The sequence below is a fragment of the Microbacterium sp. STN6 genome (assembly GCF_026410545.1).
In the GTDB taxonomy this organism is placed as follows: Bacteria; Actinomycetota; Actinomycetes; order Actinomycetales; family Microbacteriaceae; genus Root112D2.
Window position 1 is genome coordinate 972,794 of record NZ_JAPMIT010000001.1, and the last position, 56,391, is coordinate 1,029,184.

The 56,391-nt window shown below is 66.8% G+C and carries 54 protein-coding genes, 1 tRNA gene and 2 pseudogenes (2 of these 57 only partly in view); 29 read left to right on the forward strand and 28 right to left on the reverse strand.

Going from position 1 to position 56,391, the window contains the following annotated elements; genetic code table 11:
• The 3 genes from hisD to OSC27_RS04435 form a co-directional block, all read left to right on the forward strand.
• On the forward strand, window positions 1-487 hold the final stretch of the coding sequence (gene hisD, locus OSC27_RS04425; protein ID WP_267180185.1) for a histidinol dehydrogenase. Its footprint begins 839 nt before the window's first position; the window shows 487 of its 1,326 coding nt (coding positions 840-1,326); the start codon falls outside the window, past its left edge; its stop codon occupies window positions 485-487.
• A gap of 13 nt (window positions 488-500) precedes the next feature.
• Window positions 501-962 (forward strand): transcriptional regulator NrdR, encoded by a 462-nt coding sequence (gene nrdR / locus OSC27_RS04430; protein WP_267180186.1) that lies wholly within the window; start codon window positions 501-503, stop codon window positions 960-962.
• A gap of 92 nt (window positions 963-1,054) precedes the next feature.
• The gene (locus tag OSC27_RS04435; RefSeq protein WP_267180187.1) at window positions 1,055-2,113 is read left to right on the forward strand and encodes a quinone-dependent dihydroorotate dehydrogenase; all 1,059 of its coding nucleotides are present in this window, start codon (window positions 1,055-1,057) and stop codon (window positions 2,111-2,113) included.
• A gap of 3 nt (window positions 2,114-2,116) precedes the next feature.
• Here the strand turns inward: OSC27_RS04435 and OSC27_RS04440 are convergent, their stop codons facing one another.
• Both OSC27_RS04440 and OSC27_RS04445 read right to left on the reverse strand, forming a co-directional pair.
• A complete protein-coding gene (locus OSC27_RS04440) occupies window positions 2,117-3,115 on the reverse strand; it encodes an RNase H family protein (protein ID WP_267180188.1) in 999 nt (332 codons plus the stop codon).
• A 1-nt stretch (window position 3,116) separates the two neighbouring features.
• Entirely contained in the window at window positions 3,117-3,722 is a 606-nt protein-coding gene (locus tag OSC27_RS04445; protein WP_267180189.1) for a DUF3043 domain-containing protein, read from the reverse strand.
• A gap of 38 nt (window positions 3,723-3,760) precedes the next feature.
• On the opposite strand from OSC27_RS04445, the gene OSC27_RS04450 reads away from it, so the two are divergent.
• The 5 genes from OSC27_RS04450 (at window position 3,761) to OSC27_RS04470 (ending at window position 8,924) form a co-directional block, all read left to right on the forward strand.
• A complete protein-coding gene (locus OSC27_RS04450; protein WP_267180190.1) occupies window positions 3,761-5,215 on the forward strand; it encodes a dipeptidase in 1,455 nt (484 codons plus the stop codon).
• A 100-nt stretch (window positions 5,216-5,315) separates the two neighbouring features.
• Complete coding sequence (erpA, locus tag OSC27_RS04455; protein WP_267180191.1) at window positions 5,316-5,669, forward strand: iron-sulfur cluster insertion protein ErpA; 354 nt, start codon at window positions 5,316-5,318, stop codon at window positions 5,667-5,669.
• Between the two features lie 168 nt (window positions 5,670-5,837).
• Entirely contained in the window at window positions 5,838-6,734 is an 897-nt protein-coding gene (gene coxB, locus OSC27_RS04460) for a cytochrome c oxidase subunit II (protein ID WP_267180192.1), read from the forward strand.
• Between the two features lie 23 nt (window positions 6,735-6,757).
• On the forward strand, window positions 6,758-8,503 hold the full coding sequence (gene ctaD, locus OSC27_RS04465; RefSeq protein WP_267180193.1) for a cytochrome c oxidase subunit I: 1,746 nt from the start codon (window positions 6,758-6,760) through the stop codon (window positions 8,501-8,503).
• Between the two features lie 4 nt (window positions 8,504-8,507).
• Entirely contained in the window at window positions 8,508-8,924 is a 417-nt protein-coding gene (locus OSC27_RS04470; protein WP_267180194.1) for a cytochrome c oxidase subunit 4, read from the forward strand.
• A gap of 123 nt (window positions 8,925-9,047) precedes the next feature.
• Here OSC27_RS04470 and OSC27_RS04475 read toward each other — a convergent pair whose 3' ends face one another.
• From OSC27_RS04475 to OSC27_RS04495, 6 genes and pseudogenes are all read right to left on the reverse strand, one after another.
• Complete coding sequence (locus tag OSC27_RS04475) at window positions 9,048-10,007, reverse strand: SAM-dependent methyltransferase (protein WP_267180195.1); 960 nt, start codon at window positions 10,005-10,007, stop codon at window positions 9,048-9,050.
• A 33-nt stretch (window positions 10,008-10,040) separates the two neighbouring features.
• Window positions 10,041-10,133 (reverse strand): annotated as a pseudogene (locus OSC27_RS14495) (SAM-dependent methyltransferase); the annotation flags it as partial.
• Window positions 10,134-10,217: 84 nt separating this feature from the next.
• The gene (locus OSC27_RS04480) at window positions 10,218-11,825 is read right to left on the reverse strand and encodes a cytochrome b (protein WP_267180196.1); all 1,608 of its coding nucleotides are present in this window, start codon (window positions 11,823-11,825) and stop codon (window positions 10,218-10,220) included.
• On the reverse strand, window positions 11,822-12,892 hold the full coding sequence (locus OSC27_RS04485) for a ubiquinol-cytochrome c reductase iron-sulfur subunit (protein WP_267180197.1): 1,071 nt from the start codon (window positions 12,890-12,892) through the stop codon (window positions 11,822-11,824). The genes OSC27_RS04480 and OSC27_RS04485 overlap by 4 nt, the downstream gene beginning before the upstream one ends.
• 48 nt (window positions 12,893-12,940) lie before the next feature.
• Window positions 12,941-13,753 (reverse strand): cytochrome c, encoded by an 813-nt coding sequence (locus tag OSC27_RS04490; RefSeq protein WP_267180198.1) that lies wholly within the window; start codon window positions 13,751-13,753, stop codon window positions 12,941-12,943.
• Between the two features lie 24 nt (window positions 13,754-13,777).
• A complete protein-coding gene (locus tag OSC27_RS04495; RefSeq protein ID WP_416348811.1) occupies window positions 13,778-14,407 on the reverse strand; it encodes a cytochrome c oxidase subunit 3 in 630 nt (209 codons plus the stop codon).
• A gap of 108 nt (window positions 14,408-14,515) precedes the next feature.
• On the opposite strand from OSC27_RS04495, the gene trpD reads away from it, so the two are divergent.
• The 5 genes from trpD to OSC27_RS04520 all read left to right on the forward strand — a co-directional run bounded on the left by trpD (window position 14,516) and on the right by OSC27_RS04520 (window position 19,102).
• Window positions 14,516-15,565 carry an anthranilate phosphoribosyltransferase gene (gene trpD / locus OSC27_RS04500; protein ID WP_267180200.1) on the forward strand — a complete coding sequence of 350 codons (1,050 nt, stop codon included), beginning with the start codon at window positions 14,516-14,518 and terminating at the stop codon, window positions 15,563-15,565.
• A 31-nt stretch (window positions 15,566-15,596) separates the two neighbouring features.
• Complete coding sequence (gene dhaK, locus OSC27_RS04505; RefSeq protein WP_267180201.1) at window positions 15,597-16,598, forward strand: dihydroxyacetone kinase subunit DhaK; 1,002 nt, start codon at window positions 15,597-15,599, stop codon at window positions 16,596-16,598.
• A gap of 109 nt (window positions 16,599-16,707) precedes the next feature.
• Entirely contained in the window at window positions 16,708-17,397 is a 690-nt protein-coding gene (gene dhaL / locus OSC27_RS04510; RefSeq protein ID WP_267180202.1) for a dihydroxyacetone kinase subunit DhaL, read from the forward strand.
• A gap of 1 nt (window position 17,398) precedes the next feature.
• Window positions 17,399-18,163, forward strand: a complete 765-nt coding sequence (gene dhaM / locus OSC27_RS04515; RefSeq protein WP_267180203.1) for a dihydroxyacetone kinase phosphoryl donor subunit DhaM — start codon at window positions 17,399-17,401, stop codon at window positions 18,161-18,163.
• A gap of 279 nt (window positions 18,164-18,442) precedes the next feature.
• Window positions 18,443-19,102 carry a ZIP family metal transporter gene (locus OSC27_RS04520; RefSeq protein ID WP_267180204.1) on the forward strand — a complete coding sequence of 220 codons (660 nt, stop codon included), beginning with the start codon at window positions 18,443-18,445 and terminating at the stop codon, window positions 19,100-19,102.
• A gap of 4 nt (window positions 19,103-19,106) precedes the next feature.
• On the opposite strand, the gene OSC27_RS04525 is transcribed toward OSC27_RS04520, so the two are convergent.
• Window positions 19,107-19,598 (reverse strand): FBP domain-containing protein, encoded by a 492-nt coding sequence (locus OSC27_RS04525; RefSeq protein ID WP_267180205.1) that lies wholly within the window; start codon window positions 19,596-19,598, stop codon window positions 19,107-19,109.
• A 276-nt stretch (window positions 19,599-19,874) separates the two neighbouring features.
• Here OSC27_RS04525 and OSC27_RS04530 point away from each other — a divergent pair, with 276 nt between their 5' ends.
• Together OSC27_RS04530 and OSC27_RS04535 are read left to right on the forward strand one after the other, a co-directional pair.
• The gene (locus OSC27_RS04530) at window positions 19,875-20,291 is read left to right on the forward strand and encodes a VOC family protein (protein WP_267180206.1); all 417 of its coding nucleotides are present in this window, start codon (window positions 19,875-19,877) and stop codon (window positions 20,289-20,291) included.
• A gap of 111 nt (window positions 20,292-20,402) precedes the next feature.
• On the forward strand, window positions 20,403-21,116 hold the full coding sequence (locus tag OSC27_RS04535) for an alpha/beta hydrolase (RefSeq protein WP_267180207.1): 714 nt from the start codon (window positions 20,403-20,405) through the stop codon (window positions 21,114-21,116).
• Window position 21,117: 1 nt separating this feature from the next.
• On the opposite strand, the gene OSC27_RS04540 is transcribed toward OSC27_RS04535, so the two are convergent.
• Window positions 21,118-21,918: an ABC transporter permease gene (locus OSC27_RS04540; RefSeq protein ID WP_267180208.1), complete on the reverse strand. Its 801-nt coding sequence runs from the start codon at window positions 21,916-21,918 to the stop codon at window positions 21,118-21,120.
• On the reverse strand, window positions 21,911-22,765 hold the full coding sequence (locus tag OSC27_RS04545) for an ABC transporter ATP-binding protein (protein WP_267180209.1): 855 nt from the start codon (window positions 22,763-22,765) through the stop codon (window positions 21,911-21,913). Before OSC27_RS04545 ends, OSC27_RS04540 begins: the two co-directional genes overlap by 8 nt.
• Window positions 22,766-22,908: 143 nt before the next feature.
• On the opposite strand from OSC27_RS04545, the gene OSC27_RS04550 reads away from it, so the two are divergent.
• Window positions 22,909-23,328, forward strand: coding sequence for a hypothetical protein (locus OSC27_RS04550; protein ID WP_267180210.1), 420 nt, complete (start codon window positions 22,909-22,911; stop codon window positions 23,326-23,328).
• Window positions 23,328-23,519 (forward strand): helix-turn-helix transcriptional regulator, encoded by a 192-nt coding sequence (locus OSC27_RS04555; protein ID WP_267180211.1) that lies wholly within the window; start codon window positions 23,328-23,330, stop codon window positions 23,517-23,519. The genes OSC27_RS04550 and OSC27_RS04555 overlap by 1 nt, the downstream gene beginning before the upstream one ends.
• 126 nt (window positions 23,520-23,645) lie before the next feature.
• Here OSC27_RS04555 and OSC27_RS04560 read toward each other — a convergent pair whose 3' ends face one another.
• Window positions 23,646-23,972: a type II toxin-antitoxin system PemK/MazF family toxin gene (locus OSC27_RS04560; RefSeq protein ID WP_267180212.1), complete on the reverse strand. Its 327-nt coding sequence runs from the start codon at window positions 23,970-23,972 to the stop codon at window positions 23,646-23,648.
• A 109-nt stretch (window positions 23,973-24,081) separates the two neighbouring features.
• A complete protein-coding gene (locus OSC27_RS04565) occupies window positions 24,082-26,445 on the reverse strand; it encodes an excinuclease ABC subunit UvrA (protein ID WP_267180213.1) in 2,364 nt (787 codons plus the stop codon).
• Between the two features lie 88 nt (window positions 26,446-26,533).
• Here OSC27_RS04565 and OSC27_RS04570 point away from each other — a divergent pair, with 88 nt between their 5' ends.
• A complete protein-coding gene (locus tag OSC27_RS04570) occupies window positions 26,534-27,361 on the forward strand; it encodes an SGNH/GDSL hydrolase family protein (protein WP_267180214.1) in 828 nt (275 codons plus the stop codon).
• Window positions 27,358-30,573, forward strand: a complete 3,216-nt coding sequence (locus tag OSC27_RS04575; RefSeq protein ID WP_267180215.1) for an FAD-binding and (Fe-S)-binding domain-containing protein — start codon at window positions 27,358-27,360, stop codon at window positions 30,571-30,573. Before OSC27_RS04570 ends, OSC27_RS04575 begins: the two co-directional genes overlap by 4 nt.
• A 53-nt stretch (window positions 30,574-30,626) precedes the next feature.
• Here the strand turns inward: OSC27_RS04575 and OSC27_RS04580 are convergent, their stop codons facing one another.
• The gene (locus OSC27_RS04580; protein ID WP_267180216.1) at window positions 30,627-31,391 is read right to left on the reverse strand and encodes an SDR family oxidoreductase; all 765 of its coding nucleotides are present in this window, start codon (window positions 31,389-31,391) and stop codon (window positions 30,627-30,629) included.
• A 177-nt stretch (window positions 31,392-31,568) separates the two neighbouring features.
• Here OSC27_RS04580 and OSC27_RS04585 point away from each other — a divergent pair, with 177 nt between their 5' ends.
• The 4 genes from OSC27_RS04585 to OSC27_RS04600 all read left to right on the forward strand — a co-directional run bounded on the left by OSC27_RS04585 (window position 31,569) and on the right by OSC27_RS04600 (window position 34,234).
• Window positions 31,569-32,039, forward strand: a complete 471-nt coding sequence (locus OSC27_RS04585; RefSeq protein WP_267180217.1) for an NfeD family protein — start codon at window positions 31,569-31,571, stop codon at window positions 32,037-32,039.
• A complete protein-coding gene (locus OSC27_RS04590) occupies window positions 32,036-33,007 on the forward strand; it encodes an SPFH domain-containing protein (protein WP_267180218.1) in 972 nt (323 codons plus the stop codon). The genes OSC27_RS04585 and OSC27_RS04590 overlap by 4 nt, the downstream gene beginning before the upstream one ends.
• A gap of 7 nt (window positions 33,008-33,014) precedes the next feature.
• Window positions 33,015-33,770, forward strand: coding sequence for a glycerophosphodiester phosphodiesterase family protein (locus tag OSC27_RS04595; protein ID WP_267180430.1), 756 nt, complete (start codon window positions 33,015-33,017; stop codon window positions 33,768-33,770).
• A gap of 89 nt (window positions 33,771-33,859) precedes the next feature.
• Window positions 33,860-34,234: an RNA polymerase-binding protein RbpA gene (locus OSC27_RS04600; RefSeq protein WP_267180219.1), complete on the forward strand. Its 375-nt coding sequence runs from the start codon at window positions 33,860-33,862 to the stop codon at window positions 34,232-34,234.
• 54 nt (window positions 34,235-34,288) lie between these two features.
• On the opposite strand, the gene lnt is transcribed toward OSC27_RS04600, so the two are convergent.
• From lnt to OSC27_RS04650, 10 genes and pseudogenes are all read right to left on the reverse strand, one after another.
• Window positions 34,289-35,869, reverse strand: a complete 1,581-nt coding sequence (gene lnt / locus OSC27_RS04605; protein ID WP_267180220.1) for an apolipoprotein N-acyltransferase — start codon at window positions 35,867-35,869, stop codon at window positions 34,289-34,291.
• A gap of 11 nt (window positions 35,870-35,880) precedes the next feature.
• A complete protein-coding gene (locus OSC27_RS04610) occupies window positions 35,881-38,331 on the reverse strand; it encodes a DEAD/DEAH box helicase (RefSeq protein WP_267180221.1) in 2,451 nt (816 codons plus the stop codon).
• 100 nt (window positions 38,332-38,431) lie between these two features.
• Window positions 38,432-39,184, reverse strand: coding sequence for a twin-arginine translocase subunit TatC (gene tatC, locus OSC27_RS04615; protein WP_267180431.1), 753 nt, complete (start codon window positions 39,182-39,184; stop codon window positions 38,432-38,434).
• A gap of 47 nt (window positions 39,185-39,231) precedes the next feature.
• Window positions 39,232-39,447 carry a twin-arginine translocase TatA/TatE family subunit gene (tatA, locus tag OSC27_RS04620; RefSeq protein ID WP_267180222.1) on the reverse strand — a complete coding sequence of 72 codons (216 nt, stop codon included), beginning with the start codon at window positions 39,445-39,447 and terminating at the stop codon, window positions 39,232-39,234.
• A 3-nt stretch (window positions 39,448-39,450) separates the two neighbouring features.
• Complete coding sequence (locus OSC27_RS04625; RefSeq protein WP_267180223.1) at window positions 39,451-39,801, reverse strand: hypothetical protein; 351 nt, start codon at window positions 39,799-39,801, stop codon at window positions 39,451-39,453.
• Window positions 39,802-39,810: 9 nt separating this feature from the next.
• Window positions 39,811-40,833, reverse strand: a complete 1,023-nt coding sequence (locus OSC27_RS04630; RefSeq protein ID WP_267180224.1) for a helix-turn-helix transcriptional regulator — start codon at window positions 40,831-40,833, stop codon at window positions 39,811-39,813.
• Window positions 40,826-41,845, reverse strand: a complete 1,020-nt coding sequence (locus tag OSC27_RS04635; protein ID WP_267180225.1) for a helix-turn-helix transcriptional regulator — start codon at window positions 41,843-41,845, stop codon at window positions 40,826-40,828. The genes OSC27_RS04630 and OSC27_RS04635 overlap by 8 nt, the downstream gene beginning before the upstream one ends.
• 83 nt (window positions 41,846-41,928) lie before the next feature.
• Window positions 41,929-42,870, reverse strand: coding sequence for an FKBP-type peptidyl-prolyl cis-trans isomerase (locus OSC27_RS04640; protein ID WP_267180226.1), 942 nt, complete (start codon window positions 42,868-42,870; stop codon window positions 41,929-41,931).
• A 96-nt stretch (window positions 42,871-42,966) separates the two neighbouring features.
• Window positions 42,967-43,995, reverse strand: a complete 1,029-nt coding sequence (locus OSC27_RS04645; protein ID WP_267180432.1) for a tRNA (adenine-N1)-methyltransferase — start codon at window positions 43,993-43,995, stop codon at window positions 42,967-42,969.
• Between the two features lie 117 nt (window positions 43,996-44,112).
• Window positions 44,113-44,745: pseudogene (locus tag OSC27_RS04650) on the reverse strand (HAD family hydrolase); the annotation flags it as partial.
• Between the two features lie 26 nt (window positions 44,746-44,771).
• On the opposite strand from OSC27_RS04650, the gene OSC27_RS04655 reads away from it, so the two are divergent.
• On the forward strand, window positions 44,772-45,719 hold the full coding sequence (locus OSC27_RS04655) for a PAC2 family protein (protein ID WP_267180227.1): 948 nt from the start codon (window positions 44,772-44,774) through the stop codon (window positions 45,717-45,719).
• A gap of 183 nt (window positions 45,720-45,902) precedes the next feature.
• On the opposite strand, the gene mshC is transcribed toward OSC27_RS04655, so the two are convergent.
• Genes mshC through OSC27_RS04670 form a run of 3 tightly spaced genes read right to left on the reverse strand, consistent with a single transcriptional unit; the run spans window position 45,903 to window position 49,445 of the window.
• A complete protein-coding gene (gene mshC, locus OSC27_RS04660; RefSeq protein ID WP_267180228.1) occupies window positions 45,903-47,192 on the reverse strand; it encodes a cysteine--1-D-myo-inosityl 2-amino-2-deoxy-alpha-D-glucopyranoside ligase in 1,290 nt (429 codons plus the stop codon).
• Between the two features lie 9 nt (window positions 47,193-47,201).
• Entirely contained in the window at window positions 47,202-48,071 is an 870-nt protein-coding gene (locus tag OSC27_RS04665; protein ID WP_267180229.1) for an undecaprenyl-diphosphate phosphatase, read from the reverse strand.
• Window positions 48,072-48,131: 60 nt separating this feature from the next.
• Window positions 48,132-49,445 (reverse strand): M20/M25/M40 family metallo-hydrolase, encoded by a 1,314-nt coding sequence (locus OSC27_RS04670; protein WP_267180230.1) that lies wholly within the window; start codon window positions 49,443-49,445, stop codon window positions 48,132-48,134.
• Between the two features lie 216 nt (window positions 49,446-49,661).
• Between OSC27_RS04670 and OSC27_RS04675 the strand changes: the two genes are divergently transcribed.
• From OSC27_RS04675 to OSC27_RS04695, 4 genes are all read left to right on the forward strand, one after another.
• Window positions 49,662-49,749, forward strand: a tRNA-Leu gene (locus OSC27_RS04675).
• A gap of 822 nt (window positions 49,750-50,571) precedes the next feature.
• Entirely contained in the window at window positions 50,572-51,876 is a 1,305-nt protein-coding gene (locus tag OSC27_RS04680; protein WP_267180231.1) for an AAA family ATPase, read from the forward strand.
• 894 nt (window positions 51,877-52,770) lie between these two features.
• On the forward strand, window positions 52,771-53,853 hold the full coding sequence (locus OSC27_RS04685) for an EcsC family protein (RefSeq protein WP_267180232.1): 1,083 nt from the start codon (window positions 52,771-52,773) through the stop codon (window positions 53,851-53,853).
• 823 nt (window positions 53,854-54,676) lie between these two features.
• Window positions 54,677-55,198: an AAA family ATPase gene (locus tag OSC27_RS04695; protein ID WP_267180233.1), complete on the forward strand. Its 522-nt coding sequence runs from the start codon at window positions 54,677-54,679 to the stop codon at window positions 55,196-55,198.
• A 164-nt stretch (window positions 55,199-55,362) separates the two neighbouring features.
• Here OSC27_RS04695 and OSC27_RS04700 read toward each other — a convergent pair whose 3' ends face one another.
• Complete coding sequence (locus tag OSC27_RS04700) at window positions 55,363-56,025, reverse strand: TetR/AcrR family transcriptional regulator (protein ID WP_267180234.1); 663 nt, start codon at window positions 56,023-56,025, stop codon at window positions 55,363-55,365.
• Between the two features lie 151 nt (window positions 56,026-56,176).
• Here OSC27_RS04700 and OSC27_RS04705 point away from each other — a divergent pair, with 151 nt between their 5' ends.
• A protein-coding gene (locus OSC27_RS04705) for an NADPH-dependent F420 reductase (protein ID WP_267180235.1) crosses the window boundary here: on the forward strand, window positions 56,177-56,391 show its 5' end (the start). 397 nt of this gene lie beyond the right edge of the window; only the first 215 of its 612 coding nucleotides appear in the window; it begins with the start codon at window positions 56,177-56,179; its stop codon lies beyond the right edge, outside the window.

The window sequence follows — 56,391 nt, forward strand, 5'->3', positions numbered from 1 at the left end:
TCTCGCTGAGCGCGTGCAGGCGGCGGCCGCCGAACGGGCCGCCTCCACCCGGCACGCCGACCGGGTGCGCGCTGCTCTCAGCGGGCAGCAGTCCGCCATCGTGCTCGTCGACGACATGAGCGCGGCGGCCGCGTTCAGCAACGCATACGGACCCGAGCACCTCGAGATCCAGACGCGGGAACCCGCGGCACAGCTGGAGCAGATCGTGAATGCCGGGGCCATCTTCCTCGGGCCGCACTCGCCCGTGAGCCTCGGCGACTACATCGCGGGTTCCAACCACGTGCTGCCCACCGGCGGGCAGGCGCGGTTCACACCGGGTCTCGGCGCGTACTCGTTCCTCCGGCCGCAGCAGATTATCCGCTACGACGCCGCCGCGCTCGCCGAGGTCGCAGCTCGCATCGTGACACTGTCGCACGCCGAGGGGCTTCCCGCGCACGGCGAGGCCGTGACGGCCCGTTTCGAGCGCGGCCACGCGCCCCTCGGCTAGTCTTTACTGCACCATGTTCTGCCCGTTCTGCCGCCACCCGGACTCCCGCGTCATCGACTCCCGCACGAGCGACGACGGGCTCGCCATTCGCCGCCGTCGGCAGTGCCCCGAGTGCGGCAGGCGATTCTCGACCACCGAGACCGCGAGCCTCAGCGTTATCAAGCGCAGCGGCGTCGCCGAACCGTTCAGCCGCGAGAAGATCGTGAGCGGGGTGCGCAAGGCGTGCCAGGGCCGCCCCGTGACCGATACCGACCTCGCGTTGCTTGCCCAGCGGGTCGAAGAGACCATCCGGGCTACGGGTGCCTCGCAGATCGACGCAAATGACATCGGCCTCGCCATCCTGCCGCCGCTGCGTGAGCTGGACGAGGTGGCGTATCTGCGCTTCGCGAGTGTCTATCAGGCGTTCGACTCGCTCGACGACTTCGAGTCGGCGATCGGGCAGCTGCGTGTGGAACACCACAGCACAGAGGGCTGACCGCGCACAGCAGCAACCGCCTCGCCTGAAACCGGCTTCGGGCGTGAGGTGGGCGCGGCCCTGGCGTGCCGCTCCGCTACGCTGGCACAGGCATGTATCGCACGTTATTCTCCCTCGTCCTCTCCCGGCTCGACCCGGAGTTCGCGCATCACCTGGCGTTCGTCGTCATCCGTGTGCTCCCGGCGCTCGGCCTCGGTGGCGTCCTCCGGCGCTTCACGCGGCCACGCGTCGACCTGCGCGTACGGGCGCTCGGCCTCGACTTCGAAACGCCCTTCGGCGTCGCGGCGGGCTTCGACAAAGACGGTGAGGCCGTTCTGGGCCTGGGCATGCTCGGCTTCGGTCATGTGGAGGTCGGCACCGTCACGGCGCGGCCCCAGCCGGGCAACGAGAAGCCGAGGCTGTTTCGGCTGATCCGCGATCGCGCGATCATCAACCGCATGGGCTTCAACAACCACGGTGCGGCGGCCGCGGCTGACCGCCTGCGACGGGTCGTGCCGGTTCCGAGTCGCCCGGTCCTCGGAATCAACATCGGCAAGAGCCGGGTCGTGCGCGTCGAGGACGCGGTCGACGACTATCGCGCCAGCGCGCGTGCCGTCGCGCCTGTCGCCGACTATCTCGTCGTCAACGTGAGCTCGCCCAACACGCCGGGCCTTCGCGGCCTGCAGGAGATCGACATGCTCGAGCCTCTGCTCGCCGCCGTGCACGAGTCGGCAGGCGGCACGCCGATGCTCGTGAAGATCGCCCCCGACCTCAGCGACGACGAGATCGGCCGCATCGCCGACCTGGTCGTGCGGCTCGGGCTCGACGGCATCATCGCCACGAACACCACCATCTCGCGAGAGGGACTGACCACGGATGCCGCGGCCGTCACGGCCGCGGGCGCCGGCGGGCTCTCGGGCGCGCCCCTCGCCGCGCGCTCCATCGCCGTGCTCCGGCTGCTGCGCTCGGTCGTGCCGAGCGACCTCTGCATCATCTCGGTCGGGGGAGTGGAGAGCGCGCACGACGTGCAGGAGCGGCTGGACGCGGGCGCCACCCTCGTGCAGGCGTACACCGCGTTCCTGTACCGGGGGCCGCTCTGGGCGCGGCAGATCAATCGCGGGCTCGAGCGCATCCGTGCCGAGCGCATCCGTGCCGAGCGCGTGAAGCGCTAGGGCTCAGACGATCGGTGTCGACTGGTGGAAGCGCAGCCGCCACACGCCGTTCTCGCTGACCCACAGCGAACTCCGCGTCGTCGCGGCACCCGCCTCGCTCACCCGATACGTGAGCAGAACGACGCCCTCGGCCACGAGCGTACCCTGCACATTTTCGAGGCGCGAGGCAATCGAATGAGCGGATGCCGCGCCCGCGCCCACCTGCCCGGCACTGCCGCTCAGCCGACCCCCCTCGTCCACACAGACGAACCCGGAGTGCAGCAGCTCTGAGGCGAGCCCGCTGCCGGCGCGCCGCAGCCGCCTCTCGAGAGCGATCACGGTCGGGATCGCGTCTGCGGCAGACCCGGCGACGGCTCCGCGCGAGCTCGGCGCGTCTGCGGCAGACGCGACGACGGCTCCGCGCGAGCTCGGTGCATCCGCGGCGGTGCCGAAGAGGTCGAGTTCGAGCGCCATGGCCGGTGGCGCGTCGAGCGACGTCGATGTGGCAGCCGCAGGGGCCGTTCCGGCCATGTCGATGCGAGCCGCGGCGCCCGCAGTCGCACCCGCCCAGCCGGGCCCGGCCGGGATCTCGCTGCGCCGTTGGTATGCGGTTGCGACGGCGCGGGCGCGCTCATCCGCTGCCTCATTGAGGGGGTGCCCGGCGTGGCCCTTGACCCATTCGAAGCTGAAGCGCCGTCCCGTGAGTGCCTCGTCGAGCTGGGTGAGCAGGTCGAGGTTCATCACGGGGGAGCCGTCGGCCTTGCGCCAGCCTTTGCGCTTCCAGCCCGGCATCCACTTGGTCACCGCGTTGATCACGTATTGGCTGTCGCACAGGATGCGCAGCTCGTCGTCGAGGTGCGACGTGGCCCGGAGCAGGTCGAGAACGGCCATGAGCTCGCCCTGGTTGTTGGTGCCGTGCGGCCAGCCGCCCGCGCGCCAATGCTCATCATCGACGTACCAGGCCCAGCCGGCCGGGCCGGGATTGCCGAGGGCGGAGCCGTCCGCCGCCGCGACGATCGCCACGTCAGCTCGGGAACTGGCGGCGCTTGACCTGCGGCTTCGGCAGACGGATCATGCGCAACTGCATGGCGCGCATTCCCGCGTACCAGCGCACACCGCGCTCGACCTTGCCCTCGCCGAACTTCTGGGCGAGGCGCTTGCGCACGATGTAGGCGAGGATGAAGTCGTCGATGAGCGCGACGATGAAGAACGCCCACAGCACCAGGATGCCGTACACCTGGAATGCGGTGATCGGCGTGAAGCTCAGCACGATCACGAGCAGCATGACGGGGATCATGAGCTCACCGATGTTGAAGCGCGCGTCGACGTAGTCACGCACGAATCGCCGCTGCGGCCCCTTGTCGCGCGCGGTCAGGTACCGATCGTCGCCGGCCGCCATGCCCAGCCGCGCCTTTTCGCGCTGCTCGGCCGACTTCGAGCGGGACTGCCTGGCCGCCTCCTTGCGGTCGTTCGGCACCAGCGGGCGCCTGCGGGCGGCCTCCTGCTCCTTGCGAGTGGGCGTCGCGTGGCCCTTGCCGGCCAGTCGGGCGGCCGTCTCTTCGCTTGTCTCGATCGTCGGCGTGGTGTCGCCGTCGGTCTGCGCGCTGTCTGAAGTCTGTCGTTTTGCCACGGGAATCCTCTTAGGGTCGTCCGCTTAAGATTACCTGCATGACGAATCCGCCCGAGACCCCGAACGCTGCCGACCGCGACCGAGAGCGCCTGAGCGATGTCGACAAGGCCATTCGCACCTATGTCGAGAACGCGCTGCCAGCCTCGATTGCCGATCTGACGCGACTCGTGCGCATCCCCTCGGTGTCGTGGGCCGCCTTCGATGCGGCGCATGTGGCAGAGAGTGCGGATGCTGTGGCCGGCCTCCTGCGCGACACCGGCGTCTTCGACTCGGTCACCGTTACCCGAGCGCCGATCGGCGCCGGTCCGGAACAGGGCCAGCCCGCCGTACTCGCGAGGCGGGCGGCGCGCGCCGGCCGCCCCACCGTGCTTCTGTATGCCCACCACGACGTGCAGCCGCCCGGCCGCGATGAGGATTGGGATACCCCTCCGTATGAGCCGACGGTTCGCGGCGACCGCCTCTATGCGCGCGGCGCGGCCGACGACAAGGCGGGTGTGATGGCGCATGTCGCGTCGATCCGCGCCCTGGCCGAGGTGGTCGGCGACGACCTCAACCTGGGCCTCTCGGTGTTCATCGAGGGTGAGGAGGAGTTCGGCTCGCGCTCCTTCGCCTCGTTCCTCGACGCGAATCGCGAGGCGCTTGCGGCCGACGTCATCGTGGTCGCCGACTCCGACAACTGGGATGTCGACACGCCGGCCCTCACGGTCGGCCTTCGCGGTAACGTCACGTTCCGGCTCACCGTCTCGACACTGGAGCACGCGTCCCACTCGGGCATGTTCGGCGGCGCGGTGCCGGATGCGATGCTCGCCATGGTGCGGCTGCTGTCGAGCCTGCACGCCGACGACGGCTCCGTCGCGGTCGCCGGGCTCACCAGCCACGGCGCCGAGGTGCCCGAGCAGAGCGAGGAGACGCTGCGGCAGGACGCCGCGTTGCTCGACGGCGTCACGCCGATCGGCACGGGGCCCATCCTCAGCCGCATCTGGTCGAAGCCGTCGATCACGGTGACCGGCATCGACGCCCCGAGCGTCGCCAACGCCTCCAACACGCTCTCGCCGCGCGTGGCGGTGAAGATCAGCTGCCGCGTCGCCCCCGGGCAGGACGCCCAAGAGGCGTTCACCGCCATCGAGCGCCACCTTCGTGAGAATGCGCCGTTCGGCGCGCACGTGGAAGTCGACGACGTCGACACGGGCGATCCGTTCCTCGTCGACACGAGCGGGTGGGCCGTCGCCGAGGTCAAGCGTGCCATGGCCGATGCCTGGGGCCGCGAGCCGCTCGAGACCGGCATCGGCGGCTCGATCCCCTTCATCGCCGACCTCGTGCGCGTCTTCCCCGAAGCGCAGATCCTCGTGACCGGCGTCGAAGATCCCGACACCCGGGCGCACAGCCCCAACGAGTCGCTGCACCTCGGCGTCTTCAAGCGCGCGATCCTCACCGAGGCGCTCATGCTGGCCCGGCTGAACGGTCGTCACGTCGACGGCGCAGGCGACGAATAGGCGGATGCTCGGCAACTCCCCATCGTCGGCGCGGTACTATCGGGAAAGACCTGAAGATCGCGCCGCCAGGCGCGGCGAAAGAAATGGCTGAAGGAGCGTCATGACCGACACGCTGACCCAGACCAAGGCCCACGGCGTTGGCCTCACCGACACGGCCGCCGCGAAGGTGAAGAGCCTGCTCGAGCAGGAGGGTCGCGATGACCTGCGCCTGCGTCTGGCCGTGCAACCCGGCGGATGCTCGGGGCTCATCTACCAGCTGTACTTCGACGAGCGCGAGCTCGACGGCGACGCCATCGTGGAATTCGACGGTGTCGGCGTCATCGTCGACAAGATGAGCGTTCCGTACCTCGACGGCGCGACCGTGGACTTCGAGGACTCGATCCAGAAGCAGGGCTTCACGATCGACAATCCGAACGCCGCGGGCAGCTGCGCGTGCGGGGACAGCTTCCACTGACACGCCGGTTCGAACACGGATCACGGGCCGCCCATTCGGGCGGCCCGTTCTGCGTCTGGAGGCGGCGCGCGAGCGAGACGGGCATCGAGACGCTCAGAACGCAGTAAGCTGGGTTCCGTCTCGGGTGGTCCGCAGTGGCCGCTGAAACCGTCTCTCGAAAGGTCACCGGTGCGCCACAATCGTCGACTCCGATGGGCTGCAATTCCGATCGCAGCGACACTCGCATTCGTTCTTGCGGGGTGCACGCAGGCCCAGTTGCATGGGTTCCTGCCCGGCTTCGTCGAAGGCGAGAAGCCGGTCACATCGAACACATCGATGGTCGCCGGCCTCTGGGTCACGTCGTGGACGGTGCTGCTCATCATCGGCTGCCTCGTCTGGGGTCTCATCATCTGGACCGTCGTCGTCTATCGGCGTCGCAAGGGCCAGACCGGCCTGCCCGTGCAGCTGCGGTACAACATGCCGATCGAGATCTTCTACACGGTCGTTCCGCTCATTCTGATCCTCGGCTTCTTCGCGTTCACGGCGCGCGACCAGGCGCAGATCGAGCAGCGCTACAAGCACCCCGACCTCACGATCGAGGTCATCGGCAAGCAGTGGGCGTGGGACTTCAACTACGTCAGTGACAATGCGTACTCGCCCGGCATCCAGGCGCAGCCGAACGATCACCCCAACGCGCAGCCTGGCGCCATCGTCGAGTCCGAGATCCCCACGCTCTACCTCCCCGTCGACAAGAAGATCGAGATCGAGCTCACCTCACGCGACGTGATCCACTCGTTCTGGGTTCCTGCCTTCCTCTACAAGAAAGACATGTTCCCGGCCAAGATCAACTACATGTCGGTGACGCCGACACGTGAAGGCACCTATGCGGGCAAGTGCGCCGAACTCTGTGGCGAGTACCACTCGCAGATGCTCTTCAACGTCAAGGTCGTCTCTGAACAGGAGTACAAAGACCACATCGCCTCGCTGAAGGCCCAGGGTTATGAGGGCCAGCTGAGCACGAACTACGACCGCAACACGAACCTCCCCGGCACTGGCGCGCCGGAGGAGAGCACGAAGAGCAAGTAACGAGTAGGGGCAATCAACCGATCATGAGTACGACAACAGCGCCGGCCCCCGCCGCGCCCGCTCCCACGTCCCGCCAGGGGTTCAACGCGAATCAGGCCCACCGCAAGGGCAACATTCTCGTCAACTGGCTCACGTCGACCGACCACAAGACGATCGGGTACCTCTACCTGACCACGTCGTTCGTCTACTTCTGCCTGGGCGGCGTGATGGCGCTGATCATCCGCGCGCAGCTGTTCGAACCCGGCATGCACGTGGTCGAGACCAAGGAACAGTACAACCAGCTGTTCACCATGCACGGCACGATCATGCTGCTGATGTTCGCGACGCCGCTCTTCGCCGGGTTCGTGAACTTCATCATGCCGCTGCAGATCGGCGCGCCGGATGTGGCGTTCCCGCGCCTGAACGCGTTCGCATACTGGCTCTACAACTTCGGCAGCCTCATCGCCGTTGCGGGCTTCCTCACCCCGCAGGGTGCGGCCGCATTCGGCTGGTTCGCTTATGCCCCGCTCTCGTCGACGACATTCTCACCGGGAGTCGGGGGAAACCTCTGGGTCCTCGGCCTCGGCATGAGCGGCTTCGGCACAATTCTGGGCGCCGTGAACTTCATCACGACCATCATCACCATGCGCGCACCGGGCATGACCATGTTCCGCATGTCGATCTTCACGTGGAACGCGCTGATCACCTCGATCCTGGTGCTCATGGCGTTCCCCGTGCTCGCCGCGGCGCTCTTCGGCCTCGCCGCGGACCGCGTCTTCGGCGCGCATATCTATGACGCCGCCAATGGCGGGCCCCTTTTGTGGCAACACCTCTTCTGGTTCTTCGGGCATCCGGAGGTGTACATCATTGCGCTGCCGTTCTTCGGCATCGTCTCTGAGGTATTCCCTGTCTTCAGCCGAAAACCGATCTTCGGGTACAAGACGCTGGTGTACGCCACCATCTCCATCGCCTCGTTGTCCGTGACGGTGTGGGCGCACCACATGTACGTCACCGGTGGCGTGCTGCTGCCATTCTTCTCGCTCATGACGATGCTCATCGCCGTCCCGACGGGCGTGAAGATCTTCAACTGGCTCGGCACGATGTGGCGGGGGTCGATCACATTCGAGGCCGCCATGCTGTGGGCGATCGGATTCTTGATCACGTTCACGTTCGGCGGGCTCACGGGCGTGATCCTGGCCTCGCCGCCGCTGGACTTCCAGGTCTCCGACACGTACTTCGTGGTGGCGCATTTCCACTATGTGGTGTTCGGCACCGTCGTGTTCGCCATGTTCAGCGGCTTCTACTTCTGGTGGCCGAAGTGGACCGGCAAGATGCTCAACGAGACGCTGGGCAAGTGGCACTTCTGGTTGCTGTTCATCGGCTTCCACACCACGTTCCTCGTACAGCACTGGCTCGGCGTCGTCGGCATGCCAAGACGGTATGCGACGTATTCCACGGCCGACGACTTCACCTGGATGAACCAGCTGTCGTCGCTTGGAGCGCTCATTCTCGCGGTATCGATGATCCCGTTCCTGCTCAACGTGTACCTGACGGCCCGCAATGCGCCGAAGGTCACGGTGAACGACCCCTGGGGCTATGGTCGTTCGCTGGAGTGGGCGACGAGCTGCCCGCCGCCGAGGCATAACTTCACGTCGATCCCGCGCATCCGCAGTGAATCGCCGGCGTTCGACCTGAATCACCCCGAGGCCGGGATCCCCGTGGGAATCGGCCCGGGCAAGGATGCGCCGCAGGCCCCCGTTGTCGACGTCGAAGATAAGAAGGTGAAGTAGCCATATGAAGGTCAACGCACGAATCTTCTGGATCATCTGCGTCTTCTTCGTCGCCGCGTCCGTCGCGTACTCCATCTGGGCGCTTCTCGACACGGGCTACATCGAGTGGGTCGGTACGATCGCGCTCGGCCTCGTGGGTGTGCTCGGTGCGTTCCTCGGCTTCTACATCGGCCGCTCCTACGCGACGCAGGGTGGCGAGCTCCCCGAGGACCGTCTCGACGGCAACATCGACGACGGTGACCCGGAGCTCGGGTTCTTCAGCCCGTGGAGCTGGTGGCCGCTGCTGCTCGCGGCTGGCGCCGGCCTGCTCATTCTGGGCCTCGCGGTCGGCTTCTGGATCGCCTTCATCGGCGTCGCCTTCACGCTGATCTGCATCGTCGGTTGGGTGTACGAGTACTACCGCGGCTACTTCGCCCGCTGATCGGGCGACCGCCGACCTCCGTTCTCTCGCCATGGGCCGTCCCGGCACCCGCATGTAGTTCCCCAGGACCTGGGACAACGAATCCTGGGAAACAGGACGGCTCTGGCGGGAGCAGAGGCTGGGTCAGGCCGACATTCTCTGGAGGCGGAGCACCTCCACCGACGCGGTGACGACGATACGGCAGTGGTCGCCGACGCCGGGCCCGCTCGCGTTCGACTTGCTCGCAGTGGATCCGCTCGCGTCCGACTCGCTCGCAGCGGATCCGTCTGCGTGCTGACCAGAAGCGTCGGAATCAGCCGCGTGGAGGTCAGTTGCACCGGAGCCGCGGTGATGGGCCGAGGGCCCCATTCCGGTCAAAGCGGCCACGTCGCTCGCTTCCAGCGTCATGTCGAACTCGACGAGCGTGCGGGAGAGGAGACGGAAGGCCTTCATGTGCGCCTCAAGCTGGCCGGCTTTGCCCTCGGGCACGTCGAGCATGGCGCCGTCGGCCCGAAGCTGGAGCAGGTGGCTCGACGTGGGCACCACCGAGAGGAGCGCCCCGCCGGGGCGTACGACTCGCGCGAACTCGTCGGCGTTTCTGGGGGCGAACACGTTGAGCAGCACGTCAGCGGCGCCTGTGCGAAGGGGAAGCGGATGCCAGACGTCGGCCACCAGCCCTGAGGCCCCCGTCACGCGTATGGTCCTGGAGACGGCTGCGGGGGAGAGGTCGCAGCCGAGGGCCGGGAGTGCGCGTGCCTCAGCCGTGCCATCTGCCGGCTCGTGAGCGGCCGTCTGGTGAGTGGCCGACCCGTGAGAGGCCGACTCGTGTGCCGCGGTCACGCCACGCAGTCGATCGAGAACCGCCCTGAGGTAGTAGCCGGTGCCGCATCCCATGTCGAGCACGCGTGGCACCGGCTGTGGGGGAGTGCAACTCGAGAATGGCCGGCGGGGCGCAGCTTCGGCGTCGCTCACGGCTTCAGCCCCGCTCTCGGCCAGCGCATCGCTGATCGGGGCGTACCAGCCGGCTTCGAGGAACCGCTCACGAGCGTCGAGCATGTCGGCGTTGTCGCCGCGATGCCGAGAGCGTGGGGGGAGGAGACTCACGTACCCTCGCCGGTTGACATCGAAGCGATGGCCGTTGTCACAGCCGAGGATGAGGTCGCCGAACGGTCGCAGATCCCGGAAACAGGTCGGGCACCGAAGCCACTCCGCGAGAAGAGAGAGTGTCATCGGCGCCCGACGGGTTGATCCAGCGTGTGCGGTGCGGAGCGGCACCGGCGCCAGGCGCCGGCATCCGCTGCCCGGTGCGTCACGCTAGTGGTGGCCGTGGCCCCCCTCGATCTCACCCCGCGTGACGGGCGCGATGCGATCCTCGAAGAACCAGCGGGAAAGGCCGGCGCGAAGGCGGTTCGACGCCGTGATCTTTCCGCGACTGTTGGGACGAAGCATGAGCGGCTGGTAGCTTTCGAAGCTGACCAGGCGCCAGCGCTCGTACTCGTCGAGCTGCTCGTGCACCTCGATGTACTCCCCGCCGGGCAGGCGAACGATGCGGCCGGACTCGTAGCCGTGCAGCGCGATCGTGCGGTCCTTCTTCTGCAGGGCGATGCAGATGCGCTTTGCGATGATGTACGCGACGATCGGCCCGAGGATCAGGCACGCTTGGAGGGTGTGGATGACCCCCTCCATGGTGAGCTTGAAGTGGGTGGCGATGATGTCCGAACTCGCGGCGGCCCACAGCGCGGCGTAGAACGTGACGCCCGCGGCGCCGACCGCCGTGCGGCCGGGGTTGTTGCGAGGCCGGTCGGCGATGTGATGCTCGCGCTTGTCGCCGGTGATCCACGCCTCGAGGAACGGGTAGATCGCGACCGTCACGATGAACAGGCCCAGCACCAGCACCGGCACGATGATGTTGAACGACCAGGTGCGGTCAAGCCAGACGAACTCCCAGCCCGGTGGCACGAGTCGCAGGGCGCCATCGGCGAAGCCGATGTACCAGTCCGGTTGCGTGCCGGCCGAGACGGGCGAGGGGTCGTATGGCCCGTAGTTCCAGATGGGGTTGATCGTGAACAGTGACGCGATCAGCACGATGACGCCGAAGACGATGAAGAAGAAGCCACCGGCCTTCGCGGCGTACACCGGGAGAATCGGATAGCCGACCACGTTCTGCTGGGTGCGACCCGCCGCGGCGTACTGGGTGTGCTTGTGCACCACCACGAACGTGAGGTGCAGCGCGATGAACGCGACGACGAGGGCGGGCAGCAGCAGAATATGCAATGTATACAATCGCCCGACGATGGCGGTGCCCGGGAACTCGCCGCCGAAGAGCAGGAACGAGATCCAGGTGCCGACCAGAGGCAGCCCCTTCACCATGCCGTCGATGATGCGCAGGCCGTTACCGGAGAGCAGATCGTCTGGCAGCGAGTAACCGGTGAAGCCCTCGGCCATCGCGAGGATGAACAGCATGAAGCCGATGACCCAGTTGAGCTCGCGCGGCTTGCGGAACGCACCCGTGAAGAAGATGCGCAGCATGTGCAGGCCGATGGCCGCGACGAACAGCAGCGCTGCCCAGTGGTGCACCTGCCTCATGAGCAGGCCGCCGCGGATATCGAACGAGATGTTCAGCGTCGAGTTCATCGCCGCAGACATCTCGACGCCCTTGAGCGGTGCGTATGAGCCGTTGTACACGGTCTCGGCCATCGATGCCTGGAAGAAGAACGTCAGGAACGTACCCGAAAGCAGGATGACGACGAAGCTGTAAAGGGCGACCTCGCCGAGCAGGAACGACCAGTGGTCGGGGAAGATCTTGCGACCGAACTCCTTGACGACCGCCGAGATGCTCGTGCGCTCCTCGAGGTAGGTCGCGGCCGCGGCGGTGAATCCGCCGTTCGACGCCGCCTTCGGTGCGGCAGATGTGGTGCTCAATGGCGCTCCCAGAAGCTCGGGCCGACAGGTTCGTGGAAGTCGCTGCGTGCAACGAGGTACCCGTCAGCATCCACCGTGATGGGCAACTGCGGCAGGGGCCGCTTTGCCGGGCCGAAGATGACCTCGGCCTCGTGCGTGATGTCGAACTGCGACTGGTGGCACGGGCACAGCAGGTGGTGCGTCTGCTGCTCGTACAGTGCGACCGGGCAGCCCACATGCGTGCAGATCTTGGAGTAGGCGACGATGCCGTCGTAGTTCCAGTTCTTGCGCTCGGGGGAGACGTGCAGGTCGGTCGGCTTCAGGCGCATGAGGAGCACGGCCGCCTTGGCCTTCTGCTCGAGCATGTCCTCGCGGTCGTTCAGCCCCTCGGGGATGACGTGGAAGACGGAACCCAGCGTCACATCCGATGCCTTGATGGGAACGCCGGAGGGATCCTTCGTGAGCCGGGTTCCCTTCTTCCACATGGTGTGGCGCAGAAGATCAGCCGGGTTCTGGTTCTGCGGTCCGAGGCCGCGGAACAGCACGACGGCCGGCAGCGGGAAGGCGACAAGCGCGCCGATGAGGCTGTTACGGATGAGTGTGCGGCGCCCGAAACCGGACTCCTCGTTCGCCTGCTGGAAGATCTCGACGGCGCGTGCCTGCGTGGCCGGCGTGCCCTCTACCGGGTGCCTGACGTCGATGCCCTCGTGATCTGCCATGAGCGCCTTGCCCCAGTGCACGGCACCGAAGCCGAGAGCGAGCAGGGCGAGGGCGATGCCGAGACCGATGAAGAGCGTGTTGGCCCGCACCTGGCCGACGTTCGATTCGATGGGGAAGAGCATGTAGGCGGCGATCGCCCAGATGCTGCCCACGATCGACAGGTAGAAGAGCGTGTAGACGGTGCGCTCGGCCCGCTTGTTCTTCTTCGGGTCTTTGTCGGTGACCCGCTTGCGGTGCGGCGGGAAGCCAGGGTTCTCCACCGGGTCCTGCAAAAGGACCGCGGTACCCGGGTCGCCTGCTCTGACCAGTTCGACGGCCGACGAGTCGGCAGCGGCGAGATCGGAACCGCCGTTATCGTCCTGTGCCATTGTTCTCCTTTTTAGGCTCTTTCACGTTGTGCTGACCGTGGTGTTCGATCAATTCGACTTCGCTGTGATCCACACGGTCAGGGCCACGATCGAGCCGAGGCCGAAGATCCAGAGGAATAGCCCTTCTGAAACCGGCCCGAGGCCGCCGAGTTCAAACCCGCCCGGGGACGGGTTCTCACGAATGTAGGTGAGGTACGTGATGATGTCGCGCTTGTCGGTCGGCGTGATGTTGAGGTTGTTGAAGACCGGCATGTTCTGCGGTCCCGTCACCATGGCCTCGTAGATGTGGGCCGGCGTCACGTTGTGCAGGTCGGGGGCGAACTTGCCCTCGGTCAGGGCGCCGCCAGCGCCCGCCACGTTGTGGCACATGGCGCAGTTCACCCGGAAGAGCTCGCCGCCCTTGGCCGCGTCGCCGTCGGGCTTGAGTAGCGATGCATCGGGGATCGCGGGGCCGGGGCCGAGAGTCGCGACGTACGCCGCGAGAGACTTGACCTGGTCGTCGGTGAACTGAACCGGCTTCTCCTCGGCCTGCGGGCCCTGCATGGCCATCGGCATGCGACCGGTGCCGACCTGGAAGTCGACGGCCGCCGCACCCACACCGATGAGGCTCGGTCCGTTGTCGGTGCCCGAGGCGTTCAGACCGTGACACGTGGCGCAGTTCGCCATGAAGAGCTTCTTGCCCTCGTCGACGCTCTGTTTCGACGCGGTTGCCGTCTCGGCCGACGCGGTCGACGAGTTGAATGCGGCATAGCCGCCACCCGTGAGGCCAAGACCGATCGCGATCAGGGCGAGAGTGGCCAGCGGATGCCGGCGGCCGGTCTTGCGACGAGACCGTGAAGTGGTGTGCGGATGCGCGCGCATGGTGATGTGGCCTGCTCCTGATTCTTATTTGAGAATGTAGATGACCAGGAAGAGCCCGATCCAGACGACGTCGACGAAGTGCCAGTAGTACGACACGACGATCGCGCTCGTGGCCTCCTTGTGACCGAAGTGTTTGACCGCGAATGCACGACCGATGACGAGCAGGAAGGCGATGAGGCCGCCGGTCACGTGCAGACCGTGGAAGCCGGTCGTGATGTAGAAGGCCGAGCCGTACGCGTTCGAGGAGAGCGTGATGCCTTCGCTGACGAGCGTGGCGTATTCCATGGCCTGCCCGGCGACGAAGACGGCCCCAAGCGCATAGGTGAGGAAGAACCACTCGACCATGCCCCACTGCGTCGGCTTCCAGCCGGTGGCACGCGCCTGCAGGCGCTCCGCGGCGAACACGCCGAACTGGCAGGTGAACGAGCTCGACACAAGAACGAGCGTGTTCACCAGCGCATACGGAACATTGTGGTGCGCGGTCTCGGCCGCCCAGAGCTGGGGAGACGTGGAACGAAGCGTGAAGTAGATGGCGAAAAGGCCAGCGAAGAACATGACCTCGCTGCCGAGCCAGACGATCGTTCCGACAGCCACCACATTGGGTCTGTTGACCTGGGGCGCAGTCGCCGTTGGGGATATTGAGGTGCTCGTCACGTCTCCATTATGGCCGATTTCCCAGCGACGTTTGCCATTGTGGGGGCCTGTCTGCCGCAGATTTTCGATTAGGTGACCCTTACTTGTCGGCATCGATAGGATCGGTTCATGCCGGAATCCCAGTCGTGGTCGTCGATCATCATGCAGCTGCTCGAGCGCGAGAATCTGAGCGTCTCCGATGCCGCCTGGGCCATGGATCACATCATGACGGGCGCCGTGACGGATGCCCAGTTGGGCGGGTTCCTGGTTGCGCTGCGCGCCAAGGGGGAGACCGTCGATGAGATCGTCGGCTTCCGCGACGCAATCCTCGAGCACGCGCTGCCGCTCAACGTGGACCCCAACGCCCTCGACATCGTCGGCACGGGCGGCGACCGCTACGGAACGGTGAACATCTCGACGACCGCGTCGATCGTCGCCGCGGCAGCCGGGGTGCCGGTACTGAAGCACGGCAACAGGGCCGCCAGTTCGTCGTCTGGTGCATCCGATGTTCTCGGCGCGCTCGGCGTGAACCTCGGGCTCGACGGGAAACGGGTGGCCGAGGTGTTCGCGAAGACGGGCATCGCGTTCGCGTACGCGTCGTACTTCCACCCCGGCTTCAAGCACGCGGGAGCGGCGCGAGCGGAGCTCGCCATCCCTACCGTGTTCAACTTTTTGGGGCCGCTGTGCAACCCGGCGCGCCCCGAGGCGTCTGCAGTGGGCGTCGCGCAGCTCGACAGGGTGCCGCTCATCGTCGGCGTGTTCCAGACGCGGGGCGCATCCGCGCTGGTGTTCCGGGGCGACGACGGGCTCGATGAGCTGTCGACCACCGGCCACAGCCACATTTGGGAGGTCTCGCGCGGGCTGGTGACCGAGCACGACCTCGATCCCCGCGAACTCGGCATCGCCCGCGCGTCGATCGACGACCTGCTCGGCCGCGACCCGGAATACAACGCCTCTGTGGTGCGCGCCGTTCTCGCCGGACAGGAGGGACCGATTCGCGACATCGTGCTGCTGAATGCCGCCGCAGGCCTCGTGGCGTTCGATCTCGTGGCGAACCCGACCCACGTTCAGGACTCGATACTTGAGCGATTCCGCGCGAAGATGGCGGTAGCGGCCGAAGCGATCGATTCGGGCGCGGCGGCGACGAAGCTCGATGAGTGGGTCGCCGCGACCCGGTAGTTCTCGCACTCATTCGACAGGAGGAGTTTCGATGAAGAAGCTCATCAATGATCCGCACGCTGTGGTCGCCGAGTCGCTTGCCGGCTTCGGTGCAGCGCATGGCGACATCGTCACGGTCCAGGGCGAGCCGCAATACATTGTGCGCGCCGACGCGCCGGTCGAGGGCAAGGTGGCCCTCGTCTCCGGTGGTGGAAGCGGGCACGAGCCGCTGCACGGCGGCTTTGTGGGGCGCGGCATGCTCGACGCCGCGGTGCCGGGCGATGTCTTCACCTCGCCGACGCCCGACCCCATTCTCGCGGCGACCAAGGCCGTGGACTCGGGCAAGGGTGTTCTGCACATCGTGAAGAACTACACGGGCGACGTGCTGAACTTCGAGACCGCCGCCGAGTTCGCCTCGGCCGACTCGATCGAGGTGCGCTCCGTGATCGTGCAGGACGACGTCGCCGTTCAGGACTCGCTGTACACGGCGGGCAGGCGCGGCGTTGCCGGCACGCTCGTGGTCGAGAAGGTCGCGGGAGCAGCGGCCGAGAGAGGGGACGACCTTGAGGGCGTCACCGCGATCGCCGAGCGCGTCTCATCCCAGACCCGATCGATGGGCGTCGCACTGCATGCCGGCACGGTTCCGTATGCGGGCGTGCCCGGCTTCGAGCTGCCCGAGGACGAGATCGAGCTTGGCGTCGGCATCCACGGCGAGCCCGGCCGCGCGCGGGTGCCGCTCGAAAACGCGGACGCGATCGTCGACAAGTTGCTCGAGCCCATCGTCTCTGACCTGCCGTACGCGTCAGGTGATCGGGTGCTGCTGTTCGTGAACGGCATGGGCGGCACGCCGCTCAGCGAGCTGTACATCGTGTATCGCCGCGCGGCCGAGGTTCTGGCGGGGAAGGGCATCGAGGTCGTGCGCAGCCTCGTCGGCAGCTTCGTGACCTCGCTCGAGATGCAGGGCGCCTCCATCACGCTCACGCGATTCGACGACGAGATGCTCGAGCTGTGGGACGCGCCCGTGCACACGGCGGCGCTGCGATGGGGATGCTGAGCGGCATCCGCTCGCGTGCGCGTCGGTAGTGAGGGTGTGCGCCGCCGTGCTCGATGAAGCCGCGCTCGATGAAGCCGCGCTCGATGAACGCTGAGAGGTAGGAGAAGGCATGGCATTGGATTCCGCATGGAGCAGAGAGTGGATGCGTCGCGCCGCCGACGTGATCTCAGAGAATCGCGCCGAACTGGGCGCGCTCGACCGCGAGATCGGCGACGGCGACCACGGGGAGAACCTGGAGCGGGGCTTCCACGCCGTGCTTGAAAAGATCGGCGCGCTCGACGGCGACGCGACGCCGGGGGCCGTACTGAAGGCCGCGGCGATGGCGCTCGTCTCGACCGTCGGCGGCGCATCCGGCCCGCTCTACGGCACCGCGCTATTGAAGGCAGCGGATGCTGCGGGTGACGCCGCGTCGCTCGACTCCGCCGCCGTGGTTGCCGTCATCACGGCCGCCCGCGACGGCGTCGTGCTGCGTGGCAAGGCCGAGAGCGGCGACAAGACCATGGTCGACGCGTGGACGCCGGCGGTGGATGCCGCGGGGAAGGCCTCCGAGGCCGGCAAGAGCCCGGCCGAGGTGCTGCGGGCTGCTGCTGACGCCGCCGCGGCCGGCGCCAAGGCGACCGAGCCGCTCGTGGCACGCAAGGGACGAGCGAGCTACCTGGGCGAGCGCGCGATCGGGCACCGCGACCCGGGCGCGCAGTCGACGTCGCTGCTGCTTGCGGCCGCGGCCGATGCGGCCGAGGCCGGTACGGGTGGGGCCGAGGCCGGTGCGGGTGCGGCCGACGCTTCCGAGGCCGATTGAGATGACGCAGGCCGGCTCGCCCCGGGTGGGCGTCGTCTTCGTGTCGCACAGCGAGAAGATCGCTGACGGCCTCGTCGAGCTGGCTCGGCAGATGGCGCCGAATACGACGCTCGTCGCGGCCGGCGGCACCGATGACGGGGGCATCGGCACGAGCCTCACGAAGATCCTTCAGGCGGTGCAGAGCGCGGATGCCGGGGCGGGAGCCGTGGTGCTGTGCGATCTCGGATCGGCGATCATGACGGCCGAGAGCGCGCTCGACTTCCTTGGGCCGGACGCGGCGCAGGTTCGGCTGGTGGATGCACCGCTCGTCGAAGGGGGAGTGGCTGCCGCCGTCGCGGCGGAGTCCGGCGGTGACGTGGGCGCGGTGGTGGCCGCGGCGCGGTCCGCGGTCACCGGTGGGGACGGGGGTGGCGCCAGCGAGGGCGTCGGTGGCGATGCGAGTGCCGGCGGCGGCGAGCCCGGGCGCGATGGCGGTGGCGGCGGGGGAGCGGCTGCGGCATCCGCTCGTGGATATTCGCGAAACGTCACGCTCGTGAACCGAGACGGGCTGCACGCGCGGCCCGCCGCCGAGTTCGTGAAACTCGCCAACACCCTCGATGCGCGCGTGACCGTGAACGGCAAGGACGCGAAGAGCCTGCTCGGCATCATGTCGCTCGGGCTGACGAAGGGCACGACGGCCGAGATCGCCTCGGATGAGCCGGGGGGAGAGGCGGCGGTGGATGCGCTGGCATCACTGATCGAGAGTGGCTTCGGCGAGGGCGCCTGACACCTGAGGCGCGACACGCGACACGCGACACGCGACACGCGTGCTCGATGGGTGCCGTCTGAAACAGCACCCCTGACTCGCCTCGCCTGACACACGTGGACTCACTCAGGGGTAGCCTGCGCCGCGGCAGGATTTTTTCGATTGTGCCGGGCGGCAGGCGAGGGGGACGACCGGGTGTGGTGGGCGTTGTTGTGGGGCGGAGTCGCGGGGAGCGCGTCGCTTCTCGGGGCGCTCGGCGGGGTGTATCTGAGGGTCTCCGGGCGCGTTATCGGAGGGATCATGGCGTTCGGCGCGGGCGTGCTCGTCAGCGCGCTTGCATTCTCGCTCACGCGTGAGGCCTTCGACCGTGGTGGAGCGGGGGCCGTGCTCATCGGGCTCGCGCTCGGTGCCCTGAGCTTCTTCGGCGGTGACGTGCTGCTGTCGCGTCATGGCGCTCGCGATCGGAAGCGGTCGGGCGGGCAGAAGAACGCCGATGCGAAGGCGGGCAGCGGCCGGGACCCGAGCGGCGGCGGGGGAGGGCTCGCGCTTGCGCTCGGCGCCCTGCTCGACGGCATTCCGGAGTCGGCGGCGATCGGTATCACCCTGCTCGGGGGAGGATCGCTCGGCGTGCCGATGGTGACCGCCGTTTTCCTCTCGAACGTGCCGGAAGGCATGTCATCGGCGGCAGGGATGCGCAAGAGCGGCAGATCGACCTCGTACATTCTTCTGCTGTGGGCCGGGGTGACGGTGGCATCCGCCCTCGCCTCTTTCCTCGGTTTTGTGCTTCTCGGCTATGCCTCGGATGTCGTCGTCGGCGGCGTGCAGGCGTTTGCCGCCGGCGCGATCATCACCATGCTCGCCGACACGATGATGCCGGAAGCCTACGAACGCGGCGGCCCGACGACGGGGTTGCTGACCGCTCTCGGATTCATCCTCTCGTTCCTGCTCAGCCAGTTCTGATAGCTCAGTCGCCGTCGCGCACCTCTCGCACGAAACCCCGCACGTGCTGCAGCAGGGTTTCGATCCGCTGCCGGCGCGCCGCCTCCACGTCGAACCCCACGTAGGCCGTCTGCGGTCGCCTCCGGGCATTCGCCGGGCACTCGAACGCCGAGCAGATGAGCGTGCCAACGGTGTTTCCGTTGCGGCCCGCATCGCCCGCCCGCTTAGCGCTGAAGAAGACGACGTCGTTGGGCAGCGTGACGTCTTCGCACCACGAGCACTGCGGTCGCCTGTTCGGTTTGCGGTCGGCCTCACGCAGCAGAATGCCGACGGCCACGCCATCCAGTTCTGCGATGACGTAGCCGAGGTTCGCGTACTTGCGGTCCCGCCAGGCTAGAAAGTCGAGATCGTCCCAGGCCAGGTTGCCGAAATTATCCGGCACGGCGAGGTTGCGTCGCTCTCGAACGGACGCGTTGATGAATGACGATCGAAGGTCGTTTTCGGTCAGGGGAAGCATGGGTGTGCCTAACTGTCTTGCGGTGCGATGTGCGCCGATGGCGCAAAGAAAATGAACCGGAGAAGAGACAGCTCTATCTGTTGTCGGCGAAGCGGTCGCCGACAACCCCCTGACGCCCGAAAGGCATGGACGAGACGACGAGCGGATGCACGTGCACAACCATACGCTCCCCGCCACCGTGCTCGTGGCGATGCCCGCCGGGTTGCCTGTTGACGTCAGAGCCGGCGAAGGCGTGAGATAGAGCGATCAGCACGAGACACGAGCAAAGGAGCGACCGTGACGGTCACATTGAACCCCTACCTGGCCTTCCGTGACACGGCCAGAGAGGCGATGGAGTTCTACCGGTCGGTTCTCGGCGGCGAGCTGAAGCTGGCCACCTTCAGCGACTTCGGCATGAGCTCAGACCCGGCGGATGCGGACCTCATCATGCACGGGTTCCTGACGAGCGACGACGGTCTCGTCATCATGGCCTCAGACACGCCGAGCAGCATGGAATGGGCGCCTCGCGGCGGCGACTCCATCGCCCTCGGCGGCGACGATGAGGAGACGCTGCGCGGATTCTGGAACGGCCTCTCCGACGGTGCCGAGGTCAGGGAGCCTCTGGCGGCGGCACCGTGGGGGAGCGGCGACATCTTCGGCATGCTCACCGACCGCTTCGGCGTGAACTGGATGGTCAGCATCTCGCAGCGGTGATCGGTGGCACTTCCCGCATCCGCCTCGATGTTGGTGCTCTGAGCGGAATCGGAGCGCCTGCCGTCCCGGCACCCGTATGGTCGGTTGGACGGCCCACGGGAGGAATGCGCGATGGAACTGATCTTCGTCCACGGTGCTTTGGTGCGCGACGGGCAGTGGTGGTGGCAGAAGGCTGCACGGCTGCTTGAGGAACGCACCGGCATCCGCAGTCGTGCTGTTGCCTTGCCGTCGTGCGGCGAAACGGGTGCCGATGACGTCGCCGGTGGACTGGTTGCCGATGCGGCGGCGCTTCGCGCGGAACTCGACCGCGTGGATGCCGCGATCGTGGTCGGTCATTCGTACGGCGGTACCGTCATCGCTGAGGCGGGGCAGCATCCGGCGGTCAAGCATCTGCTCTATGTGTCGTCGTACCTGCCCGAGGTCGGCCAGTCGCAGGGCGCGATCATGGCAGGGGAGAGCGACCCGGTCTCGATCGGCGACAACGGCGACGGCACGCTGAGCATTTCGGGCTACGACGCCGAGTCATTCGCGGCCCGTTTTCTTCAGGATGCGGACGAAGCGGCTCAGCGCGAGGGCTGGGATCGCGTGACGGCGCAGGCCGCGGCAGCGTTTATGACGCCGACGAGCGCCGCTGGATGGGAAGGCGTCGATTCGACGTACATCGTCTGCAGTGACGACCGCAGTACGTCAGTCGAGTTGCAGCGCTCGCACGCGGCGCGGGCCACGCGTTCGGTCGAGGTGCCGACGGGGCACCATGCGTTTCTCTCGCGCCCCGAGCTGGTGGTCGATCAGGTGCAGGAGCTCCTGCGGCAGGCGAAGCAGTGAGTCATCGGGGATCCCAGCGGAACCAACGGATCCCGATGAAGGCGAACACCACGATGTATCCCAGGCACGCGAGGAGCGAGTAGGCATCCTGACTGCTCCACGCGGGGGCCGTCATTGCGTCGGAGAAGAGCGTCATGAGCGCGCCGACGGGGGACCAGTCCGCGATCGTTTTGAAAGTTTCGCCGAGCAGGCCGGTTCCACCCAGCAGCCCGAGCAGCAGTAGAAGTGGGAACAGAACGCGGCTGATGCCGTTGACGGCGCCTGCCGAGTTGACCAGGCCCACAATGGCTTGCCCGATGGCCAGGAAGACGGCCGCGCCGAGCATTGCGACGGCGAGGACCAGCGCGTATTGCCCGGCGCTCGGCGTCAGTCCGTGCAGCACCACGCCGACGGTGACGACGATGACGGCCATGACCAGATTCGCGATCACCTGGACGATGAGCCGGCTGGTGAGGATCATCCAGGTCGGTGCTGGCGTCACGCGCAGTCTTTGCAGGATGCCGGCATGGCGGTCCTGGGCCATGCTGACGGCGTAGCCGAGCAGGCTGGACGTGATCAGCCCCACGGTCAGGGCAAGGCCGATCGTCAGGCCCGATCCGCCGAGAGTTGCGGTCCTTTTGGCTCCTAAGCCGGTGGCGATCACGATCACGACGGGCAGCAGAATACCGGCGAGCCCCGACACCCTGTTGTGGAGCAGGACGATGCCGTCGGCACGCAGAAGAGACGTGATCGCGAGGCGCAGCGGTGGTCGGCCGGTGCCCACGAGCGCGGGGGCGGAGGCGGGGGCAGGGGCGTCAGTCACGGATCTCACTTCCCGTCAGTCCGATGAAGACGTCTTCGAGGGTGGCCGCGCCGTGCGCGACATCGAGTACCCGCGGGTCATCCTTGTGCCTGGCTATCAACTCTTCCGGGGTTCCAGTCGTCAACAAACCGCCGTGGTCGATGATCGCGACGCGGTCGCACACCGCCTGCGCTTCCTCCATCGAATGCGTCGTTAGGAGGATACTGCGCCCCGTGCCACGCGCTCGTTCGATGCGTTGCCACAACGCGCGACGTGACTGCGGATCCAGCCCTGCCGTCGGCTCGTCCAGGAGAAGCAGCAGCGGGTCGTGGATGCCGGCAATGAACAACGCGAGCCGTTGCTGCTGGCCGCCGGAAAGCTGTTTGAACCGTTTGCCTTGCTCCGCGTCGAGGCCGATCGCGCGCATGCTCTCACCGAGCTGATCGCTGGAAAGCCGCACGCCGTACAGCCCCGCGTACAGTCGAGCGATCTGGCGGATCGTCAGTTCTGCCTGAAAACTGGAGGACTGCAACTGAACGCCCAGCCGCGCTTTGGCCTCCAACGGATGCTGCGCAGCGTCGATGCCGTCGATCCGCGAGCGTCCGGACTTCGGCTTCACCAGACCCTCGATCGCGCTGAGCGTGCTCGTCTTACCGGCACCATTCGGTCCGAGCAGCCCGAATATCTCTCCACGATCAATGCGGAAACTGATGCCGTTCACGGCGACTTTCGCGCCGTAGGAGACGCGGAGATCGTCCACTTCGAGCGCCGGTACTGTCACCTGGTGCGCATCATCCATCGATGAACATCCCTTCAGGAGGAACAGGCTGGCTGCCAACGCGAAAGAGGAAAGCGCGTCCATCGTCATGACCTTGGACACCATTCTAAAGCGGCCAATCCCTCGGCCGGCTCAACGTCGAAAGGCAGCTTCCGCACGGTCAGAAGGCAACTTTTGCGCGCGTAGTGACAAGGATGCTTGACTTTCAGTGAAGCAGCACCGATCCTTGACTTATGACAAGTGACCTTGACTCGACTGCGGAGTCCACAGCCGAACTGCGGCATCGACGGGTCTTCCGTGTTCAGATCTGGGCGGGCGCTGGAATCTTCCTGATTGCCAACGTCGCTTTGTATCAGTGGGGTGAGACGGCGGGGGAGCCGTGGAAGTGGCTCCTGGCCGTCGTTCCGCTGGTGCCGATCGCGTGGATCGTCATCGTGATCGTACGTCGCATGCGCACCATGGATGAGTATCAGGTCAAGCTGTTCTTCCCAGGGTTGGCCGTCGGATTCGCTGTCGCGATGGTCGCGGCCATTACGGTGGGCACGCTCAGCTCTGCCGGGTTCGACGTGATCAATGGGGGATGGGCCGTGGCTGTTCTCGGCCTGCTGGGCTGGGAGTTCACGAACCTTATCGTTGGCGCCCCGAAGGCCTGATGGAGAACCTCATTCGCTCCGAACGGGAGCAACGCGGATGGACGCAAGCCATGCTGGCAGAGCGTCTGCACGTCTCTCGCCAGACCGTCGTCGCCCTCGAAACCGGCAAGTACGACCCGTCGCTTCCGCTGGCCTTTCGCATCTCCCACTTGTTCGAGCGTCCGATCGAGACGCTGTTCCTCCCGCAGTGAGCGGGAGGCGCCGCGGGCTTGTCAGCACCCGGTTCAACCGCGGGATTGACATAATGTGCATTATCAGTGGTTTTGGTTTCGTCAGGAAGGCCTGGCAGATGCGGCTCATGTGAGGCTGTGTGCGAGCTACCGCGCGAGCCCGAGGAACACCATGACGGCGCGCTCGAGGTCGATCAGTTGCTCCGGTGTGAGACGTCCGACACGGTCTCTGACGTCGGCCCGGCGGACGGTCGTCAGCTTGTCCGCCATGATGTCGCAGTCGTTCTCGAGCCCTGAGATGTCGGTGCTTTCGACTCGGATCCGAGTGATCGGCGCATCGATCGGCGAACTCGTGAACAGGGCGATAGTGACTGAGCCGGTCGACGCAAAGAGGTCGTCTTGCAGTACGACCGCGGGCCGCGGCCTGGACGCATACGCGCCGCCGGCGACCGTCCAGATTTCACCGCGGTTCACTCATCTTTCCAGGGCTCGGAGACCGCGTCCACGAAGGCCTGATCGTCTGTCAGGCGATCCGCCAGCGTTACATGTAACACATCGAGCGTCAAGAGTTCACCGTGACCGCTCAGGCGCCGACGTACGCGGCCAGGTGCTCCCCCGTGAGTGTCGAACGGTCGGCGATGAGGTCGGCCGGGGTGCCCTCGAACACCACGCGACCGCCGTCGTGGCCGGCACCGGGACCGAGGTCGATGATCCAGTCGGCGTGCGCCATGACCGCCTGGTGGTGCTCGATGACGATGACCGACTTCCCGGCGTCGACGAGCCGGTCGAGCAGCCCGAGAAGGTTCTCCACGTCGGCCAGGTGCAGGCCCGTGGTCGGCTCGTCGAGCACGTAGACACCGCCCTTCTCCCCCAGGTGCGTCGCCAGCTTGAGCCGCTGGCGCTCGCCGCCGGAGAGCGTCGTCAGCGGCTGCCCGATGGTGAGGTAGCCGAGGCCTACGTCGGCGAGACGCTCAAGGATCGTATGCGCTGCTGGGATGCGCGCATCCGGTGAACCGAAGAACTCCTCGGCCTCGGCGACCGACATCGACAGCACCTCGCTGATGTTCTTTCCGCCGAGCGTGTATTCCAGCACCTCAGCCTGGAAGCGCTTTCCCTCACACATCTCGCACGTGGTCGCGACGCTGGCCATCACGCCGAGGTCGGTGTAGACGACGCCGGCGCCATTGCACGTGGGGCAGGCCCCCTCGGAGTTCGAACTGAACAGGGCCGGCTTGACGCCATTGGCCTTCGCAAAGGCCTTGCGGATCGGCTCGAGCAGGCCCGTGTAGGTTGCCGGGTTGCTGCGCCGGGATCCACGGATCGCGGCCTGATCGACCACGACGACGCCGTCGCGTCCGGCGATCGAACTGTTCACGAGCGAGCTCTTGCCCGAGCCGGCGACACCGGTCAGCACGCACAGCACTCCGAGCGGTACATCCACGTCGACGTTCTTCAGATTGTGTTCGGATGCGCCGCGGACCTCGAGCGTGCCCCGCGGCGTTCGCGCAGCATCCTTCAACCGAATCCGGTCGTCGAGATGCCGGCCCGTCACCGTGTCGCTGGCGCGCAGACCGTCGAGCGGCCCCTCGTACATGACGCGGCCCCCGTCGGCTCCGGCGCCAGGACCCAGGTCGACGACGTGGTCGGCAATCGCGATCGCCTCGGGCTTGTGCTCGACGACGAGCACCGTGTTGCCCTTGTCGCGCAGCCGAAGCAGCAGCTCATTCATGCGCTGGATGTCGTGTGGGTGCAGCCCGATCGTCGGCTCGTCGAATACGTACGTGACGTCGGTGAGCGACGACCCCAGGTGTCGGATCATCTTCGTGCGCTGCGACTCGCCGCCCGAGAGCGTGCCAGACGCGCGGTCGAGCGACAGGTAGCCGAGCCCAATCTCGACGAAGGAGTCGAGGGTCTCCCCCAGCGCCGTCAGCAGAGGTGCCAGCGACGGCTCCTGAAGCCCGTGCACCCAGTCGGCGAGGTCACTGATCTGCATGGCGCAGGCATCCGCGATGCTGAGGCCCGTGATCTTCGACGACCGGGCCTCGGCACTGAGCCTGGTGCCGCCGCACTCGGGGCAGCTGGTGAAGGTGACCGCGCGTTCGACGAAGGCGCGGATGTGCGGCTGCATCGCCTCCTTGTCCTTCGACAGCATGGACTTCTGGATGCGCGGGATGAGGCCCTCGTACGTGACGTTGATGCCCTCGACCTTGATCTTCGTCGGCTCCTTGTAGAGAAGGGCGTCGAGCTCTTTGTCGGTGAAGTCGCGAATGGGCTTGTCGGGGTTGAAGAAGCCGCAGCCGCGGAAGATGCGGCCGTACCAGCCGTCCATGCTGTAGTTGGGGATCGTGAGCGCGCCCTCGTTGAGCGACTTCTCGGCGTCGTACAGTGCGGTCAGGTCGAAATCGGTCACGCGCCCCATGCCCTCGCAGCGGGGGCACATGCCGCCCAGGATGGCGAAGTCGCGACGCTCTTTGACAGTCTTGCCCCCGCGCTCGAACGACACCGCGCCGGCCCCGCTGATCGAGGCGACGTTGAACGAGAACGCCTGCGGAGACCCGATGTGCGGCGTGCCCAGCCGGCTGAACACGATGCGCAGCATGGCGTTCGCGTCGGTGGCGGTGCCGACGGTGGAGCGCGGGTTCGAGCCCATGCGCTCCTGGTCCACGATGATCGCCGTGGTCAGCCCCTCAAGCACGTCGACGTCGGGCCGGGCAAGCGACGGCATGAACCCCTGCACGAAGGTGCTGTATGTCTCGTTGATCATGCGCTGCGACTCCGCGGCGATGGTGGCGAACACGAGCGAGCTCTTGCCCGAGCCGGAGACCCCCGTGAACACCGTGAGCCGGCGCTTCGGAATCTCGACGCTGATGTTCTTGAGGTTGTTCTCGCGCGCGCCATGCACGCGGATCAGATCGTGGGTGTCGGCGACGTGCGTGGCGATATCCATGGCGGTCAGCCTAATTGACGGCCCATCCCCTCTGGACAACCCAACGGCGCGAGACATACTGGGGAAAGGGAGAGGAGACGATGCGATGATGTTGCGGTTTCTCCTGCGAGCAGGCAGGATCGCCGCCGCTCTCCTCGGAATCGTCATCGGTTCGGCCGGTGTGCTCGGCGCCGTCGTCGGCCTGGAGGCCATGAGGGTGCGCGGCAAGGCCCGCAACCACAGCGACGTTCTCGTTCCGCACGCGGCCGGCACGTTCGGCGGCGACAACGAGGGTGAGCCGCTGCACCTGGCGATGCTGGGCGACTCCCTCGCCGTCGGCGTCGGAGCCGACAGCGCTGCCGACACGGTCGGTGCGCGGCTTGCGGTCGGTCTCGCCGCCCACCTGAAGCGCCCCGTGCGCCTGCACAGCGTCGCCGTGGTCGGCGCCGAGTCGCGCAACCTGAGTGAGCAGATCGTCGCGCTTGACGAGACGGCACCCCACGTGGACATCGCCATCGTCATCATCGGCAGCAACGACGTGATGGGTCTCGACAAGATCAGCACGGCAACTCGCGACCTCTACCGGGCGGTGCGCACCCTTAGACGCGGCGGCGCCCGGGTGATCGTCGCCACCTGCCCCGACCTCGGCACCGTTCGCATGCTCTTCCAGCCCCTGCGCTACGCCGCCCGTCGCGCCAGCCGCAAGCTCGCCGTCGCCCAGACCATCGTCACCGTGCACGCCGGCGGGCGCGCCGTGCCGCTTGGCGACACGCTCGGCCCGCTGTTCTGGCGCAGACCCAAGCGCATGTTCTCGGCCGACAACTTCCACCCCTCTCCCCTGGGCTACGCCCGCGCGGCCGCCGTACTCTTCCCCAGCGTGCTCGCCTCCGCCCAGCGTGAGGTGCGGCCCGAGCAGGCGGCGGGCGCCGCTGTATGACACGCGTCGACGTGCCGGCTCCGCGCATCCGCAGTACGGGGCGCTCGCAACCCGGTGCCGCGCACGGGGTCAGCGCGCTCGAGCGCGACCTCGCCGCTCGCGTCGACGGCGACGTTCGCTTCGACCGCGGCTACCTCAGCGCATACTCGACCGACGCCTCCAACTTTCGCGTCGTGCCGCTCGGCGTGGTCGTTCCGCACACGACGGATGCCGCGGCCGAAGCCCTCGCCGTGTGCCTCGAGCACGGGGTCGCCGCTCTGCCCCGCGGCGGCGGCACGAGCCTCGCCGGCCAGACGACGAACGACGCCGTCGTCATCGACTTCTCCCGCTACTGCACCCGGCTGATCGATATGGACCTTGAGGCGCGAACCTGCTGGGTCGAACCCGGGATCGTGCTGGACGACCTCAACCACCGGCTCGAGCAGCACGGACTGCGCTTCGGCCCGGAGCCCGCCACCCACAGTCGCTGCACGATCGGCGGCATGATCGGCAACAACTCGTGCGGTGCCACCGCCCAGCACACGGGCAAGACCGCCGACAACACGCTCGCGCTCGAGGTGATGCTGTACGACGGCACGCGCATGACGCTGGGCGAGACGAGCGACGCCGAATACGAGAGCGTGGTCGCGGCGGGGGGTCGGCCGGCCGAGCTGTACCGGGAGCTTCGCCGCCTGCGCGACGAGTACGGCGGTGACGTGCGCCGCGACTTCCCCCGCATTCCCCGCCGCGTTTCCGGTTACAACCTCGACCAGCTGCTCGACGAGAACGGCTTCAACCTGGCCCGCGCTCTCGTCGGCTCCGAGGGCGGCCTCGCGCTCGTGCTGCGCGCCAAGCTCGCGCTCATGCCCGTGGTGCGGAACCGCACGGTGGTCATGCTCGGCTACGACGACCGCCCGACGAGCGCCGACGACGTGCCCGCCGTGCTGAAGCACGACCCGATCGCGCTCGAGGGCTTCGACTCCAAGACGATCGAGTACCAGCGGGTGAAGAACCTGAACGCGGATGCCGTCGGGCTCCTGCCCGACGGACCCCGTGCGTGGCTGATCGTGCAGTTCGGCGCCGACACGCCCGAGCAGGCGGCCGAGGCCGCCGAACGGTTCGCGGACGACGCGCGGGAGTTCGCCGCGCATCCGACCGTGGATGTCTTCGAAGACCGTGACCGGCAACGGCTCATCTGGGAGGTGCGCGAGGCGGCGCTCGGCGCCACCGCGGAAGTGCCCGGCCTACCGCCCATGTGGTCGGGGTGGGAAGATGCCGCGGTCGCGCCCGAGCGGCTGGGCGACTACCTGCGGGCGTTCGAGAAGCTGCTTGACGAGTTCGACTACGACGCCGCGTCGCTGTATGGGCACTATGGGCAGGGCTGCGTGCACACGCGCATTCCGTTCGATCTGCAGACGGAAGCCGGCATCGCGACGTACCGCGCGTTCCTCGAGCGGGCGGCCCACCTGGTGGCGGACCTCGGCGGGTCGCTCTCGGGCGAACACGGCGACGGCCGTTCGCGCTCAGAGTTGCTGCCGATCATGTACGAGGCGCGCACGATCGAGGCGTTCGAGGCGTTCAAGCGCGCGTTCGACCCGCGCGAGCGCATGAACCCCGGCATGATCGCGTTCCCGACGCGGCTCGACGACAACCTGAGGCTGGGCGCCGAGTACTCCCCCGCGCATCCGACGACGCACTTCTCGTATCCCGATGACCATGGCGACTTCGCTGCCGCCGCTTCCCGATGCGTCGGTGTCGGGCTGTGCCGTCGGCACGATGGGGGCGTCATGTGCCCGTCGTACATGGTGACGCGCGACGAGCAGCACTCGACGCGGGGGCGCTCGCGCATCCTGTTCGAAATGCTTGAGGGGCACCCGGATTCCCCGATCACCGACGGCTGGCGCTCGAAGGAGGCGCTTGAGGCGCTCGACCTGTGCCTGGCGTGCAAGGGGTGCAAGAGCGATTGCCCCGTGAATGTCGACATGGCGACCTACAAGGCCGAGTTCCTATCGCACCATTACGAGGGCAGGCTGCGACCGGCCGCGCACTACTCGATGGGATGGCTGCCGCTCATCGCCCGGGTCGCCTCACGACTGCCGCGTGTCGTCAACGCGTTCAGTCAGGCGCCGGTGATCTCGAGCGTCGCGAAGGCGCTCGGCGGCATCGCCCAGGAGAGGCAGATTCCGCAGTTCGCGCCGGAGACCTTCCAGCGGTGGTTCGCGCGGCGCGGCGCGGGTTCACGTGCGAGCGGGGTCGACGGCGCGACGCTCGACACCGGCGCGACGACTGGCGCGACGCTCGACACCGGCGCGACGACCGACGCGACGACCGACGCGCCGGGCCATCGCCGTCAGGTCGTGCTCTGGCCGGACACGTTCAGCAACACCTTCCACCCGCACGTCGCCCAGGCCGCGGTCGAGGTACTCGAGAGCGCCGGCTGGAGCGTGATCGTGCCACAGGACGCGGTGTGCTGTGGCCTCACCTGGATCTCGACGGGCCAGCTCGGCGTCGCCGAGCGCGTGCTCACCCGCACGGCGCAGGTGCTCGCACCCTACCTTCAGGCGGGCATGCTCGTGCTCGGCCTCGAGCCGTCGTGCACGGCCGTGTTCCGCTCCGATGCGCCCGAACTGCTGCCGAACGACCCGCTGATCGCGCGCCTGAAGGAGCAGACCGTCACGCTCTCCGAGCTGCTCATCAACCACTCCCCCGGCTGGGAGCCGCCGACGCTCGCGCGGCACGCGCTCATTCAGCAGCACTGCCACCAGCATGCGATCATGGGCAGCGACCCCGACCTTGAGCTGCTGACGCGCATGGGCGTCGACGCCGACATGCTCGACACCGGATGCTGCGGGCTCGCCGGAAACTTCGGCTTCGAGAAGGGCCACTACGAGGTCTCGAACGCATGCGGCGAGCGGGCGCTCTATCCCACCCTGCGTGCCGCAGACGAGCGTGACGTCGTGCTCGCCGATGGCTTCAGCTGCCGCACGCAGATCGAACAGGGCGACGCCGGCGGCCGCGGCGGAATGCACCTCGCCGAGCTGATCGCCGCAGCCCTTCACGAGGGCGAGGGCACGGATGGCGCCCTGCCCGAGCGCAGCTACGCGCCGCGCACGCGCACCTCGCGCGGGGCCCGCGTCGCGGCCGTGGCCTCGGCCGCGTCGCTCGCCGCTGCCGTCGCGATCGCAGCGACCGCCGGCCTCGCCCGGCTGCTGAGGCGCCGCGCTACTCGGTGACGAAGCTACTGGGTGACGAAGCCACTCAGTGACGAAACGACTGGGTGACGAAGCTACTCGGTGACGAAGTCCGAGGTGTCGCCCACGAGCCTGGTGTAGTCGGCCGGCACCGGCTCGACGGCAGCCGAGGCCACTTCGCCCGCGAACTCGGCCACGTTGTACAGCTTGCCGGCGGCCTGCTTACGGGCGTCGATCGCGCCCGGGTTGGAGCGCTCGAGCAGCGTCGCCGTGATGGTTCCCTCGATCATGTCGCCGGAGACGACTACGAACGAGACGCCATGGGCCTCAAGCTCGGGGATGAGGGCGCGAAGCGCATCCTCTCCGGCTCTCTTGCTGAGCGCGACGGGCTCGTACTCTGGCATCGTCGGTGTGGTGTGAATGAAGTGCGCCTGGTGGCTCGTGACGAAGACGACGCGCCCACCCGAGGGCATGAGCGGAAGCGCTGCCGTGAGCACCCCCACCTGCGCATCGCGGTTCAGCTGCATGGCGTAGTCGGCGGCCATGCCGCTCTCCATGCCGCCCGACGCGTTGAGCACGAGAATGTCGAGGCCGCCGAACTGTTCATTGATCGTGTCGAACATGGCCTTCACTGACGCCGTGTCTGTCAGGTCTGCGCCGACTGTGATGGCCGTGCCGCCTGCCGCACGAATGGAGTCAGCCAGCTTCTCGGCCCTGGCCTGTTTGTTGCGAAAGTTGATGACGACGCGAGCGCCCGCCTCGGCGAAGTAGCGCACCGTGTCGGCGCCGACGCCGCGCGACGAGCCGGTGACGAGAACGCGTGCGCCGTCGAGGCTTCCGGAAGCAAGGGGGTTGGACACGGGCGGACTCCTTGACTGACGTGGCTGACGATGGCGAGCGCGGGGCTGTGCCGAGCGCGGGGCTATGGCGAGCACTGGCTGGGCCGAGCGCGTGGGCCGAGCGTTTCGAGACTACCAACTTCACCGTCTGCCGGCCGCTTCCCTGATAACGTCGACACTAGGCGAAGGGAGCCCGGCATGGAGGCCATCACCGCGTACGCGTGGATCGGCTGGCTCGTGCTGATCCTGCTCTTCGTGATCGTTGAGATGCTGTCGCTCGAGCTCACGTTTCTGATGCTCGCGATCGGCAGTCTCGGCGGCCTGCTCTCCGGCATCCTCGGCGCGCCATGGTGGTTGCAGCTTCTCATCGCCGCGGTCATAGCGGTGCTTCTGCTCTTCACGATCAAGCCTCCCCTGCTGCGGCTGCTGCGCCGGGGCGGCGACCCGGCCAGAAGCAACGTCGACGCGCTCATCGGCATGGGCGGCACGGTCGTCGAGACCGTCACCAGAACCTCCGGCCTCGCCCGCCTGGCGAACGGCGAGACGTGGACCGCGCGCCTCGGCGTCGCCGGCGAAGGCGGCCGTATTCCCGCGGGCGAGCACGTGCTCGTCGTCTCCATCGACGGCGCGACCGCGAACGTCATTCCAGAAGAAAGGACCGCGCTATGAGCGACGGCAGTGAGATCGTGTTCTCGGTCGTGATGTGGGTGATCATCGCGATCATCGTCATCTTCGTTTTGGTGACGCTGTTCCGTGCCATCCGCATCATTCCGCAGGCGACGGCCGGCGTGGTCGAGCGGCTCGGCAAGTACCACAAGACTCTGCTGCCCGGCCTGAACCTGCTGGTGCCGTTCATCGACCGGGTGCGACCCCTCATCGATTTGCGCGAGCAGGTGGTGTCGTTCCCGCCGCAGCCGGTGATCACCGAGGACAACCTGGTCGTCTCGATCGACACCGTCGTGTACTTCCAGGTGACGGATGCGCGTGCCGCGACCTACGAGATCGCCAACTATCTCGGGGCCGTCGAACAGCTCACCACCACGACGCTGCGAAACGTGGTCGGCGGGCTCAACCTCGAAGAGGCGCTGACGAGCCGCGATGAGATCAACAGCAAGCTGCGCGTCGTGCTCGACGAGGCCACCGGCAAGTGGGGCATACGCGTCGGCCGGGTGGAGCTGAAGGCCATCGACCCGCCCATCTCCATTCAGGACTCGATGGAGAAGCAGATGCGCGCCGAGCGTGACCGCCGCGCCGTGATCCTGACCGCTGAGGGAAACAAGCAGTCCGAGATCCTGAACGCCGAAGGAATGCGCCAGGGCGCGATTCTCAAGGCCGAGGGTGACGCGAAGGCCGCCGTGCTGCGTGCCGAGGGTGAGGCGAAGGCGATCACGACGGTGTTCGACGCGATTCACGCCGGAAACCCCGACCCCAAGCTGCTGGCGTACCAATACCTGCTGACCCTTCCGAAGCTGGCCGAGGGCAGCGCGAACAAGCTGTGGGTCGTGCCGAGCGAGCTGACCGAGGCACTGAAGGGAATCGGCCAGGCGTTCGGGCAGAACTTCGGCAGTGGTGGCCAGGCGGGCAGTGGTGGCCAACCAGGCGCCGGCGAGCAGGCGGAGCGCGGGAATCAGCGCTGAGAACCCGCTGCGCCGCAGCCCGTACTTCTCACCGCGCCTCCCGCGCGTCTTCGCCCACCGCGGGCTCGCGCTCGAGGCGCCAGAGAACACCCTGCTGGCGTTCGTGCACGCCCTCGCGGCGGGAGCGACCCACATCGAGACCGACGTGCACGCCTCGAGCGATGGCGTCGCCGTGATCAGCCACGATCCTGACCTGCGTCGGCTGGTCGGCATGCCGGGCGCCGTCGAGCAGCTCACTCTGGCGCAGCTGCAGTCGATCGACCTCGGCGCGGGCCAGACATTCCCGACTCTCACTCAGGCTCTCGACGCCCTGCCCGAGGCGCGCTTCAACATCGACGTGAAGACGGATCGGGCCGTCGCCCCGACGGTCCGCGCGGTGCTCGCCGCCCACGCCGTCGACCGGGTTCTCATCACCTCGTTCTCCGAGCGGCGGCGGCGGCGCGCCGTGGCGGCTCTGCCCGGCGTGGCCACCTCGGCGTCGACCGGGCGCTTCGTTCCCGCCCTGGCAGGGGCGAAGACCGGCCTCTCCCCCGCTGTGCGACGCGCGTTGCGCGGCATCGACGCGGTGCAGGTGCCCGAGCGACGTGGCCGACTGCGGGTGGTCACCCCGCGCATCCTCAGGGCTATGCATTCCGCCGGGCTCGAGGTGCACGTGTGGACCGTGAACGACCCTGACGACATGCGTCGCCTGCTGCTGCTCGGTGTCGACGGCCTCGTGACCGATCGCTGCGATCTCGCCGTTCAGGTCATCGCGAAGCTGTGAGTAGTCTGAGCGTTAGGCGAGCGCGGTGATGGAATCCCCAGCTTGATTGGTTATACATGGAGGTTGCATCGCGAGAAGGAGACCACACAATGGCAGATCGCAGTTTGCGCGGAATGAGACTCGGAGCCCAGAGCCTACAAAGCGAAGAGGGCGTGGTCTATTCGCCGCGAATCAATTACACCTATCTGTGCCCGAATTGCGGCAAGCAGACGACCACCGTCTTCTCTGCAGAGGCGGACGCCCCCGAGACGTGGGAGTGCAAGCACTGCAGCCATGAGGCGACTCTGCTCGTCGGCGACGAGCCCGTGGTGATCGACCACTCCAACGACAAGGTCGCTCGCACCCACTGGGACATGCTGCTGGAGCGCCGAACCCGCGAGGAGCTCGAGGAGCTGCTCGAGGAGCGCCTCACCTACCTGCGTGCCCGCCGAGGCCAGAACCAGCACCGCAAGATCGGCGCCTGAGCCGGTAATACGTATTGCCGAACATCGCCCTGCATGCCTGGGCGATGTTCTGCTTTAACGACGTCGACGGGCGAGTGCGCCGATCAGGAGCCCGGCGAGGCCGAGCCCGCACGCGAGGTACTCGATGCCGCGGCTGAGCAGCGATGCCGGGGTCGTCGCCGTTCCGATCGGAACCGAGGTGACCATGGCAGCCGGCTTGTATGCGGGGATCGAATCGAGCGTGCGCCCATCCGGGCCGATCACCGAACTGGTGCCGACCGTAGAGATGTTCACGAGCGAGCGCCCCGACTCGATCGCGCGCAGCCGGGCGATGGCCAGCTGCTGCACGTTCTCGTCGGTGTGGCCGAAGTCGGCGTTGTTCGTCTGCGCCAGGATCACCTGGGCGCGATCCTTCATCATGTCGGTGAGCAGCTGGTCGTCGGCGATGTCGAAGCAGATGGAGATGCCCGCGCGCACCGGACCCACCCACACCACGTTGGGCCTCGTGCCCGGCGTGTAGCCGCGCTGCACCAGATCGATCAGGTCGGGTGCGAACGGCCGCCAGAACGCGCGGTCGGGAATGTATTCGCCGAACGGCACCGGGTGCCGCTTGTCGTACGAGGCGACGACGCCCTTGCCCGCCTCCCACACGATCGACGTGTTGTAGTACTTGCCGCCGCGCTCGGTGACGGTGCCGGTCACGATGGGCGCACTCATCGCGGCGCTGAGATAGTTGAGAACGGATGCCGCCTGCTCGTCCCGTGTCGGGTCGAGGTCGCTGCCGCCCTCCGGCCACACCACCATGTCGACTCTCTGCCCGACAAGCGGAAGCGTCGCCCCCGCCTGGCTGGCAAGAACGTCGCCGGGCTGGCGCTTGTCGAAGTAGCCGGCTTTGCCGTTGCCCTGCACGGCAGCGATGCGAACGGTGCCCGAGGTCGTCACGGGCCAGGCGGGGACCACGAGCAGGCAGCAGGCCGCGGCGACGGCGAGGGCGAGGGCGGCGAGGGCCGACATCCGCTGCTCGGTGAAGCAGGCGAGCACGAACGCGACGAACAGCACCATCACGAACGTGAGACCCGCGAGACCCAGCCACGCGGCGAGCGACGCGAACGGACTCTGCGACTGCGACAGTGCTGCCCGGCCCCACGCGAAACCGCCGTACGGCCACACGTTGGCGATGCCCTCGCGCGCGGTCCACAGGCCGGCGACGACGAGCGGCACCATGCCAAGGCGGCCGGCACGCGACGGCCACGCGCGCGGCACCCAGCGGTAGGCGAGCGTGATGAGGACGGCGCCGACGGCGAAGAACAGCGCCTCGACCGTGGCGAGGGCGAACCACGGGATGTCGCCGAGATAGAGCGACGCCCACTGGATGTGCACGAGGTAGAACGAGAGGCCGCCAACCAGGCCGACGAGGAATGAGCTACCCGCCCGCCGCCCGATGAGGGAAAGCAGAAACATGCCGATGCCCACGAACGCGAGCGGCCACCAGCCGAGGCTCGGGAAGCCGCCGTCGTACACCGGGCCGGCCGCCGCCGCCACGATGAGCGCGAGCCACAGCGGCAGGGGTGCGCGCCGGGCAGTCAGCTCGAGTCGGCCCGTGAGCGCCGGGGTGCCCGCGACAGATGCCGCCTCTCGCTCACTCGTCAATGCCATGCCGTTCCCCCTCATGCCACCGACGTGTACGCGACGATTCCGCGCCGGACCGCGTCGAGCGCGGCCCGTGCGGTACGGCCAACCGGGCCCTCGGCGACAATGGAGAGCTGATCGAGCAGGTCGATGGTCTGCTTCGACCAGCGCACGAAGTCGCCCGCGGGCATATCCGCCTCGTGGAGCACGCGGGCGAGCCCGGCGCCCTTCGCCCACGAGTGCATGGCGAGGCTGAGCCCCGTGGCCACGGGCTCGCTTCCGGGCAGCCGGTGCTCCCGCTCGATGTCGTCGAGGCGCGACCACAGCTCCTGCGTCTTGTCGAGCGCCGGCCGGAACGCACCCTTCGGCAGGTAGCGGTCCGAGAGTTCGCCCTCCTCACGCCGCGGCTCGTAGACCAGAGCGAGCGCCATGGCGGACAGGCTCGGCGCGTCGAGCGCGTTCCACACGTTGCGACGCAGGCACTCGGCGATGAGCAGGTCGCGCTCGCCGTAGATGCGGCGCAGCGTGCGGCCGTGCACGGTCAGCCGGGTCTCCCCCTCGGCGTCGACGAGGTACCCGCACTCCAGCAGCACGTCAGTGACCCGATCGAAGATCTTGGCGACCTGCCCCGTGCGACTGCGGATCTGCCTGCCGAGGGCATCCGTGTCTCTCTTCAGCCGCCACCAGCGCTCGGCCCAGCGCGCGTGCTTCTCGCGATCCTTGCAACCATGGCACGGATGCGCGCGCATGCGCGATCGCAGTGCGGCCAGCTCGCGTTGACGCCGCTCCCGCTCGCGGTGACTCCCCGCATCCCGTGCGCCGGCGCGCTCGAGGTCGCTGAGGCGCCTGCGCAGCTCGGCGTACTCGCCGAAGTCGCCGAGATGGCACTGCATGGCCTTCTCGTAGCCCGCGAGCGACTCCTGCTGCTGGCGCACCGCACGGGCGAGATCGACGACAGCGCGGTCGGCCTGGAACTGTGCGAACGACGACTCGAGAACCTCCCTCGTGCGCTCGCGACCGAACTGCTCGATGAGGTTGGCCGCCATGTTGTATGTCGGCCGAAAGCTCGAGTTGAGCGGGTACGTGCGGCGGGATGCGAGCGAGGCGACGGCCTGCGGGTCGAGGCCATCCTGCCAATGGATTACGGCGTGCCCCTCCACGTCGATGCCGCGCCGGCCGGCCCGCCCCGTCAGCTGCGTGTACTCCCCCGGCGTGATGGGCACGCGCGCCTCGCCGTTGAACTTCTCGAGCTTCTCGAGCACGACGGTGCGCGCGGGCATGTTGATGCCGAGCGCGAGCGTCTCGGTGGCGAAGACGACCTTGACGAGCTTGCGGCGGAACAGCTCCTCGACGACCTCCTTGAAGGCGGGAAGCAGGCCGGCGTGGTGGGCCGCCACGCCGCGCTCCAGCCCGTCGAGCCATTCCCAGTAGCCGAGCACCGCCAGATCCTCGTCGAGCAGGCTGCGACAGCGGTCTTCGGCGATGGCGCGGATCTCGTCCCGCTCGTGCTGCTCGGTCAGACGAACGCCCGCCGCGAGGGTCTGCCGCACGGCGTCGTCGCAGCCGGCACGACTGAAGATGAAGAAGATGGCGGGAAGCAGCGTGTGCTCGCCGAGCAGGGAGACCACGTCGGCCCGGTCCACACGCATGCTCTGGCGCCTGCCACCCCGGGAGTGGTACCGGCCGACATCGCGCATCTGCCGGTCGTTCAGGGCACGACCGCCGTAGCGGGCCAGCTGCACGAGTTCGGGATTGACTCGGTTGGCCGGGGCTTTCGACGAGGAGCGCTTCACCGAGCCGGTCGGCGTGTCGAAGAGGTCGATGAGCCTGCCGCGCATGAGCACGTGCTGCTCGAGCGGCACCGGGCGCTCCTCCGACACGATCACGTCGGTGTCGCCGCGCACGGCCTGAAGCCAGTCGCCGAACTCCTCGGCGTTGGAGACGGTTGCGCTGAGCGAGACCATGCGCACGTCGTCCGGAAGGTGGATGATGACCTCCTCCCACACGGCGCCGCGGAACCGGTCGGCGAGGTAGTGCACCTCATCGAGCACGACCCACGCGAGGTTGGTCAGCAGGTCGGAGGAGGCGTAGAGCATATTGCGCAGCACCTCGGTCGTCATCACGACGATGCGCGCCTGGGCGTTGATATTGGTGTCGCCCGTGAGCAGCCCCACCTCGCTCGGCCCGTATACGGCTACGAGTTCCTGGAACTTCTGGTTGCTCAGCGCCTTCATCGGCGTCGTGTAGAACACCTTCTCGCGCGGCGTCTGCATGGCGAGGTAGACGGCGAACTCGGCCACGACGGTCTTGCCTGCGCCGGTTGGCGCGGCGACGAGAACGCTGCGCCGCTGCTCCAGGCTCGCGCACGCCTCGCCCTGGAACGGGTCGAGGTCGAACGACAGAGAGCGGCGGAACGCCTCGAGCTTCGGCGCGGCGGCGCGCGAACGGGATGCCGCGTATCGCTCTGCCGGGCTGAGCTGGTCGGTCACCGCTCCAGCTTAGGGCCGCACTCTGTGGGCTTCGCTCAGGTTCACTCGCGCTTCACTCGAGGCCGCGCTTCACTCGGGGCGGCGCTCTGCCTCGGCTCGCTCAGGTTGCCAGCTCGCCCTCGAGACGCGTGGCGCTGCGGGCTGCCCGCCGGTCGTGCAGCCAGGCGATCCCGGCCGCGGCGAAGTAGAGCAGCACCATCGGCACGGCCAGGAGCAGCATGGAGACCACGTCGGCGGCCGGGGTGGCGATCGCGGTGAACAGAACGATCAGCAGCATGGCGACACGCCACGACTTGAGGATCGACGCCGCGCTCAGCACGCCCACGAAGTTGAGCAGCACGAGGAACACCGGAAGCACGAAGGCGATGCCGATCGCGATCACGAGTTTGAGCACGAAGTCGTAGTACGCCTGCGCGTCGATCAGCGCAGCATCCTGCCTGCCGGCGAAGCCCGTGAGCAGCCCGACAATGTGCGGCAGAACGAACCAGCCGGCGGCGCAGCCGGCGAAGAACAGCGGCACGGCGCTGAAGAAGAAGCCGAAGATGTAGCGCTTCTCCTTGCCGGTGAGGCCGGGGATGAGGAACGCGAAGATCTGGTACAGCCAGACGGGGCTCGAGATGATGGCGCCGACGGTGAGGGCGATCTCGAACTTCAGGTCGAAGGATCCGGTGATGGTGGCGAAGTTGAGGGCCGCGTTGCGGTGCTGGCTCGAGACGATGTCGGCCACGGGGGCGCGCATGGCGTCGAGCACGAAATCGGCGAGGAACCAACCGGCGATTCCGCCGGCGATGAAGCCCACAGCAGCGCGGAAGAGCCGTTTGCGCAGCTCAACCAGGTGCTGCCCGAGCGTCATCCGCTTCTCGCGGCCCCTCGCAGGGCGGGCGGGTGAAGCCACGGGGGTTACTGCTTCGTGGTTGACTCGGGCTTGTCGCCGGCTGCGTCGTCGTCGCCCTTAGCCGGGTTGTCGTCCTTCATCGTCTTCATCTCACCGCGGAAGATGCGCATGGATTGACCGACGCTTCGCGCGAGCGCTGGGAGCTTCGGTGCTCCGAACAGCAACAGCACGATGGCGAGGATGATAAGCAAGTGAGGCCAGCCGAATGCGTTGCCGAACATGACTTAGTTCCTTCTGACGAGGTGTGAGAACTGCTGTGGGTCAGTCTTCACCAGCAGTCTAGCCTGCTGGATCCTCGCGTCTCTCAGAATCTGTCGTGCTCGTCTGCGCTCGCCCGCGCGAGTTCGGCGCTCGTCGGCGAGGGCGCGCGCGTCTGCGAAGATCGCTGGATGCCGGGGCTCGCGACGCATCGGCTCGCTGGCGGCCCCCAGAGCCTCCGCTTTGCCCAGCAGATCCCCCAGCTCGTCTGCTGCGTGCATGAGTTTGGAGAAGAGGCGCACGGCCTGCCACGCGAGCAGCGCGAGGAGCGCGAAGACGAGCACTCCCCAGATCACGATCCAGGACCACCAGGGCATGGCTCGAGCCTACGCGTTCCCGGTGTCGTGCTCGTTCTTGTGCTCGTGCTCGTGCTTGTTCTCGTACCGGGCTGCACCGGCTGCCGCCCACTCGGCGACCGCGCGCCTCGCCTCGGCTGGGCCCGTCACCGTGAGCACTCCCGACAGGCGGGCCGCCAGCCGCTTCAGCCCGTGATAGTGCGTGACGCGCATGCTCGTGTGAATGACGCCGTTCTCCTCGACTCCCGGCGCTGCCTCGCGCAGATAGTCGGCGAGCAGCACCCGCGCTGAGGCGGCGACGTCGATATCGACGAGCAGATCCTCCGGCGATCCCTCGAACAGGTTCTCCGGCAGGCTCGCGTGGGCGCCGTGGTCGCTGGCCGGCTCGCCCGTGACCTCGAGCGACGCCATGCGGTCGAAGCGGAACGTGCGCACCGCCTGGCGCAGGTGACACCAGCCGCGCAGGTACCAGTCCTGGTCGACCGACTCCACCCGCAGTGGGTCGACCCGCCGGCGCTCGTGCTCGCCCCGGGCGTTGAGATAGTCGAACTCGACCTGCGTGCCGGTTTCGATAGCCGAGCGGATGGGCGCAAGCGCGGCATCCGCATCCGCGCCGGCCACCGCGACCTCGCTCGGGGTCGCCGACGAGCCCCGTGCCAACTTGGTCATGAGCATGCCGATGGCCTCGCGGTCCTGGTTCTCGGGCAGTGCGGAGAGGTACTGCAGGCCGGCGATGAGCGCCGAGGCCTCCCGGGCCGAGAAGCGCGGCGAGTCGTCAATGGCGACGAGGTGGGTGAGAACGATCTGGTCGTTCTGCTCGAAGTCGTCCCAGGCGATGTCGAAGAGGTCGCCCGGCTGGTACTGGCGGGTCTCCCCCGGCACGCCGGACACCGCGATCAGGCGAACCGCGTCGCGGATCTGCTGAGGGCTCACGCCGAAGTGCTCTGCGACATCGCCCACAGCGACCCGATCGTGATCCATCAAATACGGCACGAGAGAGAGCAGAAGCAGCAGTTTGTCCTGCGCGTGCAGCGGGGTGCGCGCCTCAGCCATCTTCTCTCGCCTCCTGCCGGTCCTCGTGGGCGGCCACGACAGCGAGCAGCCTCTGCCGCACCGCGTCACGCAGCGCATCCGGTGATCGCACGAGCACCTCGGGACCATAGCCCGCGAGCTCATCGGCGAGAATGTTGAGGTCGGTGTAGTGCAGCAGAACGCTGGAGCCGTCGTCGATCGCCTCACCGCGGCGGGCCAGGCGCACCGAAGCGTCGCTGCCCGGTGCCAGCTCGACGACGGCGACGTTGGCGTTCCAGATGGCGTCGAGCTCGTCGAGCGCCCGAGCGGCGAAGTCGGTGCCCTGCGGCTCGAACGTGCGCGGCGTGATGCGCACCGCATCCACGATGCGCGAGAGCAGGAACGTGCGCGGGGCGTCGGCACCCTGATCGATGCCGTGCAGGTGCCAGCGCCCCTGATGCTGCACGAGCGCGAGCGGCGCGACCCTGCGCTGCCGGGACGCGCGCTCGCCCGGCTTCAAATAGGAGAACGTGACGATCGCCTTGCGCTCGAGGGCGATGTTCAGCGGCTCGAAGGCGCTCTCGCGGGCGCTCAATTTCGGGGCGTAGCCGATGATGGCCTCGTTCGACTCGACGCCGAGGCTGCGCAGCTTCATGAGGGCGCGCCTGGTCTCGCCCGAGAGCGAGCCCTCGCGCCAGACCGTCGCGGCGAGGGTGAGCAGCGTGATCTCCTTCGCCGAGAACACGATGTCCTGAGGCAGGTCGTAGCTGCCCTTCGGAATGAGGTAGCGCAGACTCTGGTTGTTGCCGGGCTCCAGGGGCGACTCGACGGTCTCGAGCGGAACCCCCAGGTCGCGGATATCGTCTTTGTCGCGCTCGAACTGCCGCTCGAGACTGCTGTTGTCGCCGCCGAGCTGAAAGCGCTGGCGGTAGCCCTGAACGGTCGAGAGGATCTCGTTCTTGGTCAGCCCACCCTCGGTCGCGAGCAGCGCGAGAACCAGGCTGAAGAGGCGCTCTTCGACCGGGATCCGCTCAGGCTTCGACGGGGTGGCCACCTGGATATCCTACGGGCGCCGCTGCCGGGACAGTGGCAGGCGCCGCCGTCGCGCCGCGGGGTCGTGCGAGCCCGCCGCCGGCCTTACTGGATGCCGAGCACGTCGACTACGAGAACCAGGGTGGAATCGGGCGGAACGCCGTCTGAGCCCTGCTTGCCGTACGCCTTGCTCGGCGGGATCACGGCGATGAATTGCGAGCCGACCTTCTGCCCGATCATGGCCTCGACCAGGCCGGGCATCGAGCCTCCGGAAGAGGCGGAGGAGGCGTCGTCAACGAGCATGCCCGTCGGCCCGCTCTCATCCCACGTCGACTTGTACTTGTCGCCCGTCTTCCACACCAGGCCCGTGTACTGCACGACGACGTTGTCACCGCGCTTGACGGTGCGGCCGTCACCCTGCAGAAGCTCGGCGACCTTCAGCGTCTTCGGCGGGTCCGTCTTGGGAATCGTGATGCCGGGCTGGCCGTTCGGGGCGCGCACGACCTGGGGCATGCCGGCCACGTGCGGCTGCACGCTGCCATCGGCCTGCGCCAGGTACGCCTTGCGCACATCCACAACGATGATGAGTGAGGTGGCGCCGTCGCCCAGGCCGTCCTTCGGCGACGTGGCGATGACGACGCGGGAACCCGCGGTGCTGCAGATGAGCCCCTTCGCCAGGCCGCCCACGAGACCGTCTGCCGACGTGTCGAGGTTCACGGTGACGCTGCCGCCGCCGTATTGCGACGTGGGAATGAGCGCGCCCGTGCTGCCCTCGTAGACGCGCATGTCGAGCTGCACCGCCTGGTGGTTCTGCACGGTGCGCCCCGAGCCCTCGTGCACGATGGTGCGCTCGGTGGTCTTCGTCTTCATGGGCGTCGCGAAGTTCGCGGTGCCAGGCTTGCTGAGAGCGCCGGCAGTCTGGATCTGATTGGATGCGGGCCCAGGCGCCGCCGCATCAGTGCAATCGGCGGCGGGGGCGCTGCTGCACCCGGTGAGGCCGGCGAGCAGCAGCCCTGCTGCGACGATCATGGCGGGAGCTCTGCGCACGGTTCCTCTTTCGTGATGTTCGTGATGAGGCCAGCGAGACGTCCGGCCGCCGCGCGGGCGGCCACGTCTCACGGCCACCCATGCTAGTTGATCAAGTCAGGTGGCCGGTGTGGCGTCGTCGTCGCCGCGGCTTCTGGCCAGTTCTGCTCCGGCTCGCGCGGCCCGCACCCGCTTGCGCAGGCTCTTCGAGCTCGCCTGCCGCTCCCCCAGCGCTCCGGGGGTCCACGCCTCGACGTCCTCGTCGCTGTAGTCGCTCTTCGACGGGCGGCGCTTCAGCTCGGGCAGCACCGTGCCGGGTGCGAGAAGCCTGGCGGTGATGAGGAATCCGGTGTGCCCGATCATGCGGTGGTCGGGACGCACCGCGAGGCCCTCCACGTGCCAGCCGCGCACCATGGTCTCGGTTGAGGCGGGATTCGTGAAGCGGCCGGTGCCGCGGATCGCCTCGGCGACGCGCGAGAGCTGGGTGACGGTCGCGACGTAGCAGAGCAGCACACCGCCCGGCCTCATCGCGTCGATGCAGGCGTCCAGACATTCCCAGGGCGCCAGCATGTCGAGAACGATCCGATCGATCGAGCCCGGCTCGAGCGTCGAGGGCAGGGCCTCGACCAAGTCGCCCACCGTGATCGACCAGTTCGCCGGATCGTCACCGAGGAAGGTCGCCGCGTTGTCGCGGGCCACCTCGGCGAACTCGTCGCGTCGCTCGAAGGAGAACAGCCGGCCGGCGGGCCCGATCGCACGCAGCAGCCACAGCGAGAGGGCACCTGAGCCGACACCAGCCTCCACCACACGGGCGCCGGGAAAGATGTCGGCGAGGGCGAGAATCTGCGCAGCATCCTTCGGGTAGACAATGGCGGCGCCCCGCGGCATCGACATGACGAAGTCGTGCAGAAGCGGTCGCAGTGCGAGGTGCTCGACGCCCACATTGTTCGTCACGACCGAGCCGTCTGGCAGGCCGATGACGGCATCGTGGCTGAGCACGCCGCGGTGCGTGTGGAACACCTTGCCCGGCTCGAGCGTGATGGTGTTGAGCTTGCCCTTCGGCCCCGTCAGCTGCACGCGGTCGCCGGCCCGGAACGGCCCGCTCGAGGCGGGGGCCGGGGCGGACGAGGAAGCGGGCTTCGCCAGTCCCCGGCGCTCGGCGAAGAGGGCGACGATGTCGTCGGCGCCTCGGTGCTCGAGCGTCGGCCACACCGTGTGATCGGGGCTCTCGGGTATCGGCACGATGTGCGGAACCGCGATGGCGACGGTTCCGGCCGCGACCGCAGAGGCGAGACCCGCAAGCGAATCCTCGATGGCGACCGCGTCCGCCGGCGCGACGCCCAGCTGCGCCGCCGCCTCGAGGTACGGCGCGGGGTCGGGCTTCGGCGCGCTCACCATGTCACCCGTGATGAGCCGCTCGAACCCGTCGAACGGCAGTTGGGCCACGATCTGCTCGGCCATGCGGCGAACCGACATGGTCACGAGAGCGGTACGGATGCCGCGCTCGCGCAGCTCGCGCAGTAACTCCACCGCTCCCGGCCGCCAGGGTGCGCCGTCCCGGGCGATCTGCTCCTGCACCCGGTCGGTGAGGTGCGCCACGATGTCGTCGGCCGGCATTTCGACGCCGCGCTTCTGCAGCGCCACGGCGGAATCCCAGAGACCGGCGCCCACGACCGTGAGTGCGTCGTCGTGGGTCCAGGTGCCGCCGTACTGCTCGACGAGCTCTGTCTCGGCGCTCATCCAATACGGCTCGGTGTCGACGAGCGTGCCGTCCATGTCCCAGAGCACCGCGGCGGGCAGGGCGCGGCTCGTCGTGGGAAGGGGGGCGCTCGGCTCGTCGGTCACGGGGTACAAGTCTATTCTTGAACGATGGCGCAAAGGGCGCAGCCGACTCACTGCGAGCGATTGGGGCAGAGGAGACCGTGACAGACGAGAAGCGCTTTCTGGCCGGCCGGGTGCTGGTCGTCGCCTTCGAGGGCTGGAACGACGCGGGCGAGGCCGCGAGCGGGGCGGTGCGCACTCTCAAGGATGTGCTCGACGTCGTGCCGCTCGCCGAGGTCGATCCCGAACTCTACTTCGACTTCCAGTTCAACCGCCCCACGGTGTCGATCGAGGAGGACGGCAGTCGCACGCTCGAGTGGCCATCGGCTGCGGTGTACGGCCCCGTGCATCCGGGCATCGAACCGCGCGAGCTCGCCGACGACGCCGAACTGAGCGTCAGCGGGGCGAACGCGGGCAACATCTATCTGCTGCTCGGCACCGAGCCCTCGCGAAGCTGGAAGAGCTTCACCGCCGAACTGCTCGACGCGGCGCTCGCCGCGGACATCGAGGCGGTGGTGCTGCTCGGCTCCATGCTCGCCGACGTTCCGCACACCCGCCCCATCTCGGTCTTCGCCTCGAGCGACAACGCCGACGTGCGAAACGAACTGCAGCTCGAGCGCAGCAGCTACGAGGGGCCGGTCGGCGTGCTCAGCGTGTTCGCCGACGCGGCCGAGAAGGTCGGGATCCCAACGGTGCAGATCTGGGCGTCCGTGCCGCACTACGTGCACAACGCACCCTCACCCAAGGCCATGCTCGCGCTCATCGACAAGCTCGAGGAGATGATCGACGTCACGATCCCCCGCGGCGACCTCGTGGAGGAATCCGCCGCATGGGAGGCGGGCATCGACGCGCTCGCCTCAGACGACGAGGATATGGCGTCGTACATTCAGCAGCTCGAGCAGGCACGCGACACGGTCGACTCGCCCGAGGCGAGCGGTGAGGCCATCGCGCAGGAGTTCGAGCGCTACCTGCGCCGGCGTGGCGACGGGCGTGACGGCAAGGAGGGGCGCGACGGCCGCGGCGACGAGCCGTGGCGCGGCCGCGACTGAGGCCCTGAGCTCGCCGCCTGACAGCGAGTCGGGCCGAATCGCGGGTTTGCCCGCGTGGAACCCGCAATGTGACCCGCCTCGTGGTGTGCGCGGGTCGGCCCACTCTGCGAGTCGAGCCGAATCGCTGGTGCATTCGCGCGCGAGCCACAACATGGCCCGCCTCGTGGGGCGAGATGGTCCGAATCAGGCCAGGCGGATGCCGAGCAGCGCGTCGACCGCGTCGACGAGCAGCTCGGTGTCGTCGACGCCTGTCTCGATTGCGCGATCGATCGCGGCGATGGCCCGTGGCGTGTCGAGGTCGTCGGCGAGTGCCGCGCGCAACTCGGCGACGGCCGCCGTGGCAGGCTCGGTGCCGGCCGGCGCGGCGTAGGCCGGGTCAGCGCCAACCGGCTCGGCACCGCTCACGGGGCGAGCCACCGCGGCCCGCCACCGCTGAAGGCGCGCGACCGCGTCGGCGAGCTGCGCATCCGTCCACTCCCAGTCGTCGCGGTAGTGGTGCGAGAGCAGCGCCAGGCGGATGGCGGCCGCATCGACACCCGCCTCGCGTAGTGCCGAGACGAGCACCAGGTTGCCGAGCGACTTGCTCATCTTCTCGCCCCGGTAGGCGATCATGCCCGCGTGGCTGTACACGCGAGCAAGCGGCTGCCCGCTGAGTGCTGCCGCGTGGCCCGCGCTCATCTCGTGGTGCGGGAAGGCGAGGTCGCTGCCGCCGCCCTGCACCGTGAAGTCGTGCCCGAGGTGCTTGAGCGCGATCACCGAGCACTCGATGTGCCAGCCGGGGCGGCCCTCGCCCACCCGGGAGGGCCACGACGGCTCCCCGTCGCGGGCGGCGCGCCACAGCAGCGGGTCGAGCGGGTTCCTCTTGCCGGGCCGCTCCGGGTCTCCCCCGCGCTCGCCGAAGAGCGCAAGCATGGTGTCGGTATCGAGGTTGCTCTCGTCGCCGAGCTGCCACGGTGAGGCGTCGGCCGCGGCCCGATTGTCGAAGTAGAGGTCGTCACCGACGGCATCCGCTGTGGGAACGCGGTATGCGAGACCCTTGTCGAGCAGAATGCAGCACGCCTCGGCGATCTCGGCGATCACCTCGGTGACGGCCACGTAGTCATCGGGCGGAATGATGCCGAGGCTCGCCATGTCCTGCCGGAACAGCTCGATCTGCTCGTCGGCGAGGTCGCGCCAGTGAACCCCGTCGCGCGTGGCGCGCTCGAGCAGCGGGTCGTCGATGTCGGTGATGTTCTGGGCGTAGTGAACCCGGTAGCCGGCATCCCGCCACACGCGCTGCAGCGTGTCGAAGGCGAGGTACGTGTTGGCATGGCCGATGTGCGTGGCGTCATACGGGGTGATGCCGCAGACGTAGAGGCGTGCGGTGCCGCCGGGCTCCGCCGTCAGCATGCCCTGCGTTGCGGTGTCGTAGAGCCTCGGCGTGGTGCTGCACCCGGCAACGTTCGGGATGCGCGGGGCCGGCCACGCCCTCATGCTCGCGCCCTACGCATTCAGAACTCCGGTGGCGAGCAGCACGATGAGGGCGAGGCCCAGCAGGATGCGGTAGAGCACGAACGGCAGGAACGAGCGGCGCGAGATGTAGTTCATGAAGAACGCGATGACGACCAGGCCCACGACGAAGGCGACGACGGTGGCGGCGAACGTCTCGAAGCCGCCGAAGACCTCGGGTGTGCAGGCGGCGTTCGCGGCCGTCGCCGCCGCGTGCGTGCACGGGTGCGCGACCGACTTGTAGAGCTCGTACAGCCCGCTGCCGAACACCGCGGGGATCGCGAGCAGGAACGAGTAGCGGGCGGCGGAGGGCCGGTCGTAGCCCATGATGAGGCCCGCCGTGATGGTGCCGCCGGAGCGTGAGACGCCGGGGATGAGCGCGAACGCCTGCGCGAACCCATAGATGATGCCGTGGCCCCACGTGAGGTCTTTCAGGGTGCGCTTGCGCGAGCCGAGGGCGTCGGCGAGGCCGAGGATGATGCCGAAGAGGATCAGCGTGGTGGCCACGATCCACAGGGAGCGGAAGGTCGTCTCGATCGCGTCCTGGAAGAGCAGCCCGAGCACCACGATTGGGATGCTGCCGATGATCACGAGCCAGCCCATCCTGGCATCCGGGTCATTGCGGGGAATGCGGCCGAAGAGCGAACGGAACCAGTGCGAGATGATGCGCACGATGTCGCGCCAGAAGTAGACGATGACCGCGGTCTCGGTGCCGAGCTGGATGATCGCGGTGAACCGGGCGCCCGGGTCGTCGCCCGTGCCGAGGAACTCGCCGACGATGCGGATGTGGGCGCTCGACGACACCGGCAGGAATTCGGTGAGCCCCTGCACGAGGCCGAGGATGAGGGCGTTGATCAGGTTCATGTGCTCTCTTCGAGACGGGCGATGCGGCTGTCGCTGCGGCTGACGGTCAAGCGGAAGGCGTCAGTATCGCAGCAGCAGATCTGCCAGAACCTTCCTGCCAAACACTAACGCGTCGAGGGGCACGCGCTCGTCAACGCCGTGGAACATGCCAGGGAAGTCGAGCTCGGCGGGCAGGCGCAGCGGCGCGAAGCCGTAGCCATCGATGCCGAGCAGGCTGAGCGCCTTGTTGTCGGTGCCGCCCGACATGAGGTACGGCAGCACCGGCGCGCCGGGGTCGTGCCGGCCGAGCGCGTCGGTGATGGCCGTGACGAGGGCGCCTTCCAGCGGCGCCTCGAGCCCGATATCGCGGTGCACAGTCTCGACCTCGACATCATCACCGACCAGGCCGCGCACCTCGGCGAGCACCTCGTCCTCCTCCCCCGGCAGGGTGCGGATGTCAATGAGCGCCTCGGCCATCTCCGGTATCACGTTGTGCTTGTACCCCGCGGTCAGCTGCGTGGGGTTCGTGGTGGTGCGCAGGGTGGCGAGGATGAAACCGGCGGCCGTTCCCGTACGCAGCACCAGCGCATCCGGCCCCGCCTGCTGGGGGTCGGCGCCCAGAATGCGCCCGAGTTCGCCGACGAGTTGCGTCGTCGTCTGTGTGAGTCGGATGGGCCACTCCCGTCGCCCCACCGCCGCGACGGCCTCCGCCAGCCGCGTCACCGCGTTCTCGCGGATCAGCCGCGAGCCGTGCGCCGCCTTGCCGCGGGTGACGAGGCGGATCCAGATGAGCGACTTCTCCCCCGTCTGCAGCAGGTACGCCCGCTTGCCCTCGATGTCGATCGAGTAGCCGCCGACCTCGCTGATGGCCTCGGTGGCGCCGGCGAAGAGCTCCGGGTGGTTCTTGACCAGGTAGTGCGAGCCGAGCAGGCCGCCGTCCTCCTCGTCGGCGAAGAAGGCGATCACGAGGTCGCGAGCCGGGCGCCGGCCCGAGCCCAGAATGTCGCCGAGGGCCGTGAGGATCATGGCATCCATGTCCTTCATGTCGACCGCGCCTCGCCCCCAGAGCATGCCGTCGATGATCTCGCCGGCGAACGGGTCGACGCTCCAGTTGCTCGCGTCGGCGGGCACGACATCGAGGTGCCCGTGCACGACGAGCGCCGGCTTGGAGTGGTCGGCGCCCTCCACCCGCGAGATCACGCTCGTGCGCCCGGGGTCTGAGTCGAAGAGCCGGGGGGTGAGCCCGAGGCGGCGAAGCTGCGCCTCGACGTACTCGGCGGCATCCGTCTCACCGTTCGAGCGCCCGCGGCCGTAGTTCGTGGTGTCGAACCGAATGAGGTCGCGCGCGATCGCGGCGGTCTCTTCGAGGGGGCTGGCGGCGGAGTCGGCGGTCATGCCTTTACGCTACCTTTTGCCGCCGGGGTCGTCGCTGAGCGTGCGTCTGGCTTGCCTCTGACCTTGCCGCTGGCCGCCCCGATCCTGGCCGTGGCATCGCGAACGAATTGCAAGCGGATGCGCGCCATTCCGCGCGCCCACAGCCTGCTGAAGCGGCCCGATTTTCGTGCTAAGGTCGTACCTCGGCAGCCGCTTCACCGGCTGTCGGTTCACCCTGTCCGGGTGGCGGAAATGGCAGACGCGCTAGCTTGAGGTGCTAGTGCCCGTATAGGGCGTGGGGGTTCAAGTCCCCCCTCGGACACCACGAGTAGTTCGGAAAATCCAGCGGGAGATTCCGGAAAATTGGTCGACACGATCGCGGATGCGATCGGTCGGCCTTTTTTCATGCCTTCGTAAGGCCGGTAACCGTTGAAGATGGCCCCGAAAGTCGCGAGTTAACGACGAAACGGCGCGCCTGAAGTTTTTCAGGCACGCCGAATCGGTCGGTATTGCGGTGTGTTGTTGTGCGTGAGGTTGCGGCTATCGCCGTTGTGGCGGCGTGACCTCAGGAGGGGTTATTTCTCCGCTACTTTGCCAGTACACGTCGGAGGCATACCTGGTCTTCGAGCCAAAGGTTCCTCTGAACTGCAGAATCTGTTGGAAGTAGGTCAACATCTGGCGGAGGTTCTCGGCGACGAGCGCGAGGGCGATGACGATGTAGGTGAAGGTGTTGCCGCGCGCGGAGCGCTTGTTGGGGTCGGCGAGGTCTTCAAACTGGCTGCGCTTAGCATTGGCGTTTGCTGACTCAACAGTGTTTCGCAGTTCGTAGACAGGGTCCTATGTCGAGCGGCCCAAGGAGTCATGCGATCTGCTGAGGCGACAACTGCGGTGAATTTGGTCCTCTCCTAACGGGGCAAATTGCAAAACTCACTCTTTGCCTCACCACACAATCCGTGCCGAGGTAAGTATCGGGAATCCACTATGTTCATGGTGGGTCGAAACGGATCCAAGCGCAGCTTCGAAGAGTTGCAGTGCAGGAATCGAGCGTGTGGCGAATCACGAGAAAGGGAGATAGATGTCGGACCCTCAGCCGAGGCGCGCGACGGCGGCGCGTGGTCGACGTAAGCGCGCTGACTTGACTTTGACGGTGGAAGGGTACAAAGCGATTCGACAGCCCAACGACCTGGTTGTGCGACCGCTCACACTGATCTCGGGCGCAAATAGCTCGGGAAAGTCCAGTTTCATCCAGCCATTTCTTATGCTCAAACAAACCTTAGACTCGGCGTTCGATCCGGGACCGCTCTTGTTGTACGGGCCGAACGTCAAAATTACTGACTATTCGCAGCTCCTAAGCCGAGGCAAATCGAGGCAGGACGTCGTCAAGGCCTTTCAGATCGGCATGCGGCAGGGTAACGAGTCGCGAAGTCTTCGTTTTGTCGAGCGAAAGTCGGGTCTTGTAATCGCGTCGGATGTCGTTGGCAGCCACGGTCGAGACGTGACGCTTTCAGAATCGCTCACTGCTGTACAGACCGAGGCCCTCAGGGATCGATTCGCGAACGAAGCGCAGCAGTACGTGGACCTTATCGGGAAGAACACCGATCAAAGCGGCGACTGGTCACTCGAGGTGTACCGGAACCGATGTTTTCTTGAACTCTTTGTTCTTATCTCGGATCGCGATCGAAAAATACGCCTGAACATAGGGCGCAATTTCGGAAACAATGACCAATGGGTTGATCTCCTCCGAGGCATTATTCACGTTCCCGGCTTGCGCGGGAACCCAGAGCGCGCGTACGCGCGCTCAGCCGTGGGTGACACGTATCCGGGCACGTTTGAAACCTACGTTGCGAGCATCATCTACGAATGGGGAGAATCTGACGGCGACAAGCTCGTCAAGCTAGCCGCAGAGCTTGAGCGGCTCGGCCTGACGTGGAAGGTCAGCGCGAGACGCCTGAATGACGCGTCTATCGAAATCATGGTCGGTCGCTTGCCTCACGCTCAGCAGGGGGGTGCCTTCGACTTGGTGAGTGTTGCCGACGTTGGATTTGGTGTGAGCCAGACGCTGCCCGTAATCGTCGCACTCTTGGCCGCTAAACCAGGACAGATCGTGTACATAGAACAGCCCGAAATACATCTTCATCCTCGTGCGCAACTCGCTCTAGCGGACAGCCTGGTGGACGCTGCAAATCGAGGCGTCAGAGTAATTGCAGAAACCCACAGTTCGCTTCTGATTCGTGGCGTTCAAACGGCTGTTGCCGAGCGCCGACTCGCGGCTTCTGACCTGTCTCTTAATTGGTTTGGGCGGGACGCTGAAACGGGATTCCAGACGATCTCGCAGGCTAACGTCGACAGGTCGGGTCGATTTGGGGACTGGCCGCTCGACTTTGATGACGTATCGCGTGATGCCGATTGGGCGTTCTTAGACGCTGTCGGCGGCGAGGATATCCAAGGCTGACATTGATCCCGACTAATCACATCATCGTGGACGCTTCCATTGCTCGGAGCGTTAGCGATCCTGCGCGTCACCCAGTGAGCGCGGCCTGTTTGACGCTTGCCCGGACTCTCGAGACCAGAGAGTGCGCGACAGGCGCTGCCTTTACACCAGCGCTGCTCGCGGAATGGAAGATTCATGCTCCCCGCGTCATGACTTCATGGCTCGCCTCGATGGAGTCGAGGGGGCGGCTTCGTCGCGAGAGCGATCGTCGAGTGAATGATCTGCGCCGCGCCGTGGAGGCTGTACACGATGACGGCATCCGAGCCGCTTTGGAGAAGGATCTGCATCTCAGTGAGGCAGCAGTGCTTCATCGTCTGCCCGTTGCCTCTCGAGATGACAAGCAACGAAGTTTCCTGGCCGAACTTGCGCCTTCATACCCTGCGGCGGGGCGCATCCAGTGGCTCAACCCCGCTCTCGTACCCGACGGCTGGCAGGTGTGGCTCATGCAAGGTTGCACCGACTCGTCGGTGTACGCGACAGCACCGTAGGTGCTCTTTACTTGAATAAGCAACATAACGCGGGATGCTAAAGGCCGTCCGCAGCAAACGGAAGCGACCCGTTAGGGGCGCTGGGCCTGCTATCGGTTTGGACGGCTTCTGATTTGTCGGCTTTCTATAGAGGTGGCTGATAACAGCACTTATAGCAATCAGGTCGATAACGGGTATCCGGGCAATATGAATGCGCCCGCAAGCGGAACCTGCCTGCGTTATCGAGAATGTCAGCAGACAAGGCGTGTCGAAGCTAGCGCTCCCCTCGGAGTGGGACGTCGCACCGTTGGACTAGGACCACGAGACTAGGGGTGACACTAAAAGCAGCGAAGCGTGAAAGAGAGAAATGGGCGCAATGGCGGAGAGCATGACCAGCTACGAGCAGCGAGCGTGGGAGAAGCTCATTGCGGATGAGCGGTCGCGCCGCAACAGTCTGCGGGCACGCGCGACCGACAAGGTGTCAGGAGCAGTCTCAACGGTCTTCTCGACCGCCGGTGAAGTGATAAACAAGATTCCTGGCGGCGAGAAAGTGACTGACAGCATCGATGCCGGGATCAAGCGGGCCCTAAACGGAGCGGCGAAGGCGGTTTTCATGCCAGCCATTGCGTCGGTCTCGATCGATCGTCGGACGAAACGGCTTCGCAAGCAGCATCCCGAGATCGGCGATACCTCTCCCTTTGAAGTCCTGGATCTCGAGGCGCTGGATAAGGGCAGGCCAAAGCAGATCATTCCTCTGGCTGGCGCGCTCGGTTCCGCGGGCGCATCAGTTGCGATTACCGGTGCCGAGGTCTCCACCACTGTGAGCGGAGGAGCTACTGCGAGTGTGATTGCTGTTGCGATCGCCGGCGATGTCGCCGCAACGTTGGCCCTTCTGGGCCGTGCGATTGCTGAGGTTGCTGTCCACTACGGCTTCGATCCGAACGAACCTGGCGAGGAAGTCTTTCTCATGGGGGTGCTGTCCTACAGCACGGCATCGAGCCTCGAAGGGAAGGCAGCGGCTCTCGCCGCGCTCTCGCGGCTGAGCCAGCAGATGATGCGACGAGCCACTTGGCAGGAGCTCGAAAAGGACGTCGTCGTCAGGTTCATCCAAATCGTATTCGCGAAGATCGGTGTGAAACTGACACACAAACGCTTGGCGCAAGTTGTGCCTGTGCTCGGCGGTGTTATGTCCGCAGGGCTGAGCTACGACATGCTGAGTCGTGCCCTCGGCAATGCAACTCGTGTCTACCGCGTGAGGCACCTCTCGGAGAAGTATGGATTGTCCTTCGACGAGTGGGTCGAGCAGACGATGGTGAACGATGCGGCCGAATTGAGCGATGATGAGTCCTCCGACGAAGAAACGATCGACGTGGAAGTCGAAGTACAAGCTGCAATCCTTGCAGCACACCACGACGATTCCGACGAAGTCGCTGAAAGCGTAGAAGCTCAAGCGGATGTGGACTCGCGTTAGCTGTATGCCCTAGGGGCGTAAGTTGACCGGGTGACGGGCAGCCAGGCTTTGGTCGCGGTCTGGGGCCCGCGGCGATTGTATTCGTCCAGCTATGCCGAAAGCGTGTTGCGCGGACCGATTCAGCGGCGTAGAGGTCGCTTAATGCCCACCGGTCGGTCAGCGTATGGTGAAAGCGTTCGGTTTTGCCGTTAGTCGGTGGCCGGTAGGGCTGCGTCTGCTTCACCTTGATTCGGAGACCGGCGACGGTGCCGCTGGGTGAGATTTGTAGGCGCAGCCATTGTCCGACACGACTCATTGAACGGTGGAATGGCGGTCGGCGAACTAGGGCACAGTCCGCTGTCGTCGGGCGCGGCGACGACAGACCTGAAGAAGTTATCGACATGTGAAGGTGATTTCTAATAGAAGAATCGTTTGTTTGCCGAGTCGCGGCGATGGTCCAGCGCTGATACGTCGATAGGTAGGAGCCGGAATTGCGAGGAGGGTTCCCACTTAGACCGGAGGGTCTAGTGCCACGGATTCTCGGCGAGCCGCCGACGCTGTCGGTGCGTGCGCCGACGAGTCTCTGTGCCCCGACGCCCTCTTCGTCTCACTGGCTTCGTTGGCGAATAGTGCGTCGAGCAAACGGCGGAATGATTGGGCAGCGAGGGCTGCCGTGGAATTTGAGAAGTTTCTGCTTGGAACGGCTCGTGGAGTATCGGAAATCACCCCAGCGATTCAGGGCCAGAATGGATTTCCCGAACTACTCACCACATAGTACGCGACGATCAGACGATCGGTGTCATACCTAACTGTCGCTTGTGGCTCTTACGGGTATTCTGACGCTGTGATCGTCTGGCTCAACGGAACCCACGGCGTTGGCAAGACCACGACAAGCGCACTTCTTCAGGCGTTGATCCCGGATTCCCGCGTGTTCGATGCCGAGAAGGTAGGCGAGACGCTCATGGATCTTCGGCCCAGCCTTCCCGAGACAGACAACTTTCAGCACTGGCCGCCATGGCGGCCGCTCGTAGTCGACACCGCTCGTCGCATCCTCGACTACACGGGCGGCACTCTCGTCATACCCATGACCGTGCTCGTGGAGCAGTACTGGCAAGAGATCAGCGTTGGCCTCGCGGCACACGCAATTCCAATCCGACACTTCTTGCTTCACGCGGATCCCGACACGCTGCGCGGCCGGATCGAGAACGACCCAGTGATGGGCTACTCGACGTTTCGCATCAAATACATGGAACCCTACACGGCCGCCTACGCCGACTGGTTGCGTGACGAGGCGGAGATCATCGACACCAGTCACATAAGCCCCAGCGAGGCCGCACGGCTAGTTGCGAACGCGCTGCACGACTAGCGTTGCCCGGACACATGGATTTCGGTCATGCGGGATACTTAGGGCCATGGCAGGGGTTGAATCGCTTCTGGGCCAGGCAGGACTCCCGCCGGCGGAGCGTGTGGTCGAACTCACCTCCTCCGGTCTTGACAACCGGTGCACGCCGCCGCACGAGCGGTCGCTGATCAGTCCGCCTTGTTGAGATGCACCATGGCGTCGTAGAGCTGCTCGTCCGTCATCGGCGGCTCGGGAATCGGGTGCGCCCGCTTGGCCCGGTACGCGTCGAGCATGAGGTAGAGCTGACGCCGCCACGCGCCCGGTGCGGTGGTGCTGGTGGCGTCGAGCAGCCGACCGTTGAACCAGATGAGGTTGACGATGTCGGCCAGAGCGATGTCAGGGCGAGCCGCGCCGGCCTCTTGGGCTCGGGTGAGCACGAGCTCGATTTGTTGGCACATCTGGTCGTGGATGCGCTCGGTGTCCGGGCTGCCGGGGAAACGACGCGAGAGGAAGTCATTGAAACCTCGGTCTCCCGCCTGCACCCGAAACAGGTTCTCGAGGTAGGAGACGAACCCTTCCCACGCATCCTCGATTTCCAATGCCTTCTTGGATCCGTCGGTGAACTCGCGAAGGCGCGGCTCAAGGGCGGCCAAGAGCAGGTCCAGGCGGGTCGGGAAGTGCCGGTACAGGGTGCCGATGGCGACATCGGCGTCGCGAGCGATCTGTTCTAACGAGGCATCCACGCCTTTGAGAGCAAACTCGCGCTGCGCCGCAGCGATGAGCCTGTCACGGCGCTGTTGGGCGTCGCGGCGACGCGGCGGCCGCATCCGCTCATCTTGTTTGATGCTCATGTCGTGATTCTAGTTCGGGAATCGTGGAATACCTGAGGCACCCCTCCGGTTCAACCCAGCAACCGGAGGGGTGCCTCATCTTGGTGCGTCAATCGATGACCGATCGAGTCCTCCACGGCAAACCGTTATCGGCAGAACGAAGGAGCACATCATGACCACCATCACCATCATCGGCGCAGGCAACATGGCCACCGCCATCGGCACCAGGGCGGCGAAGCACGGCCACACCGTCGAATTCATGAGCCGTAACGCTGCCAAGGCCGAGGCGCTTGCCCAGCAGATCGGCAGCGGCGCCACCGTCGGCACGTACGGTGCGAAGCCGGCGGGTGACATCGTCTTCCTCGCCGTCTTGTACGCCGGCGCGGT

Bases quoted from the DNA above. Each gene is read 5' to 3' on its own strand.
- OSC27_RS04520 (WP_267180204.1), top strand. From the start codon at position 18,443: ATGGCGTTCGGCGCGGGCGTGCTCGTCAGCGCGCTTGCATTCTCGCTC.
- OSC27_RS04545 (WP_267180209.1), bottom strand. From the start codon at position 22,765: ATGACGATGGACGCGCTTTCCTCTTTCGCGTTGGCAGCCAGCCTGTTC.
- dhaL (WP_267180202.1), top strand. From the start codon at position 16,708: ATGGCATTGGATTCCGCATGGAGCAGAGAGTGGATGCGTCGCGCCGCC.
- OSC27_RS04670 (WP_267180230.1), bottom strand. From the start codon at position 49,445: ATGACCGCCGACTCCGCCGCCAGCCCCCTCGAAGAGACCGCCGCGATC.
- ctaD (WP_267180193.1), top strand. From the start codon at position 6,758: ATGAGTACGACAACAGCGCCGGCCCCCGCCGCGCCCGCTCCCACGTCC.
- mshC (WP_267180228.1), bottom strand. From the start codon at position 47,192: ATGAGGGCGTGGCCGGCCCCGCGCATCCCGAACGTTGCCGGGTGCAGC.
- OSC27_RS04550 (WP_267180210.1), top strand. From the start codon at position 22,909: ATGACAAGTGACCTTGACTCGACTGCGGAGTCCACAGCCGAACTGCGG.
- OSC27_RS04490 (WP_267180198.1), bottom strand. From the start codon at position 13,753: ATGCGCGCGCATCCGCACACCACTTCACGGTCTCGTCGCAAGACCGGC.
- OSC27_RS04590 (WP_267180218.1), top strand. From the start codon at position 32,036: ATGAGCGACGGCAGTGAGATCGTGTTCTCGGTCGTGATGTGGGTGATC.
- OSC27_RS04585 (WP_267180217.1), top strand. From the start codon at position 31,569: ATGGAGGCCATCACCGCGTACGCGTGGATCGGCTGGCTCGTGCTGATC.
- nrdR (WP_267180186.1), top strand. From the start codon at position 501: ATGTTCTGCCCGTTCTGCCGCCACCCGGACTCCCGCGTCATCGACTCC.
- OSC27_RS04570 (WP_267180214.1), top strand. From the start codon at position 26,534: ATGTTGCGGTTTCTCCTGCGAGCAGGCAGGATCGCCGCCGCTCTCCTC.
- lnt (WP_267180220.1), bottom strand. From the start codon at position 35,869: ATGGCATTGACGAGTGAGCGAGAGGCGGCATCTGTCGCGGGCACCCCG.
- dhaK (WP_267180201.1), top strand. From the start codon at position 15,597: ATGAAGAAGCTCATCAATGATCCGCACGCTGTGGTCGCCGAGTCGCTT.
- tatC (WP_267180431.1), bottom strand. From the start codon at position 39,184: ATGACGCTCGGGCAGCACCTGGTTGAGCTGCGCAAACGGCTCTTCCGC.
- trpD (WP_267180200.1), top strand. From the start codon at position 14,516: ATGCCGGAATCCCAGTCGTGGTCGTCGATCATCATGCAGCTGCTCGAG.
- erpA (WP_267180191.1), top strand. From the start codon at position 5,316: ATGACCGACACGCTGACCCAGACCAAGGCCCACGGCGTTGGCCTCACC.
- dhaM (WP_267180203.1), top strand. From the start codon at position 17,399: ATGACGCAGGCCGGCTCGCCCCGGGTGGGCGTCGTCTTCGTGTCGCAC.
- OSC27_RS04450 (WP_267180190.1), top strand. From the start codon at position 3,761: ATGACGAATCCGCCCGAGACCCCGAACGCTGCCGACCGCGACCGAGAG.
- OSC27_RS04470 (WP_267180194.1), top strand. From the start codon at position 8,508: ATGAAGGTCAACGCACGAATCTTCTGGATCATCTGCGTCTTCTTCGTC.
- OSC27_RS04485 (WP_267180197.1), bottom strand. From the start codon at position 12,892: ATGGCACAGGACGATAACGGCGGTTCCGATCTCGCCGCTGCCGACTCG.
- OSC27_RS04665 (WP_267180229.1), bottom strand. From the start codon at position 48,071: ATGAACCTGATCAACGCCCTCATCCTCGGCCTCGTGCAGGGGCTCACC.
- OSC27_RS04625 (WP_267180223.1), bottom strand. From the start codon at position 39,801: ATGCCCTGGTGGTCCTGGATCGTGATCTGGGGAGTGCTCGTCTTCGCG.
- OSC27_RS04565 (WP_267180213.1), bottom strand. From the start codon at position 26,445: ATGGATATCGCCACGCACGTCGCCGACACCCACGATCTGATCCGCGTG.
- OSC27_RS04525 (WP_267180205.1), bottom strand. From the start codon at position 19,598: ATGCTTCCCCTGACCGAAAACGACCTTCGATCGTCATTCATCAACGCG.
- OSC27_RS04700 (WP_267180234.1), bottom strand. From the start codon at position 56,025: ATGAGCATCAAACAAGATGAGCGGATGCGGCCGCCGCGTCGCCGCGAC.
- tatA (WP_267180222.1), bottom strand. From the start codon at position 39,447: ATGTTCGGCAACGCATTCGGCTGGCCTCACTTGCTTATCATCCTCGCC.
- OSC27_RS04435 (WP_267180187.1), top strand. From the start codon at position 1,055: ATGTATCGCACGTTATTCTCCCTCGTCCTCTCCCGGCTCGACCCGGAG.
- OSC27_RS04575 (WP_267180215.1), top strand. From the start codon at position 27,358: ATGACACGCGTCGACGTGCCGGCTCCGCGCATCCGCAGTACGGGGCGC.
- OSC27_RS04600 (WP_267180219.1), top strand. From the start codon at position 33,860: ATGGCAGATCGCAGTTTGCGCGGAATGAGACTCGGAGCCCAGAGCCTA.
- OSC27_RS04685 (WP_267180232.1), top strand. From the start codon at position 52,771: ATGACCAGCTACGAGCAGCGAGCGTGGGAGAAGCTCATTGCGGATGAG.
- OSC27_RS04630 (WP_267180224.1), bottom strand. From the start codon at position 40,833: ATGGCTGAGGCGCGCACCCCGCTGCACGCGCAGGACAAACTGCTGCTT.
- OSC27_RS04555 (WP_267180211.1), top strand. From the start codon at position 23,328: ATGGAGAACCTCATTCGCTCCGAACGGGAGCAACGCGGATGGACGCAA.
- OSC27_RS04535 (WP_267180207.1), top strand. From the start codon at position 20,403: ATGGAACTGATCTTCGTCCACGGTGCTTTGGTGCGCGACGGGCAGTGG.